The sequence below is a fragment of the Spirosoma liriopis genome (assembly GCF_023196085.1).
Lineage (GTDB): Bacteria > Bacteroidota > Bacteroidia > Cytophagales > Spirosomataceae > Spirosoma > Spirosoma oryzicola.
Window position 1 is genome coordinate 1 of sequence record NZ_JALPRF010000013.1, and the last position, 57,671, is coordinate 57,671.

A 57,671-nucleotide genomic window follows, 5' to 3' on the forward strand; every position below is an offset into this window, starting at 1 on the left:
TCTGTTTCATCTATTTTGACAACGCTATACTAGGATTACTATTGACCAAAAATTGCTGACTGAAAAACTGACAACTTATTTTCAGGATCAGACAACGGTCAACTTATTTTAGGACGATACAAGATGCGTGGATATTCAATTAAATGGTCGTTATGGTGGACAGGCCCAGCTCATGATGGACAAGTCCGATAGAATCCGAATAATGTCCATAATACTTGTCTAAGATTGTATGTCTATTATTTTTGTATAAGTGGCGTTATGATGGACTTGCTAGTATGAAAGACTCAACTATTTCAATATTAAGGGAACAGGCTCTAGTTATTGAAATTAATATTAAGTGTGCGCTAATAAGCTTAATGTCACTAGAGGAGTCAGCACACGAATTGGAAATAGCGGGTTTAAGTAACCCACTAAAGCGTTACCAATCTGCTATCAAGCGCCAAAACAAGATTATTGATCGCTTAGCCAACTCGCGTAAGCGAACACTCCAATTAATTAACCTTCTTCAAACAGACAATAGCCAATGAAGATAGGCTACGCTAGGGTTTCTACGCTCGACCAGAGTTTGGACATGCAGTTAAATGCATTACAAGCCATAGGTTGTGAGCGCATCTTTCAGGATAAAATGAATGGAGCCAGTACAGATCGCCCCCAGCTCCAGCTAATGGTCGATCAGCTCCGGGCTGGTGATGAGGTGGTAGTCTGGAAGCTCGACCGACTGGGCAGATCCTTGCCGAACTTAATCGAGCTGGTTAATTCTTTCTCGGATAAGGGTGTGGGTTTCTCTAGTCTGAGTGATAAAATCGATACCAGCACGCCTTCTGGTAAATTAGTCTTTCATATTTTTTGTAGCCTAGCCGAGTATGAACGCTCACTAATTAGGGAGCGTACGATGGCAGGTTTGGCCGCAGCTAAACTCAAAGGCAAGACTGGTGGTAAGCCAAAGGGATTGAGCGAGGAGGCCAAAAATACTGCGCGGGTGGCTGAATCCTTGCACAAAGAGGGCTACGCTATTAAGTTGATTGCAGAGAAATTGAAGCTATCTAGGCAAACAGTTTATAAATATTTAGAATACAGAAAAATAAACTTCAAATAAATAATGAAAGTAGAATATTTAATTGTTTCTCCGCAAGACGGCAACTTCTGCAATAGCGAATATACATTCAATAACCTGATTCAAACCAGTGATGAAATAACTATTACTGGATCAAAATTAGTTTTTGGCAATTCCGAAGATAGCTTAGAATTAAATTATATAATAGAAACGGAAATTATTAAAGATAAGAGTCAGCGATACTTTCATGTAACATTTGATTTGAGTAATGAAAAAAAGATTGAATTATTTACAACTTTTCTTAGATCGTTCAGAAAAGCCGTTGAAAAGTTGCACGATAAAGTAATGATTAGCGCTTTGCGAGATGAAATTTCTGTTCACTATATCACAGAAGCTTATCCTTTAATAAATAGTATCGAAAACTTAATGAGGTATGTTATATTAAAGTTTATGCTCATTAACGTAGGCATGGAATGGACTAAAGTTGCTATGCCATCTGGACTAAGAGATAAATTTGACAACAAAAGCACCAGGAATAATTCAGAAAATAAGCTGGAGAATTATTTATACAATGCTGATTTTTCTCAATTGTCAGAATTTCTCTTTTCGAGTTATCGTGAAATGGAGATAAGTCAATTAGACAACATTCTAAACTCAAAAGATTCAACAAGCTTAACTATAGACGAGATAAAGAAAAAGATTCTCCCTAAATCTAATTGGGACAGATATTTTTCTGAATTGATAAATTACAATAGTAAAAAGTTAGCAGAGCAATGGGAACAGCTTAATCTTTTAAGAATAAAGGTTGCCCATAACAAAGATTTTACGAAATCTGACCTAGATAAAGTCAAATCTCTTACTGAAGAAGTGAAAGAAAAACTTGATGAGGCTATTAATAGTCTGTCAAAAATAAAATTAGATGAGCATCAGAAGCAAGTTATAATAAATAACTCCCTTGTTGCTTCATCTCAAAGTAGTGACGATAGCAACTTGAAAGCTTTTGGCCTTGAATGGTATCTTAACACGTATAGAGATTACATTAGTCATGCTGGACCATTAGCCGATGGGTTCGATCCAGAGCTTAATTATCTAATTGGATTCAAAGTAAAAGCCGATGTATGCTTAGCTATTATTTGTTTAGGCGAACATCATTTAGATGGTTTAAGCAAAAAAATTTCTGCCAATTATACATTAGATAATATACTAAATACGTTGCGTTTAAAAGTTATAAGATTAGCTTTGAATGCTGATAGTTATTTTGAAAGCCATATTTTACTTGTTTTCCAATTTAAATCTAATCCCATTTACGACATATACAGTCCAATTTCTTCATTTGAGGAAGGTATGAAGAAATCCTTCCCAAATCTGAGATTATTTACAACTACAACTAACAACAGTGCGGGTATTCCTGATGACGCCTTTATTAAAAATTTAAGTTCCTTTAATGCAGGATATTACAAGGAAGAAGGCTACAATGAAGGCACTCCACTAAGTTGATCCTCATCTAAAAACAGGCCCAGATCCCGCAAGTACTTATCCGTCTGATCGAGACTACTATGTCTACACTGGCGTTGAATAAGTTTTACATCCTTTGTCGCTTTATACAAAGCAATTACCCCCGTATGTTTCCAGCCGTAGAGATCATAAGCTTTATCAGTGAGCTTCAAAAGAGTTAAGATCCGTCGGTGCTGATTATAGAAATATTTCTCATACGCAGGCTTTTCGCCCGGTATTCCTTCAATGGTAAACACGTAATGACTGGCTGGATAGTCTCGCAGCCTATGGTGCTGAATGAGCCGCTCCAGCGGGGGTGGAATCAGTACGTGCATGGTGCGGTTGTTCTTGGCGTTCTCCGAGTCGATCCGAATCGTTTTTTCTAGTATGTCCCCTACCCGCAGCAATCGCAGCTCGCTTTGTGGCCTAGCTAAGGTGTAATGCAGAAAGTTTAGAAATAGCCAGAGCTGATGATCCCCAATCAACTCGCAGGCTCCTTTGATGCGGCTAATCTGATCGGGCGAGAAAGCGGTGTGCTTACCGGGTCGTTCGGGTAAGGGCTTGATGCCCACAAACGGATTTATGCGGATCTGCTGGCGGTAGAGATAGAAATTAAACAGCGTTTCCAGTACGCCCAGGTGCTTGTTGTAGGACTTGTTTGACAGTCGCAGCTTAGTACTTACGTAATCCATGTAGCCAAACGCCTGTACCGCCGTAAAGCGGTCGAGCCGGATCATGCCCAGATTGTGATCTTTCAAGTAGGTCTGAAACAGCTTCACCGATGAGCGGTAGGTTTTATGCGAATTGGCTTTGAGACTCGTCTTTTTTACGTCCAAGAAATAGATCGTTGCCCTCAGCAGTCCTTGAATCGATTCGTACTTTTCAGGTTCTGGTTCGGCTGGCTCGTCTGAGAGCACATCCGTTACCATGCCCGCCTTGAGCAGCTTATTGACTTCTTTAATAATATCTTTTGCCTCTTTGAGCCTCGCTTCGAGCGTATCGCCTTTTACCTCGACGCGCTTTCTGACCAGCTTTTCTTTGGCTTCCGACCAGGCATAATAGACCACAAACCAGCGTTTGGTAAGGTCATCGCCCGTATCGGCTAAGCGGGCTTTTTTATAGGGGTAGGCGCTTTTTTCGCCCGGTGTTATTTGATTTTTGTTGCCGCGAAACTGCCACATTTTTGACACACGTATTAAGTCACAAAATAACCCCCTGATAAAATACTGATTATCAGGGGGTTATTTCAGTGGAGACGGAGACCTTATTTCAGTAGAAAGTAACTAGTTGAAATTCAATGACTTGAACGATATTTTTACGAAGGTGCCATCTAAAATAGTTAGCTCTATATAAAGCTCTTAATCGTAACCACTTATATATCAGTATATTAATGTGCCACCTATAACCTAATTTGCCTACTAAATTACCGCTATCATACAGTATCATCTATTTGATCTTGCCAAGTACGTCCCTGGGACTTAAGATCACTTTGGTACTCTAGTAGAATATCACTTAGAACAGGATCATCAACAAATATGTCTTTGTCAACCATATGATATACATACGGGTTGCTTAACAGTCCTGCTCGACATATAGAGGTTAGTCCCTCCTTACCCCACTTGTTATAATGCTCGTTTACTCTTATAGGATTCTCATTCTTAGGGTCAACCATGTTAAGTTTTGCCGCTACCTTGAATAGATGTTCTCTAAAGTAGTTCATAAGCAGACGTTCTTGCTTTGTGGTCCGAGCTATTAGTTCATTAATGTGTTTTTCTCTGTAAGAGTTGATTAACTCCTTGTCTGACAACTGCTTATTTAAGCCTTCATTCTGCTTTTCTAACTCAGACAATTTGGTAGTAAGACGTTCTTTATCTGAATCTTTATTCTCTTCTGATTTCCCCCAAGTTAAAAGCTCAACGAGAGTAACTCCAAGTGCTTCTGCAATACTTTCAGCTTGTTCTATAGTCAGCTTTTCACCCCTGTTTTCAAGCCTGTGATAGTTAGTTCTTTCAACCCCTATAATACGAGCTATTTCAGACTGAGTAATACCCTTCTCTGTTCGTATAGCCTTTATGTTATTTGATACATTCATGTCAGTGAATTGATAACAATAGGCAAATAACTACACTATTGATTCAAAATGAGTCATTCATTTTGCCACTTTAATAGTATCAAATTATTGACATTGTTATTTGATTATGTACTTTTGTCAATGATCAAATAACAACAATATGCTTAGTCACTCCAATCCCGCACCGGTGAAGCGTCTTATTGACCGCTTTGAAAATCAAACTTGTCTATGTTTTAAACCTAGGTCGTCATTCTATGAGACGACAGGTATAAACCGTATTCGCTTCGCTCAGCTCTCTAAGGGGCAGAAGAATCCAGAGTCAAATGAGATTAAAGCTTTGGTCCAGTACTTCAACCAATACTTCAGTGTCAAAGCTGAAGACCTGCTATAAAAGCAGAAAGCCCTACCGCATCGAGGCCGTAGGGCTTTACCATTTCATTTCTAATTGTAAATCAAAACATGATGTTTAACAAACAAGTGCAAAAAGCTACCAAGCTCGTTCAACAAGGGGCAAAGGTACAATTCTCTAAGTGTTCAGTGAATTTTTTCGTCCGTAGCCGTAGTAGTACTATTTACTATCGAGTAAAAGTTAACGGGCAGTTTGGTACGGATCGGACAACAGGCATCAAAGCAAAACTGGGTGAGTTCAATACTGAATCCCTTGTAATCAAGAACAATCCATCTGACAGTACTCGACTCAATCAGCTAAAAAACAGCATTTTACGCGTTTTTACAGAGCGTGATTTAACCGGACGTAGCCTTGAACCTGACGTTATTCGTGATATTGCTTTAGGCCTCCGGGGCCATGATTCGACAATACCTTCATTGATTGAAGGAATTGAGCTTTACTTACAACAAAAGGAACTGCTTTTAGGTAACGGCCTGTCTGTGGGGTCTGTGAAACGATACCAAGGTTATCGTAATCTGTTGGTTCGTTTTGTTACAGTCACTTACGGCCCTAAAGCGACATTCGATCAACTCAAACCTGCTCTTGAGCATGATCTTATAAGCTATTTAAAAGGAAATCGGGGGTTTAGCCATAATTACGCCCTAAAGGTCTTCCAATTTCTCAAAACCATCCTTGAATACGCGGTTTCCCATGAATGGGCCGAACGCAATGTGCTACGTACTGCTCGGCTACGGAAGTACTATAAGCCGGTAGAAACTCTAACAATGGACGATCTATCACAACTCAAGGGAATAGGCCTTATCGAGCCTAACGCGGCAATGGTACGGGACGTATTTCTCTTCTGCTGTTACACAGGCATGGCCTATGCCGATGTAGCGGAGTTGAAAGCCCACCATATTGTGACAGTTAATGAGGTCAAGTGCGTACTGAAAGACCGTCAGAAATCCGGTATTCAAGCCTTTACCCCGCTGTTTCCCGAAGCTCTATCAATACTAGACAAGTATGCTACCAATGAGCTGTGTGTGATGAAAGGCGTTCTTCTACCGGTACTCTCTAACCAGAAGATGAACAACTGGCTCAAGGTCATCGGCAATTTAGCAGGCATTAAAAAACCGTTGCACACTCATTTAGCCCGCAAGACTTTCACCATGTACGCCGAAGAGTTAGGCTTTAGCCTGAACGACATGGCGACCATGCTCGGCCACACCCATACGGCCATGACCGAGAAGCACTACTACCAGCGTCGCCGGGAGCCGGTCATCTCCAAGTTTAAGAGCATCTTCGTTAATCCTGATCCCCAACGTCAAGCCAGCTAAGCTATGTCCAACACCGACGACGGGGGCTTGATTCCAGCTAGCGAGCTACCCAACGACTGCGACCTACTCAAGGAGTACATCGCCCGACAGCATGAACTACTCGGCACGCTTTTTCTCCAATACACCCTCGTTCAGGACGACAACGCCGACCTACGCCGGAAGCTCAAGCACTTAGCCACCTTCCGATCTTCCAATTAAACAACAGCCCCCCCACGTCGGCCAAAACGCGGGGGGGCTAAACTCGTTAACATCAGCACTTAATTACCCCACAAAGATAATGATTACCAACGAATTATCCTCATTCTCGGTTCGGCCTGAACCCAAAACTATCCCCTTAACTCAAGCTACTTTGTTAAGCCGTATCCGTGAGAGTCGCATTACTGACCGAACGCCCGTCAAGAAGCTCAAGCCCGTTGTGATGGTCGGCCAGTCCACCTTCGCCCGACGGGGTGATTTTTCAGTGATTACCGGTCAACGCAAGGCCGGCAAAACCACCGTCTTACAATTTGTGGTTGCTACCGCTCTACTGGAAGAGATTCCCCTCGAGCTGGACACCTTGCAAATCCGCGCGGAGTATTGCCGGGGCAACGATGTGGTTTACGTCGATACCGAAGGCAGTAAGGAAGATACCCAAGACTTTATCAAAGGTGTCAAAAGCCTGATTGGGTCCAGTGAACAACCCGCTCATTTGCACACCTACCACTGGCGGGAGTTCACCGCTAAAGAGTGCCGGGAAGGCATGGACATTCTGTTTACCGAGCATCCTAACGCCCACCTGTGGATCATCGACGGCATTGCTGATTTGGTCAACAAGCCCAATGATGAAGAAGAAAGTAACCAGACCGTGCGCTGGATTATGAGCATGGCCGGCAAGCTCGACACCTGCGTCGTTCTGGTCATTCACGAAAACCCCACCAAGGCCGGTCAGGAAGCCAAGTTACGCGGCCACCTAGGTAGTGAACTTGAACGGAAGGCATCGGGAGCCATCGGTATTGAGAAAGACCGCCAGAAAGGCGAGCATTACATTAAAAGCCGGTTCCTGCGCAAGAGTGCCGACTTTGACCCCATCGCCTTCCGGTTTGATCCTCAAACCAACCGGCCCGTGCATCGCATCCTGACGGCCAGCGAACGCGCCCAGCTACAGGACAAGAACCGAATTCGCATTGGTGAACTGATGAACCTGCGAAGCCGCTGTTTTCTTAACACCGCGAGTAAGGCCGAACGGGAGCTAAAAGACAGTATCAAGCTCTACCAGAACGCCACCACCGGCAAGGACGCCGAACGTGCGCTGTGTAATCGCAACCTGGCAGCTTTGTTAAAGTACAACTTGATTCGGGAGGAACAGACCGCCGAGGGCTACGTCTACCACCTGATCGATACCGAGGGGGCAGCAATTGAGTTCAAAATTGGACAATCGAACGAATGAGCGCCCCCCAATATATATACCGAACGAACTATATATATATAAGCCGTTCGCGTTCGCGTTCGTTCGGTTTCGAGCTTGGACAAAACCGCGTTTTAGCCCCTAACAAACCCCTAAAAAAGGCCCGATTTGGTTTTATGGCTCATTCTAGCCCAAACTCAGAATATTATTTGGCGGCTAAAAATGGCCTTTTTAAAACCAGCCCCAAAACCGAACGCGAACGCACGAACGCTATATACCCCCCGTTCGCGTTCGTTCGCCCGTTCGTTCGGTTGTCGGTTTTGACGCCCCAAAGAATGTTTTGTTTGGCCCACCCTCAAACGCGCCGATTATGATCCCTCAATCTGTCATCAATCAGCTCTGTCAAATCCCTATTACAGACTACCTAGCAAGCAAGGGACACCGCCCCGTTCAACAGCAAGGCGGCCAGTGGGTGTACTACTCGCCCCTGCACGAGGAGAAGACCCCCTCTTTTTTCGTGCATCCGGTTAAAAACGTCTGGAATGACTTTGGCGGAGACAACGGAAGTTTGATTCGATTAGTGCGGTTACTGGAAAACTGCGACTTTCTAACAGCCATTCGAACCTTACAGGGCTTTGCAGAAAACCAAACTAGCTTTTCACTTAGCGACTTAATATATGGTAGGTCGCTAAGTAAGAAGCAATCGCTTACCGCCGTCAAACTTCACCAGAACCCGGCGCTGGTCGCTTACACCCAATCGCGCCGGATCAGCTACCCCATTGCCCGTCGTTACCTGCGGGATGTCTATTACCGTTCGGGTGAAAGAGTTTTGTTTGCGGTCGGCTTTGCCAACGATAAGCAGGGCTACGTGCTACGCAATGCGTGGAGCGATCAAGAGGGGCAAGTTCGGCAAACCAAGCGCAATCTAGGCCCATCGGCTTACACCACTGTGGCAGGCCAACGGCCCGATGTGGTCAACGTCTTTGAAGGCGTGTTCGACTTTCTATCCGCACTGGAGTACTACCAGCAAGAGGCCCCCAGTTGCCCCACGATTGTTTTAAACTCCACGACCAACCTCGAAGCGGCTTTACCCCTACTCAAGCAGTACGGACGCATCAATGCCTACTTCGACCATGATCGGGCGGGAGCTGGGGCGTTGGCCGTCCTGCAAGCGAGTGGAAGCGTTGTAACCGACCGATCCGAGATCTACACCGGCTATAATGACTTCAACGACTACTGGCAGAGTCGGCCTCCATAAGTGTTACCGGTAATTACCGGTAACACCATGAACCTTTAAAAAAGAGGGAAGATTGAGCAAAAATAACCCAAAAAAGCCAAAAAACGTTTCCACTCACTTTGAGGCTTAATTGGAACAAGATCAGCCACTTAAAAAGTGAAGTAGGGTGTTTTTTTCCAGTCAGCTCTCGATAGAGGCTACGCCCTTTCCATTTTCGGTAATTACCGCAGCGAATTTCCCGAATATATGAAAGCTAAAAATGGTTTGCGTTTCCTGTTGGCTCAGCAAGCTCAAGCGCAACGAAAACCAACCAAGACCTAAATTTTTTATTCATTCCATAACACGTTTTAATACCATGAGTAAGTCACTCAATTTCCTGATTCTGGCAACGGGCCAACCCACTCACTACCTGCTAGACGCCATTACCAAACAGGGTCACACCTACGAAGTCCACGAACCTAAGGACTTGTACCTCTATATCGACCAGTCCGAGACAGGTAAGGACATGATCTACAATGGAGCAAACCATTTAGAGAAACCTGTTTTGCTCAAGACCCAAAGCTATGATGCTGTCATCAGTGCAATCGGTGCGAACCTCGCTCACGGAGCAAGCATCCTTCGCCATTTGACCGAGAACTTAGGCATCTACTGCGCGCAGACGGCAACTGGACTCGAGACGGCTAGTAACAAGCTCAAGACCACGCAACGGCTCAGCACCAACGGCATCACCGTTCCCCCAACGGTCTACGCCGGAGAGCCTACCCACATTCCCTTCCTGATTGATAAGGTGGGGGGCTTGCCCGCCGTCGCCAAACTACTACAAGGTAGTCAGGGTGTGGGTGTATTTCTGCTCGAGACGCCCCAAGCTACCAACACGGCGTTGGAAAGCATGTATAAGCTCAAAGTGCCGTTGAAGATCCAAGGCTTTGTCAATGGCAAGAACAAAGACATTCGCGCGATTGTGGTTGGCGATAAGGTAGCCGTGGCGATGGAGCGGACAGCCAACCAGGGCAGTTTCCGGGCCAACCTAAGTCAGGGCGGTTCGGGCCGCAAGGTAGAGCTGTCCGACGCCGACAAAAAACTGTGTGTTGAAGCGGCTCGGGCGGTTGATCTGCGTTACGCGGGGGTGGATCTGATGAAAGACGATAAGGGCAAGAGCTACATCATTGAGGTCAATGGCAACCCCGGCACTAAGATTGTGAATATTACCGGCTACAACCATTACTATGATCTAGTCAACTTTGTGGCTGAACGGGTCGGACAAATCAAGGCCAAACGAGCTGAGCCAGAAAAAGGCCCCCGGAAAGAAGCGAGTGCTTCAAGCGGTATGGTTCAAGCGCATAACGTTCATACAAAGGAAAGCCGGTCAATGACTGCTCAGGAGTTTAGTTCCTTGCAGTTCGATGGCTGGACAACCGATCCGAAAGCAGTAGCCAGTAAAACAGCCCCGCCTAAAACGGATAAACTCGTCAAAGTGCATAACATCAACAGCGGCGAAACGGAGATGGTCAGCGAGTACGAATTTTCCCTAAATCAGAGTCGTTACATCCGGCTAAAGGACTAAAGCAATGGAGCCAAACGACTATGAATCCGATGACTTTGAGGATGACTATGAAGACATTGAATCCGGGGATTATGAAGATGCTAAGACAGTTGAGCCACCAGCACCGAATATGCGAAGAATCAAGCTGACAGACTTACCCAATGATCTACGGTTTATCAACGTCATTCACAAGGAAACAAAAGAAACCCGTAGGATGACCCCCAATCAGTTTGAAGATGCAAAAGAATATGGTTGGATGATTGATAAGACCATACATAACTAAAAGCGCCCGGAGGATAAAATACCTCCGGGCGCTTTTAGTTAATTTTAAGTTAATTCAAATTTACCTAGCCTTAACAGACATAAAAATATTAGAATTGCATTTAGCTTATTTGAAAATCTTTTATTGAATATGAATAGACTAATCTATTCATTCACTTTTATATATTGGTTTTTAGCTGTTTCTACATATTCAACTAAAGGACTGGATATATCCTTTATCATTACAACATTACGATTCATTTCTGCTCGACATGAATCGGCAAAGGATACTACATTATTCATATGTATAAAATAGTCACCATATTCTTTATCAGCATATATAGCGGACAATCTTGTTTGCCTAGCTGTAATACTCTTTGCATTGTCTAATGCAACTGCTATTGGTAGAATATAAAGTGAATCCGATTTATATAATAACTCGTTTATTTTGTGGCTGTTTTTATAATTGAAGTAGTTATTTTGAATAACTGCAATACGATTACTTATCCTCTTATCCTCTCCGTTATTCAGAGAACCTAATTCTATAAGCTCCTGAACCTCTAATACTAAATTATTAAGATTATCTATATATTTAGCTTTACGTTCAATTAACTTATGATATTCGTCTATATATGCATCTGCGCCTCTTTTATATGTAAAGCTTAAACTATTGAGCAACTTAAATATTTCAGCAACATCTATAGAATGAAGCTGACGAACAGATGATAAAAAGTAGTCTTCTTGATTGATCTTTTCCGATATGGAAACCAAGCTATGATCAGTATATTGTATAGGTTCCTGTATTTCAAAGGGGTTATCTTTTTGGTGTTTACGGATATTTTCATAATTCTGATTAAATCTTAATACAATCTTATAAGAATCACTCATCAGAAAATCTAAGTACACAAGTTTATTTTCCTCTGTCTGCCGCTCTTTCTCGCTATCCTTATATTTCTCGATATAATACTGAATGATAAAACCGGAGAATGTCACAATTGCTCCAATTAAGGCAGCTTTTATATTTATATCTATATTCTCCAAAAAAGGTATTCTTCTTTCTTTATCAATATCCGAAGTTCTACCTTCTTCTAAAGACTTAGCTTCAATATTCTTACTATCCACGTTTTTAATACTAATTGACCTGTTCGTTTTTCTTCTATTCATAAAATATAGAATTAGCTTACTGATTATCTAAAGTAATTCAAAAACCATCATCATATCTAATATCAATGTTTATTACCTTGACTTGATTTGACTTACAATATCAAAATACTGATCACGATAAGACAGAGGTTCATCGGTCCAATTAAAATGCAATCCAAACTGATCGTCCCACATTCTCAATCCAACACACGCGATTCCCCAAGCAACATGGTCTTTGTTAAGTTCTAATCTTTCTAAAGCATTTGTTAATCTATCTTCAGTGCAAGGATGCCTTGATGCTTGTGAACTTGCCTTAAAAAAAAACATAGAAAGAATACCAAAAATAACACCTAATTCAATAGCCAACTTATGCCCAACATTAGTAGGAGAGTCAGGAGTTGGCATCCCTGCTTTCATCATGTCTATTGCATTATCATCTGCCTCTTGCTCATATAATAAGAAAATTGAATCAGATGTCTCATTATCAATAAAATCTAAATGATGTTTCACATGAACAAACTCATGACATAGGATAAACTTCACAGCTTCAGTATAATATATATTAGTTTGCTCTACATAGTTTCTATCTTCAGCTTGATATACCTCAGGATTAGGTAAGTGTTCTTTATCCCAAGAGCGAAAATCAACAATCAGATATCGTGCGTAGTTAAACATTTCATTGGCTAAATCAATTTTTTCCTGACTTACAGCATAAACTTCGCGACCAGCCGCTTTATTTATCGTAGGATAGTCAACGCACTCTACATAATTTATAAATACTGCATATGTACAACTCCACAGATAAGAAAGAAAAGTTTCGTGTAGCTCTATCCTCCTTGTAGTAGTATTTATTCTAGGAGTTCTTAATTTACCATCACCTATATTTATTGGCTCTTCCCCAAATAGAAGATTTAATTTATTATTAAGCTTCCCATTTAAAACTTGCTCAGCTAAATCTCTATAAAAACTATTATTCGTATTGCGAAACATGAACAGTACCATATGTTGAACCACCCGTATAGGTTGTGTTCCTCTATGAATATCACTTCTATAGTGATTTATAGTTCCATGTGTTTGATTTAGCCAACTCATGTTAATCAAATATATTTTTCTTACTACCGTAAATTATTACCTATTACTTCAGATTTCATATATCTAAAAATAGTTTGAGTCTACATAGAGACTCTATTACTTCTAAATTTCACATATATTTTGTCAATAAAAAGTTCATCTTACATTCATATTTAATTGCTTACTTTATTTAACTAAAATATCATTGAAATTCATTTAATATCTAGTTTCATTCATCTTTTATTAAAGATTTATCGGCGATACTATCTACATATTGAATTATTTTGTTTGCAAAAACTTTTGAATTTTTCTCAATTATATCTTTCCCTATAGCAATTATATTTAACGTATTAGACTCATCTCTAACTATTCTTATAATTAACAGAATACTACGTTCCGACCTATCATCTTTTAACATACTTTTATTAAAAGCGATTGATAGAGTAAAGTACTCTGGAGCTTGTACACCGTACCTAAACTCAGTGATTTTAGAACGATATGGCTTTTGATTTAATTTTTGAGAGAAAACATGAAAGAAGTCATTAGCTAAAGCGACATTATCTCTTGTGTACTCACTAAAGTATCCTTTGTTGAAGTTACTATTTTCCATCTTCCTTACAAGTGCGTTTGGATCAGGATTTTGACTTACATTATCACTAACCGCTGCTACTTGAACTGCTTCAAATTTTTGCACTTCAAAAGTTTTTAAAAATAAATCTGTACTTCCATAGTCACTTGGCGAATAAAGTTTGGGGTGATGCCTTATAACAAGAAAAACAAAACACCCGAGGGTAATGAATGGGAAAACTATTATAAACCATATTATAGGCAATCTCTCAGATGGAGAAGGTAAATTTGATATACTTGTGCTTAGTACAAGAGTTGCAAGTCCATAAATGAGAGATATAAATAACCCGATAATACCTAGGGGATTTTTGGTAAGCCCTTTTGCTGATTGTAAGAATTCCATTTTACGTTTCTTATGGTTAGATAGAAGTAGCAGTCAAGGTTTCTGTTAGCCTAGATGCCTTAATTTTAACAGATGTGAATATTACGTTTGTAGATACCAAAGTCCTTAGAGGCTTTTTTAAAAACATTGAATAGCCTTTCACTACTCATATGTATGGCCTGTCACTATCATAGTGTAACTAGACACAGAAAAGCCTCTAATATCTATTTGATTATCAGAGGCTTTTCTGTTTTTGTGGAGACGGAGAGATTCGAACTCTCGTCCAGTCAAGGAACCCGTCGTGCTTTCTACATGCTTAGGTACCCTTAGGATTGTCGGGAATCGGCCCGGTGTGTACCGAACCAAGCCTCATCCGTATGTGCTTGTTTCTTACTCGGCCGTTAACACCATAAACCGAGCCAGCGCTGCGAGTCGATGCCTCCTGATCCAGCCAGCAGCACGTAGGCCGGGGAGACAATGGCTATTGCTTAATCCTCCGGATTAGGCAGCCATGGCGTAGTTATACTCGCCAGTTATTGTTTTGACGATTTGTTCGGGTCGGGAACTATCGACAACTCCCGGCATGCTTACACGCGACCTCAGCAAGCTGTCAATTCCGGTCGTCCCCAATTGACCCCCAATGCGGGCGTGTAGCTGTATAACGCAACGACGCCTGATTTGGTTCGATCAATGGCCTTTCTTACGCCCTATCCTTTAGCCGAAAATTAATAAACTAATTTGCTTTTAGGCTGTTATGCCGCTACTGGCTACCATTATTTTTTCAGCATGGACACGTACGAATGACTGCCACTCCGTTTGAAACGAACCTGTATCAGCACTTGACCCCGTTTTTTGCGGAGCATGGCTATACGCTGTTGCCCGAAAAGAAACAGTACCGCCGTAACGTAGCAATTGGGTTTTTGAACGTTATTCTGTCCCCCTCGTTTTATGGCGAAGAAACGGTGCTGGACGTGAACTTTGGGTGCCGCAACGACCAGATCGAGCAGATCGCCCAGCAATTTCTGAATACCTCGCCCGATGGTCGTCCCGACGCCAATACGCTGATCAGTTCGATTGGTAAGTTCAACGGCTTTCAGTATTTCCGTTACAAGATTAATTCCGACGAAGAGCTTGCTCATATCTGCGAGCAGATCGAGCAGTTTTTCGATACGCAGGGATTTTCCTTTCTGGAAAGCGCCTGTACCCTTCCCTCCCTTGACCGGCTACTGAACGAACACCCCAATCAGCCCTGCCAGTATGTGTACAATCAGGTACACCGTTGCTACAAGGGGTTGATTGCCGCCCGACTCAATCACAATCCGTACTTCGATGGTCTGATTGACAGCTACCGGCATTTGTTCACCCGGCAGACCCAAAATCCTTACGAGCAGCTGAATTTCGAGCGCCTGATTGCTTACTTGCAGCATTACTCCGCCAATTAGCGAATCGACGGCAAACTCTTGAACAAGTGTGCATCCTACCGCTTCACAAACTGAGCGATGGCCGTTGCCAGACCCGCCGTCAGGGGCAAGGTCGGATCGGTGTACGTCTTAAAATTTTCGGTGGTATCCGTTGGTGCGTTCTTAAGCACGTGGTTCATCTGATCGAACAGCAGCAAACGAGCGTCAGGCCGGGCCGCTTTTAGCGTCTCCGCTTCGCTCGCAGCCACCTGGATATCCTGTTTCCCGTTAATAATCAATACGGGTCCTTTGATCCGTTTTAGTTCGTTGGCCGGATCGTACTTCATCCACGAAATCATGGCAGGCTGCAACAAAGGATGTAAAACCATCAGCGCAACCAGAGCCGGTTTATGAACTGTTTGTCCCGACCGGAGCGAATCCAGATCCTGGTAGACCAGTTGTCGCTGTTCTTCCGGCAAACCCTTAAACTGTACTTTCAACACATCGGCAATATTCCGGCCCGCCCCCGCCAGGGAGATAAAGCCGCTGGCCTTTGTCTCAATAGTCGCTAACATCCCCACCAACGAGCCTTCGCTATGACCAGCAACCATGACTTTCGAAAACCGTTTGTCGGCCTGTAGCTGACGAATAAAGCCGACGGCATCACTGATGTAGTAGTCGAAGCGGTGGTCCTGCGGCTTCAGCACCTTCATAGTCGCAGCGATATTAGCCCCCGAACCCCGTTTATCGTAGCGAGCCACGGCGATTCCCTGACGGACCAAACTATCGGCCAGCATTCGGTACGTACCGGCCTTGAGCGTTCCAAAGGTTGCAATGGGCGCGGGGCTATTGCCATCCCGGTCCGTAGAACCCGACCCCGCAATGATCAGCACGACAGGTACGGGTTTGGTCAGGTTGGCCGGAAGTGTCAACGTTCCGTCGAGGGTTAGGTCAACCTCTGCTGGTACCGTGATCTTGTAATGAATCGGCTCTTCGGACTGCGCAAAGGTTGTTAGCCCGGTAAGTAGGGACAAAAAAGTAGTAATCAGCCGATAACGCATGAGGCTATTTTTTTAATGATGACTAGTTCATACACGCGCTTTTCCACATGGAAAGCACGCATACGGATACAAAACACGATGATACTCACAACTAGGCCGGTCACCACACCTTTCGCCGTTTGGTGACCGACCTTCGCTGGTACTAAGGAAGCGCGAACGCTACGTACTGATTTCCTTTTTTGGCCCCCAGCTTGGCACCACCACAGGCAATGACAACGTATTGCTTGCCATTTACCTGATAGGTTGCGGGCGTGGCAAATCCGGCAGCGGGCAAATCGGTTTCCCAAAGTAGCTTACCCGTTTTCTTGTCAAACGCCCGGAATTTTTCGTCTTTCGTCGCGGCAATAAATAACAAGCCACTGGCCGTTATGACCGGGCCACCGTAGTTCTCCGTACCCGTATTTCGAATGCCTTTTGCCTTCAATGCTTTATCTTCACCCAAGGGTATCTTCCACAGGTATTCGCCCGTATTCAGGTTTATCGCGTTGAGCGTACCCCAGGGTGGCGCAATGGCCGGATAGCCCCGACTGTCCTGAAACTTGTTGTATCCGGTTACTTTATACGGCAGGTAAGGCTCCTTTATTTTCGCCATGGTAGCGGCACTACCCACTTCCTGTTTTTCTTCTCCGAACAGAAACGCGATCAGCGCCTGTTTATCGTCGGCTGACAAAGCGGTAAAACCAGGCATCATTCCTTTCCCGTTGCTGACAATCTGCATCACATACGGCCGGTCGCGTCGCTGTCCAATATCCACCAGCGATGGATAGCCACTTCGCGCATTGCCTTTGCGTTCGGGACCGTGACAGCTAATGCAATTTTGGGTGTAAACGCGCTGTCCGGGGCTGAGATGCGCCAACTCATCCGCTTTCGGCGCGTCGATCATCTTGAAAATCCACGGAACATCATTGGCATTCACGTACAGAATACCGTCGGGGTCAGCAGCAGCGCCCCCCCACTCAGCTCCGCCATCGGTGCCGGGAAACATCAGACTGCCCTGTTTGCTGATCGGCTCGTAGAACCGCTTACCAACCGACCGAAGAACGGCTTTCAGCGAATCGCGATCACCCGAATGCGGGTTGATGTCGGCCTCGGTCATGCTCTGCCGCGCAAACGGCGCTGGCTTCTGCGGAACCGGTTGCGTGGGCCAGGTCATTTCACCGGGAATATCGGACTTCGGAACGGGTACCTCTTTGATTGGGAAGAGTGGTTTTCCCGTCACGCGGTCAAACACAAAAACGAAACCCGATTTGGTAACCTGCGCCACAGCGTCGATTTTTTTACCGTTCTGGGTTACGGTCACCAGATTGGGCGGAGCCGGAAAATCACGGTCCCAAAGGTCATGGTGCACTGCCTGAAAATGCCAGAGTCGCTTACCGGTTTTGGCGTCGAGGGCTAACAGGCAGTTGGCAAAGAGGTTCTGACCATGCCGGTTACCCCCGTAAAAATCGTAGGAAGGCGATCCGGTCGGTACATAGATAATTCCCCGGCGACGATCGACGGCCATGCCCGACCAGTTGTTGGCCGCGCCAATATCGGGGTTTCGGTACGCTTCCTTCGGCCAGGTGTTATAGCCGTATTCGTTGGGGTACGGAATCGTACGGAATGTCCAGGCCAGCTTGCCCGTACGCACATTGAACGCCCGAATGTAGCCCGGCGCTCCACCAACTTCTTCCGCCACCCGAACGGGCATCACGATCAAGTCGCCGAAAATGGTACCGGGTGTATTGGAGATGATAAATTTGTCTTTGGCCGCCTGCCCTAACCCATCGTGAAGGTCGGCATGACCGTTTTCGCCAAAGCTGGGGATTGGCTTACCCGTTCGGACATCCAGGGCGTACAGCAACGGCCCGACCGTATAAAGAATTCGTTTGTCTGGCTCACCGGGACCTTCGGACTGCCAGTACGTCACCCCGCGACACGTGCTGTACCACGCCTTGAGCGGATCGCCGGCGGTCCAGATCTCTTTGCCGGTTTTAGCGTCGAGCGCAAAGACTTTCACGGTAGGCGACACACCGTACAATACGCCGTCAACAATAATCGGATTCGTTTGAATCTGTCCACTGTCGGGCGTGGCGTAGGTCCAGGCTACTTTTAAATTGGTAACGTTATCAGGCGTGATCTGGCTTAAGGCTGAGTAATGATTTCGGTCGAGACCGCCCAGGTATTCGCTCCAGTTTGTGTTGTCGTTGGGTTTATCGTCGGTTAGGTTCTGCGTAAAATGAGACCAGCCGAACGTAAGCGCGGCCAGCGCTCCAAGGGGCAAAAGCAGTCGTTTCATTTGAGCTTAGGAGTAGTTAGACAAATCTACGCGAAAACTCAAACTTACCACATACGATCAAACCGTCGTTTTCCTTGCTTAGCCTTCGCTCAGCTTGTTCGATGCGGCTACGACAACCGAACGATTGTGCTGCGGTTGTCTAGGTAAGGTTTTTTCGACGCTTCGTTGCCTGACAACCCCACTCTTTTTCCTGCCCCGTCCCCACCAGATAAGAAAGCCCGTGATGGGTAAACTGGCGGTTATCAGCGCCACAATGAGCGCAATGATCTTGGTAGGCCAGCCAAGCATACTGCCCGTGTGAATCGGGAAAATAATCCGACGCGCTTTAAAGCCTCGGGTTTCGCCGTCGTACAACCGTTTTTTGATCAGATCGCCGGTTGCATTGTCAAAATACAGGAAGTCAACAATATTATCGATGGCTGCTTCTTCATTCCGTTTTGATACCGTTACGGCCAGACTATCGGTTTCCGGAAACGCGAACGTAATAGCTCCGGAATGGGGTAAAAGTCTATTCGTTTCTGCGTACATTTCCTCCAGAAGATCCGCACTTTTCAACGAGACTGACGACTGATTTGCGGGGGCTTCCCGCTTAGTCTGCGGTTTACCGTCAAAGGCGTAGAAAAGCAGGTTGTTGACCCATTTGTAACTCCAGATCAACCCCGTCGACGCGATCAGAAAAACAAACGGGAGTACGTAGAAACCGAAAATGGCGTGCAAATCCCAATTGAGCCGTTTGAACGAAGCACCCCATTTTACCGTAAAGCGCTGTTTCGCGTTTTTGCGATTCGGCCACCAGAGCACTAAGCCGCTAATCATAATGATCAGGAACGAAACGCACGAAATACCGGTGATGATCTTTCCCGTGTCACCCAAACAGAGGTACCGGTGCAGCCGCAGCACAACCGAAAAAAAGGCGTCCTGCTCCTGCCTTGCCTCCACGACTTTACCCGTATACGGATCAAGGGCGACAGCCAGTATATCTTTTGCTTTTTTACTCTGCTGAAGTTCAACTACAACCGTACGGTCGGGGTGCGGCTCGATGATAACGCGACTTAATTTTTTGCCGGGAAACTGGGTGGTTGCCGTTGTCACCAACTCGTCGAGGGGTACCCGTTGCGCATTATCGGGTGGCACGATGGTATGAAACCGGGCATCGATGATTGGCTCCAGCTCCTTTTCGAAAACGAGTAGCGACCCCGTAAGCGCCACGATAAAAACCACAAGGCCGGAGCCAAGCCCCAGCCATAAATGTAGTTTTGCTGCGATGTTTTTCCCTGTTGTTCTCACCGTCACCAGCTATAGAGTTGATCTGTTTTTAAGCCACTAGAATGTATAGGAAACAGTAGCCATAAAGTTACGGGGTGTACCCGGAAACAACCGCAAATAGTCGTATCCACCCACCCAGTAGGTCTTATTAGCCAGATTATTTAGATTCACCTGAAACTGAAACTTATCGATCTTGTAATAAACAGCCGCGTTCAGAAGCGTATAGCCCGGAATGGTCTGTGTATTGTTCAGCGACAGGTTACGTTCTGTCACAAAATTACCGCCCAAACCAATACCCAATCCGTTCAGCCCAGCCGACACGAACGTGTATTTGGTCCATAAGCTGCCTTGCTCTTTGGGCGCATTCGGTTTCTGCATATTTACCAGAACCTGATCGGCCGCTCGCGAGCCTGCATCCGTAATCTTGGCGTCATTGCGACTGTAGGTAGCGATCAGACTCCAGTTGGGAAGGATATTGCCCGTTACGTCAACCTCTACCCCTTTTGCCCGCTCCTGTCCGATCTGGATCATCAGGTTTGGGTTATCGGCGGCATTGGCCGAATAAAGCGTATTCGTTTGAGTTATGTCGTATACGGACAGGTTAGCGGTTAGTCGTCCGTCCAGCCATTCGCTTTTTAACCCAACTTCCTTCAACGTGCTTCGGATCGGGTCAAACGGACCGCCCGACAACGGATCGCTTTGCACCGTAGCATCCTGCGGGTTATAACCAGTCGTGTAGGTTCCGTACAGATTTACGTTTTTCGTTACGCTGTATACCGCCCCGATCCGTGGTAAAAAGGCGTGCTGCGTAACATTGCTTTCGGTGCTGGTGGTATAGCCTTTTTTGTCAATGTACGTGTCATAGCGAAGACCGAGCAGAATTTGCAACCGATCAATCTTTACCTGTTCCTGCAAATAAATACCATGCAAGGAGTAGAAAACGGGCGTAGTTGACGCATTGGTCGTGACATTGTAGATGTACTTGGTAGGATCTTCCAGTTGGTTATTCTGGAGCGTCAGGTCGTAATGCGATACGTTTGGTTTCGGAATGCTCCGCATAACGCCGTTGGCCGTATAGTTGTAAAACTGATACAGGTCCGGACGTTTTGCATTGTACGCTGCGGCTCCACCGGCCTTCAGCAAATACCCGTTGGCGGTTTGCTGCCCTGACCCTTTAGGCGTTGTCGACTGGATATAATCATAGCCAACAACAAATTTATGCTCCGCCCGACCCGTGCGGAAGTTATGGTTCAGGAACAGCGAGACATTATCCATGAACGATTTGGTCTGCCGCACAAAAACCTGCCGGGCTACCAGGTTGTCAATGGCTTTCCCCGCCGAATCGATGGCGTTGACGTTGCTGCTCCGGTGTTCCAGCAAATCTTCCGTGTAGCCCGTACGAAGATAAGCCATGTTGAACGACGTATTGGCACTAAATTGATGGTTCAGCGAGGTCGTGATCAGATAGGTTTCTTCGTTCAGGTAATCGTTGACGGCGTTGAGCGACGTAGCCGTTGAGCTGGAATACAAATCGTTTCCTTTTACCGATTGCCCCCGGTCAAGTCGGCTGTTCGACTTGTTGTAAACCAGGTCAAAGTTGATGCGGGTTTTGGTGGTCGGCAGGAATGACACCGAGGGCGCAATAATGATGTTTTTGTCGAACTGAAGATTTCGGAATGACTGCGCGTTCACGTAACCCAGATTCAGGCGGTACAAGAGCGTTTTGCTTTCGTTCATCGGGCCGGTGAAGTCGGCCAGCACACGCATGGTGTTGAAGCTGCCCGTCGTGAACAGAAGCGATTTCTGCGGAGTCGTCAGCGGTTTTTTCGTGACCCGGTTGATCGTCCCCCCCGGCGACGAATTGCCGTACAGGGCCGAAGCAGCGCCTTTGACTACTTCGACGCGCTCCAGGTAGTTGACGGGTGGCTGTTTCCAGAACCCCGAAAAGGTGCGGAGTCCGTTAAAGAGTTGGGTAGTGCTACCGCCGTTCATGCGAAAACCACGAATCGTCAGGTCGTCGTAGAACGTAAACTGGTTCACACCGCTCATATTTTTCACGGCATCGCCCATAGTGAAAGCGCCCTGATCGCGTAGCACTTCCTTGGTGACGTAACTCACGGCCTGCGGTACGTCTTTTAACGGAGTAGCCGTTTTGCTGGCAATAAATGAGATGTCGTTCTTGTACGTCGTTTCGCGACGGCCCACGATTTCAACGGTTTGCAACTCCTGCATAGCTTCCTGAACGGTTAGGTTTAGCGTTACGGTTTGCTGCTCTGCCAGCGATATTGTACGGCCAAGCGTTTGGTAGCCAACGCCGGTCGCGACGAGTTGGTACGATCCTGCGGATAAACCTGAAAACGTAAATTCACCGGATGCGGATGTAATTGTTCCTTTGCCTGTACCTTTTAAAATGATGTTAATTGCTTCAACAGGGTCACCGCTTTCATTAGAAACCCGGCCTTTTATCAGTCCTGTCTGCGCAAAACACAGACAACTGCTTAGGATAAGTAAACAAGTAAACGAGATTTTCATTAATTAGAATGATTGGTGGTATTCTGCAAGAGCCCAAAAGTAGTTTATTTAGATTAATTACAGATAGGGTGTCCAATTATTCTTGTTTATGTAGTATTTATACCTAAAAAAGGTATACATCGATTGCTGATTCAGGCTGATACTGTGGCTCTCCGCCGTTGTCTTAGCCAACTACTCTACTTAGACCAACGAGTATACTTACCTAGTCTAAAAACAAAACTAGCGACCCATAACGAGTCGCTAGTCAACAGGTAGCTTGCTTGTAATCGATTAGTTTTGCTCAGAGCGGGAGTTCCCAAACCGACGGTTGTTGCCGCTTCTGCCACCCGTGTTCGGAGCGCTCTTGGTATCGCTCCTCCCCCGCCGGAACGAGTTGTTGTTCGATGGACCGTTCGGGCGGCTCTTACCGCCACCACCTCCTCGATTGGCATTCCCGTTTCGGCCTTGTGCTTGCCGGGGCTGGGCGGGCGTAACAGCCGCCGTTGCTACGTCGAGCACGTACGGATGATCTTCCACAACCGGTACGCGCTTACCGATCAGCTTATGAATATCTTTCAAAAAGTCCGTTTCCTCTTCATCGCAGAACGACAGCGCAATGCCATCATTTCCCGCGCGGCCCGTCCGACCAATGCGATGGACGTACGTTTCGGGAATATTCGGAAGTTCGTAATTAATAACGTGCGATAGTTCGTCTACATCGATACCACGAGCCGCAATATCGGTAGCCACCAGCACGCGTGTCTGACGACTTTTGAAATTTGTCAGGGCGCGCTGACGAGCGTTTTGTGACTTGTTGCCGTGAATGGCTTCGGCCTGAATACCAGCCTTGAGCAAGTCTTTGGCTACTTTGTCGGCTCCGTGCTTGGTACGGGCAAACACAAGCGCTGAAGCAATCCGGTTATCGTTGAGCACATGAACCAGTAGCTTGCGCTTATTTTCCCGTCCCACGAAGTAAACGGCCTGCTGAATCGTATCCGCCGTTGACGAAACAGGCGTCACTTCAACTTTAGCCGGTTTGTTCAGAATGGTATCGGCTAATTTAGCCACATCGGGTGGCATCGTTGCCGAAAAAAACAGCGACTGCCGACGCTCCGGTAAACGAGCGATGACTTTTTTCACATCGTGGATAAAGCCCATATCCAGCATCCGGTCGGCTTCGTCGAGCACGAAAAACTGAACATCCCGCAGCGATATAATGCCTTGATTCATCAAATCAAGGAGTCGGCCGGGCGTTGCGACTAGTACATCGATGCCATTTCGAATCGTGTTGACCTGACTATGTTGTGAGACGCCCCCGAAGATAACCGTATGCCGCAGATTCAGGTAACGCCCGTAGGCAGCAAAGCTCTCGTCAATCTGAATGGCTAGCTCACGCGTGGGTGTCAGCACAAGCGTTTTGATCCGCCGGGGTCCCGTCGGGTTCTTACTTCGTTCTTCGTTAAGCAGTTGTAAGATAGGAATCGCAAAAGCGGCCGTTTTACCCGTACCGGTCTGAGCACATCCCAATAAATCCCGGCGACTCAGTAAAACAGGAATAGCTTGCTGCTGAATAGGCGTTGGATTCGAGTATCCTTCTTCGGCGAGCGCCTTCAGGATGGGGTCAATTAAATTTAAATCGGAAAATTGCATGTATTGGCTGGACGTCGAATGCCGGATGTTTGAAGGTAAGCTGTTTTGGCTGAACCGACAGCCCCGCTTCCAACGGCCAACGTCTGAATGAAAGTTGTATTTTTATAACTGTTGTAACGCAAATAAAGTGCCATTGGGCAAAAAGCCGGAAGCGGAAACTGCAACAGGACCGTTACAGCTTCCGCTTCGTGATGATCGTTCAATTGGTTAGCCCATTTACGTAACGATCTGTAAAACTGGCTTTATTCTTTAGTCGTAGATGCTTCCGGCGGTTTTCTCGACAATACCTTTCGGCAACAACCAGGCCATCAGTTTACCAAGCTGGTTGAGTACCCCCGTAACCACTTCGGCCTTACCGGCTAGTGTAGCGTCCACGGCCTGAAGCGCTACCTCTTCGGGCGTCATGTTAACCCGTTGTGCGGCTTTCCGGCCTTTGTCTCCGATTTGCGCACGGTCAACAAAACCGGTGTCGGTAGAACCAGGGCAAACGCAGGTTACCGAAACCGACGAGGATTTCAGTTCCTGCCGAAGTCCGCGGCTAAACTGAAGGACAAACGCTTTGGAAGCGGAGTACAAACTCAGTTTGGGGATTGCCTGATAAGCAGCTGAACTACCGATATTCAGAATATAGGCTTTGGACTGCTGACGAAGTTGCGGCAGAAACAGGTAGGTCAACTCCACGAGCGTCGTCATGTTCACTTGCATCATGTCGATATGCTCAGCCAGCGCGTGTTTCTCAAACGGTCCGCTTAATCCGTAGCCCGCATTGTTGACCAGAAACCGAACTGGGTAATTCTTCGTCTGGCACCAGTCGAATACTTGTTGAGCGGCTCCGGCTTGGGCCAGATCAGCGGCAAAAAAATCAGTCTTAATCCGGTGGGACGTTGCCAGCCGCTGCGCAATATCCTGCAAGAGCGATTTCGAACGGGCAACCAGTAGCAGATCATATTTACGACGAGCCAGTTCTTCGGCAATCGCCAGACCAATGCCTTTACTGGCTCCCGTAATGAGGGCGTAAGCCATAAATCCGTCTTTAACGATTAACGGTCCGGTGAGGGAGTCTTAGTCTTCAGTTTTAGCGCAAGTTGCCGCTAGGAGCAACTAAAAACTGGAGACTAACAATCGCTACACCAGACCGTTAAAGACTTAAATATTTACTTTGGAGATAAACCGGTGGTAAAATGGCGTTTTGCTGTGCTCATTTTTAGGCATGTATTTGCCCGTCACAACCGGTACGTACATAACACGACGACGACTCGCTTCACCAACGTGGGGTGACTGCTGCGCCCGGTGCCAGAGACGGCCATCATGAACGCTCAGATCACCAGCGTTTATGTCGAAGCCGATTTCCTGCTTGTCCGGTTCGTTGTCCACGAAGTACTTTTTGCGGAAGAGCATTTTAAGAATGCCCTGCTTGTGCGTACCTGGAATAACGCGTAACCCACCATTTTCGTAAGGTGTAGCGTTCAGGTGAATCCCTACGTTCAGCATCGGCATGATCCGCTGACCCAAGAAGATGTCGCGGGGGCTATCGGTATGCCAACCCATTTGCGAGAACTTACTGTTCGGCGTACGAACGTAGTGATTGAGGATAAGGCCGTCTTTTTCAATTTCGGCAATGCGGCCCTCGTAAGGCTGCAACAGATCCACGACGGCTTGCAGACGCGGGTCCTGCAAAAATTCGTGAAGCGCGGTGCTGTGCTGCGAGAGGAAGCACATCCGCTGAATCATCGAGTTACCGGCTTCATCCTGACCAAATTTCAACGGTACTCCGTTGACTTTGTCACGGCCTTCGGCCAGCCACTCCTTCTCGATGCGTTCAACTTCACTGATGAATAATTTGACCGTTTCAGGATGAATGAAATTACGAAAAACGATCACGCCATGCTTATTAAAAAACTGACGTTGTTCTGGGGTAATGGTTTCGCCCAGCGTAAAGGGCGGTAAATCGATTTTGCTCATATCGGTGGTTTACAAACTCGGAGTCTCCGTTTTAGGTTCCAACCGGTGGTCACGCGCTGTCAGACAGACACAACCTTAATGGTTTATTAAAGCCCAAATCTACTAAATTTACAATTTTCCGATTACTTTGCCGGCATTTAATTAATCTGACTTTAATTAACGGTTCGTTCATTACCCGTGCCTGCATTTACTACTAGAATACCCATACTGCTGTTAGTCAGCATGTTGTCTGTTCATTCAGGTATTCTATTTGCTCAAACTGACAGCCTTTCTTTACCGGTTCAAGCACTAAAGGCAAAAGACGCAGAAACCCGCCATACCCTAATTTTACCATTAGTGGCCCGGTCAATCGAAACAAATTGGTCCGTTGGTATAGCCGGATCATTTACGTTTCGCTTCAATCGGCTCGACACCGTCGCCCGAACCTCTAACACGCAGGCGCTGGTTTTATACTCACTGCGAAAACAATTTATCACGGCTGTTAACGGAACAACTTATTTTCCCGGTGAGCGGTACATCCTCAATCACCAATTGTCTTACAGTTACTTTCCCGATAAGTTCTGGGGATTAGGAAAAGTAGCACCCGATCAGAACGAAGAGGCTTACACTTTCCGCCAGTACTACGTTTACCTGCACCTGCAACGAAAGCTGAAAGAACGTTTCTTTGGTGGTATCCTTTACGAGTATCAGCGCCTGCTGGCCGTTGATCATCAGCCCGGTGGGTTGTTCGATCAGTTGGACGTGGTCGGTCGCGATCCGTATTACATTTCCGGGGCTGGTCTCAGCCTAACGTACGACACGCGCAACAATGCCTTCGCGCCGGATCAGGGCTCGCTGATGCAGGTCTTCTTCAACCACTTTTCACCCTGGTTTGGTTCACAATTTCGGTATACGGCTTACGCCGTCGATCTGCGCCGGTTTGTGCGGCTGTATCGCCAACAGGTACTGGCCGTGCAGGCGTACGCGCAATTCAACGCGGGCAATGTTCCGCTCCGCAGTCTGGCCAGCTTTGGCGGCTCGAACAGCATGCGGGGTTTTTACGACGGTCGCTTTCGGAGCAAAAATCAACTTGTTCTACAGGCGGAATACCGCGTACCGATTGTAGGCCGAATTGGCGCCGTAGGCTTCCTTGGTCTCGGCAACGTCGGCGATCACCTGCGCGATCTGAACTTGCAGGAGCTTAAGTATTCGTACGGAGGTGGTCTGCGCGTAGCCTTGAACCGTAAAGAGCGGCTCAACCTACGGGTTGACTACGGTTGGGGGTTTGGCGAAAGCACGTCTCACGGCCTTTATTTTCAACTGGGCGAAGCTTTCTGATCAACGGGATGCTCGACATTGTTCCAGCCGCTCAAGGCCATCCATTTGCCTACTCTGTAGAGCGGATACGTAAAGACAAAAGCGCCCAGTACGTCAATTGTATAATGCACATGCTGCACCAGCAATAAGGTACCCACAATCAGGGAACCAATCAACGCAAACAACCGGTCCCACTTTCGGCGCAGGCACAAAAACATCAGAAAAATACTGGACGTGTGCCCGGAATAAAACAGATCTTTGGTGATGTATGTCTTGCCGTAAAACGCATTGCTCAGCGGGTCGATAAGCGGGATCAGGCCCACCGGCGGGTCGAGCGGAACAAGCGTAATGCTTATCATTCTGGACAGGCTAATGATAAGATAGCCATACACATACATCATAAACACAGCCGGACTAAACCGTGCCCGGATCAGCAACAGCAACGCGGTTGCCCAGATGATCAGAAAGATCCACAGCGAGACATCATTGGGCGGAAGCTGGTTAAGCACCCAGTCGTGTAAAACGGGGCCCGTGTGCTTCTCGATTGTCTGAAAGAAGTAAGGGAATGCCAGCAGCAATACAGTGACGCAGCTCATTCCAATGAAAAACTTTCGGCGAAATATGGGTGATTTCCAGGCTGCCTGCCAGACTAGATCGCCGGTTGGATTAGGTGAAAGTATAGACATTCTTGCCGTAAAGGGGCGCGAAGCGACAAACGCGCCTTGTAGTATTCATTTCAGATTATAGGTTAACTGATTTATCGAGGGTTCAGTTACTAAAGCGGTATCTTATGTGTATTAGGCCATTTCGCCAGACAAATCCTGCTTGAATTGATCGGTAATCTTCGGCAGTCCTTAACTCAATTAACTCGAAATCGTCTAGACCATCAAAAGCCGCCAGATCCCTGAAATCAGTAACAGTATCAGGCCGATTGGCGTCAGGACTTTCCAGCACAAAAACATCATTTGATCGACGCGAACACGCGGAAATGTCCAACGTACCCACATTTGCAGCAGCACCGCTAGAAACACCTTTGACAGTAACCAGAAAACAGCGGTTACATTACCCCAGATCGTGCCGGGAGCGCCACTAGTCCAGTCGGCCAGCCGAACCGGTCCTATGTTGGGCAACGGAGTATTCCAGCTACCCAGAAACAGGACAGCGCCCAAAAACGACACCAGCAGCATCATGGCGTATTCGGACAGGTAAAGTAAGGCAAACCGCATTCCTGAATACTCGGTATGAAAACCACCTACGATTTCCGATTCACCTTCCGGCAAATCGAACGGCGCCCGATTCGATTCAGCCAGGGTACAGATAAAAAACACGACGTAAGCGACCAGTAGAAACGGGTTGCGAACGATGTTCCAGGTAAAGATTCCTCCCCAGTTTGTTACATCGACGCCCAGGGGCTTGAGGCCAAAGAGATAGTTTGTTTCAGACGAAAAAATGCCTTGCTGAAAACTGATCTCCTGTAAGTTAAGCGTCTGACAGATCATCACGGCGCTGAGGATCGTTAGCCCCAGCGGAATTTCGTACGATATAATCTGAGCTACTGAGCGCATAGCCCCGAACAGCGAATATTTGTTGTTGGACCCCCACCCGGCCATCAGGATGCCGATCACGTCGAAGGAAACAATCGCCATCAGGTAAAACACGCCAACAACGGCACCAGAACCCTGCAAATCGGGGGTGAGCGGCAGTACGGCAAAGCCCGCAAAGACCGAAGCAAAAATTACCGCCGGAGCAAGCAGGAACAACCGCCGATCTGCCGCTGCCGGAACAATGTCTTCTTTCTGAAGCAGTTTCAACAAATCGGCAAACAGCTGTAGCAATCCCCACTTACCCGTCTCCATCGGGCCAAGTCGGTCCTGCATAAAGGCCGAAATCTTACGTTCGGTGTAAACGCCGACCACCACAAAGCCGGAAGCAACAGCGAGAAAAATGGGGAGAGCCAGCATACATTATCCTATGACGTCATCACTGTGCATTTGTAGTCATTGACTGTACTGTTCGATGAATGACAATCAACGACTACAAATAACAAAGAATGACTAAAATTCGGCTGTTTTGGGCGCGCGGGGGAACGGTATTACATCACGAATGTTACCCATGCCGGTTACGAACAGAACCAGCCGCTCGAAACCGAGGCCAAAGCCAGCGTGGGGAGCCGAACCAAACCGGCGCGTATCCAGATACCACCACAACGCTTCGGGCTCGATGCCTACTTCCTGCATCCGGGCAACGAGCTTGTCGTAGTTATCTTCACGCTGCGAACCACCGATGATCTCGCCAATTCCGGGAAATAAAACGTCCATCGCCCGAACGGTTGGCCCCGGAGCCGCGTTCGACTCCTCGTCCTGTTTCATGTAAAACGCCTTGATCTCACGGGGATAGTTCGTCAGGATAACCGGCTTTTTGAAATGCTTCTCGACCAGGTACCGCTCGTGCTCCGACTGTAAATCGACACCCCAGCTAACCTCGTACTGAAATTGCCCTTTCTTGGCGGGTTTCGAGTTGACCAGAATATCAATAGCATCGGTGTACGTCAGCCGGACAAACTCGTTGCTGATAACGAACTGAAGTTTATCCAGCAGGCCCATGTCGCTCTGCTCTTCTTTCTTCTTGGTTTTCTCTTCTTCCTTGAGCCGGTTATCGAGAAACGCCAGATCGTCAGCGCAGTTTTGCAGGGCGTACCGGATTACCGTCTTGACAAAATCCTCGGCCAGGTTCATGTTATCTTCCAGCTCGAAGAAAGCCATCTCCGGCTCAATCATCCAGAACTCAGCCAGGTGGCGGGTCGTATTCGAGTTTTCCGCGCGAAATGTCGGTCCGAAGGTGTAGATTTTACCTAACGCCATAGCGCCCAGCTCGCCTTCCAGCTGCCCCGAAACGGTCAGGTTGGTTTCACGACCAAAAAAGTCCTGGCTGTAATCAACCTTGCCTTCTTCGTTGAGTGGTGGTTTGATGGCGTCAAGCGTCGTCACGCGAAACATTTCGCCCGCTCCTTCCGCATCGGATGCGGTGATGATCGGTGTGTTGAGGTAATAAAATCCGTTATCGTTGAAGTACTTGTGTACCGCAAAGGCCAGCGCGTGACGGATACGCAAAACAGCGCTGAATGTATTCGTCCGTGGCCGCAGGTGAGCGATCTCGCGCAAAAATTCCAGCGAGTGACGCTTAGGCTGCAACGGGTATTTATCGGGGTCAGCCGGACCGTAAATCTGGATAGAAGCTATTTTGACTTCTACAGCCTGCCCGGCTCCCTGCGACTCAACCAGCAATCCGGTGACAGCCAAGCAGGCTCCGGTCGTGATCAGTTTCAGAGTGTCCTCAGGAAGCTGACCGGTCTCAGCAACGGCCTGAATCGTATGGATGGTTGACCCATCGTTAAGGGCAATAAATACCGCGTTTTTACTTTCCCGCTTGGTGCGGACCCAACCCTTGATGGTCACTTCAGTACCAACGGGTAATGTTTTTAATACGTGCTGAATGGGTAAATAACTCATGCTGAAACGGCAACCGGATAGTGTTCGGTCTGCAAAAATACGGATTGTCCTTCGAAATCGCCCACTTTAATCGCAATGTGAAGGTTCGTTCAACAAAACGCATCTTTGTGCGTATACAGGTTCTGAAACACATTTATGATCAAATACCCCATTTTGTATAAGTCTTTGGCGCAACTCTTACACAAATGTTTACCGCAATTATTATTTATTAAATAAAACCGCTGAATATCAATTTGTTTATTGATCTTTGACGTATAATCACATCAGTTATTATTGGTTAGTCAATAGCTCGGTTAGCAAAAGCTGTTAGGAACGGTCATTGAAAAGTGATTCTGACAAGTTTTTGGGTCTCTTAATTTATTTAGGTACCCGGTTACGTCTGCTGATTTTATTTTTCACCCTGTTCCGATCATGTTTTACACGTCTAAATCGTCCTTTAATCTCGAAGTCATCAACTACGAGAGCCCACGAGGTGGCCCCACGCTGGAAGACAAAAATCTGCTGCTAACGTGCCTGCAACTGGTTGATAAAAACCGACGTTGGGAAACCATCGCGCCTATTCTTCACACCTGGGAAGTTAAGCACTTGATTGGCTGGCTGAGCGATATCCTCGGCAGTCGCGATGTTCCCAATAAGCTTAGCTTTTCGGAACCCTGTCTGGTCATTCAACTAACGGAATGCTCTCCGCAAAAGGACCGATTCTGCTTTCGTTTTTTACTGTCCTACGAAGCGACTCCGCCCTGGTGGGCTATGCCACTTGACGATCCTTACCCGCTCATCATTGAGTGTAATCGAACTTCCATTGCAGAAGCTATCGGTCATCTTTCCAGTCAGCTGGCACTTTTTCCAATTCGCAATTAGCGCTAAAGCATAATTCGGCTTCTGTTCACAAATACAGATTAGTCAGCCTTTTTTGTATCGATGCCTGTCGGTATCAGCCATAGGATTCAACTACGCCCGAACATCCCGAGCAGATTTTATTCTATTAGCGCTTGGTACTAAATTTTTCTTCGGCAGTAGACAGAGTTTATCACTCTTTACTAACTTTCCGTGCTTGCTGCCGTTATAGCTCTACGCATACACGTATTTCCTAATGCCACTTACACTCTACATCGTTCGGCATGCCAAGGCCGAAGACCGATCTATTTTAATGACCGATCACAGTCGGGAGTTGACCCCCGACGGTATCGTAGCAGCGGCCCGCATCGGTCGTTATTTGCACGACAAAGCCGTAAATCCCAACGTTATTATTAGCAGTACCGCTTCCCGAGCCAAGGATACCGCTAAAGTTATCGCCGAACAACTGGGTTTTGACCCAGCCAACATTCAACTGGACGACGAGTTGTTTGACGGGGGCCCTAAAGCATACCTTGCTGCTGTCAACGCGTTACCTGCCAGCGCCCAATCCGTGATGATCGTAGGCCATAACCCGGACGTATCGTATTTTTCCGAATTTTTGACGCATCAAAGTGTTGGCTCCATGAGCAAAGGTGCCGTTGTAGCTGTTACCTTTGACGGTATTTCCTGGGCAGAGGTTTCCGGGCGAACAGGCAGCATTGCCTATGAGATTTCCCCTAAACAACTACCGCAGGATTCGTAACTTACGGTGTATGCAAGCGAGACAGTATGCTCGTACACCTAAAAACGTCTGTTCTCTGTGAACCGCAATCGTCGCATCTTCATCATCGTCTTTATTACGTTTACGGCTATCGTCATTTTTTTTGCCATCGACATGGCCAGCCGGACCACCGCCCCCTGGAACAAACGCCGGGAAGTTGAACGCGCTTTGCCTATTCAACGGGATGGCACGGCAATCGACACGGCTGTGACAGACGACGATACCCTACTTAGCCGCTAGCCCTATGCTTCACTTAACCGCCGTTCATCATATTGCCATCATCGCTTCGGATTACACGGTGTCAAAGCGATTCTACACCGAAATTTTAGGACTGACGATAGTAAACGAAGTACACCGCGCAGAACGCCAGTCGTATAAGCTGGATCTAGCACTGAATGGTCAGTACATCATTGAGCTATTCTCGTTTCCGAATCCGCCCAAACGCCCATCCCGACCGGAAGCGGCTGGTCTACGACATCTGGCTTTCGCCGTTCAGGACCTCGACGCTGCCGTTGCTCACCTAAACCAGCAAGGCGTGGCAACAGAACCGATCCGTATTGACGAGCACACGGGTCGGCGTTTCACGTTTTTTGCCGACCCGGATGATCTACCGTTGGAGTTTTACGAAGAGCCAGTCGTAGTGCATTATGTGTACAGTCAGGAATCTTTCTGATTCCTGTTTCTTAAAGTACATTCGTCAATACGTCAACCAACGCATCAACGTCAGCCGGGGTGTTGTAAAGGTGCGGAGCGATACGTAGGGCACGGGCCCGCGCCGAAACAGCTACTTTCTGGGCCAATAGAGCTTGTTGAACCGCCATCGGGTCCGCATGTTTGGGTAACCAGAGGCCAACCAGGTGGTGACTGCGTCCCTGACTGCCGTTTACGGGTTCGACATGGCAGCCAAGCTTCTCCAGCGCAGGCCACGCAGCTTGGGTTAGTTCGTTGGTGTAGGCCTGAATGCGCTCCGGCTGCCAGTCAACCAACTGACTCAACGCAGCCTCCAACATCGGCATCTGGATAAAGTGAGATTGTTCGCCGACATTGTAGCGATACGCTTTTGGCCGATACGCTGGCTGATAATCCATCAGACGGTGAAACTGATTACTATCCAGTCGGTTCATCCACCCTTCTTCCAGCGGAACTCCGTCGTCGAAAGCAGGGCCAAAGTACGCCAGTCCCAGCGAATACGGTCCCATCAGCCATTTATAACCCGCGCAGACAAGAACGTCGGGTTGAACGGCTGTCAGATCGAACGGTAAGGCTCCGACAGCCTGCGTACCATCTATCGCAAACCACGCACCGACTTCCCGCGCTCGTTTACCCACCGCTTCCAGATCGAACCGAATACCATACATCCAGTGTACGGGCGGCACCATGACCAGTGCAGTATCCGGTCCGATTGCGTCGAGCAGTCGCTCATTCCAGGTCGGCCCTTTCGGAAATTCGTCGGGCATCGGCACCGTTTTGATCGTCAGATTCAGCTCTTTGCTAACACGATCCCAGGCGTATACATCACTCGGAAATTCGCTTTCGACCAGAACAATGGTTTGTCCGGCGCGAATACCGGGCTTCTGAGGCAGGTTACGCGCCACTATTGCCATGCCATACGATACCGATGGCACAATAGCGATACGGTCCGGATCAGGATTGTTGATCAATTCGGAGAACAAGGACCGAACACGAGTGGCTCCGCTAAAAAAATCATCGGGCCGAAGACCAAACGGATTTGTATCCCGGCTAATCGCATCGTGTCCGGCTTGCTCGGCCAGCTTACTCAACGGAGCCCGGGTCGCGCAGTTTAAGTAGTGAAGTCCTTCCGGCAAGCTAAACCGGTGTTTCTGTGTATTAAGTGGAGTATAGTCAACGTTCGGCATACTAATTGAAACAAATAACTCAATTTAAAACTTCGTTGGTCTATTTTGGCATAGGTTTTGTTTATTATTTTTACAATATTTAAACACCGTAACTTTCATGACGACTTTATTGGGAATCGGTTCCCGGATTAGCCACGCTGAGTTTGGCGATGGCGTCATCATTAATTTAAAAGCAAGCGGTTATACCATTACCTTTTTGAACCAGGGTGTGAAGGTACTCAAATTTGATACGCCCTTAACCGTCATTGAAGCCATTGAGCCCGATGATGATCTCATTAGCTTATTCGACGTGGAGCAGGCGCTAAACCGAGTTCTGAAGCGTTGGGCGACGGAGGCAGGGTCCGATCACACCGAGGTTGTTCCGCTAGGCGACAAGTGGAAAGGCGGCAAACTAATTTTAAAGCCGGGACGGACGGATCTGGTCCAGAAAGAAATGCCTATTGATGCGTTCTTTCATAAGATCGTCATGGTACGCGACCGGCTTCGTGTACTCGAACAACGGGTCAACGCCAGCAGGCTTGACGATGAAGAAAAGATTAACATTCAACAGTATATCACGAAGATATACGGTAGTCTGACTTCGTTCAACCTGCTCTTTAAGAATCAGGAGCAACAATTCGTCGGCGAGAAATCGCTCACCGAAGCATGATATTACAGTAAATTTTGGGTTAGTAGAATTGAGGTTCCCCGCTGTTGTTTCGACGGCGGGGACTTTTTTTGTCCGGGAAATATAATGCTGATACTGAACGTGCTATTCGTTTGGTCGGTCATCCTTTTCGGCGACCCGCTCTCGGGTGAAACTCGCGGAGTGTCTGTTGCAGATAATCACGGTCGAGGTGGGTGTAGATTTCGGTAGTCGTAATTGACTCGTGGCCTAACATTTGCTGAACCGCCCGCAGGTCAGCACCGCCTTCGATCAGGTGTGTGGCAAACGAGTGCCGGAACGTATGGGGACTGATGTTTTTTTTGACGCCTACTTCTGCTGCTAATTTTTTTATCGTCGTAAAAACCGAAATCCGGGACAGTTGCTTGCCGCGCAGATTAAGAAAAATAGTATCCTCGTCGCCTTTCTGAACAGCCAGTGTCGAGCGTACGTGGTCCACGTAGATACGTGTGTAATGCATCGCATCTTGGCCAATGGGCACCAGTCTCACCTTATCTCCTTTGCCCAGCACCCGAATAAATCCAGCGTCAAAGTAGCAGTTAGTCAACCGTAAGTTGAGCAGTTCGGATACGCGCAGGCCCGAACTGTAGAGCACTTCGAGCATCGCCCGGTCGCGGGTTCCGCCGGGCGTCGACAAATCGATGACGGACAGCATCGCTTCGATTTCGGGGAAACTAAGCGTATCCGGCAGCTTCCGACCCAGCTTCGGCGCTTCCAGCAATTGCGTCGGATCGTGCTGAATCAGGTTTTCGAGCAATAAATACTTGAAAAACGATTTTAGTCCCGACAACATCCGCGCCTGGCTATGCGCCGACAAACCCAGTTCACCCAGGTATTTCAGAAAATTCATTAACTGCTTCTCCGTCACCTGCATGGGCGATAGGCTTGGGTCGGTCAGCAGGATGTATTCGTACAGTTTTTCGGCATCGTGCAGGTAAGCCTCCACGGAGTTTTCCGACAGCGACCGTTCGAGTTTAAGGTAGTTCTTGAATGCGTTTATATAACTTTGCCACATACAGGGAGCCAGAACGCTCACGTTCAGGTAAGCTTACATACTTCGTTTACTCTACTGTCGGACATTGCTATCCGGGTTATTTTATGAAACAGATCCTCATCATCAACGGTCCAAATCTGAACCTGCTGGGAAAACGAGAACCGGGCATTTACGGAAACCGCTCGTTTCTGGATTACCTGAGAACGCTGGAAGACCTGTTTCCTGATGTGCAACTTCGTTATTTCCAATCGAACCACGAGGGTGATCTGATCGATAAAATTCACGAATTAGGTTTCGACATCGACGGAATCGTTATCAACGCCGGGGCGTACACGCACACCTCCATCGCCATCGCCGACGCGCTTTCTGCCGTTACGGCTCCGGCCGTCGAAGTGCATATCTCCAACGTTCACGCCCGCGAATCGTTCCGGCACCACAGCTATTTGTCGGCCAAATGTAAAGGTATTATCGTTGGGCTGGGCCTCCAGGGCTACGAAATGGCGGTCCGCTATCTGATCAGCGAACCGGTTGCCGCCAACAACAAGTAACGTTTTATCTACCTACTAAATCGAACGGCTGGCTGACAGCTGCTCACGGCCATGATTACGTTTTATCCCGGACCATCGAAAGTGTACCCGCAGGTAGCCGACTACGCGGTCGATGCCGTGCGCGAAGGCATTGTTAGTCTCAATCACCGCAGCCCCGGTTTCATGACGATCGTGCAGGATGCGGTTCAACTGCTGCACGAAAAACTCGCCATCCCCGCCGATTACCACATTGCGTTTGTATCATCTGCTACGGAATGCTGGGAAATTGTAGCGCAATCGTTAACGGAACAGGCCAGTCTGCATCCTTATGGCGGTGCTTTCGGCAAAAAATGGGCGGAGTACGCGTACCGCATCAAGCCACCCGTCGCGCTTAATCAGGCTGATGTGTTGTGTCTGGTACAAAATGAAACGTCAAACGGTACGCAGATCAGCATGGAAACGCTCGCCCAGTTTCGGCGTGATTTTTCCGGCACGGAAGGATCAGCCCTGATTGCGGTCGATGCCGTTTCGTCGATGGCGGGTATCTCATTCGACTGGACGCTGGCCGATGTGTGGTTTGCGTCGGTTCAGAAATGCTTCGGTCTACCCGCCGGACTGGCGGTGCTGATCTATTCACCGGCAGCGCTCCGGCGGGCACAGGAAATCGGCGAAAACGATCATTACAACAGCCTGCTGTTTATCCACGAAAATTTTTCCAAGTTCCAGACGCCTTACACGCCCAACGGCCTCGGTATTTACCTGCTCATGCGGGTTTTGCAGCAAGTGCCGCCCATCGCACAGGTCGATGCTATCACCAAAAAACGAGCTGCGGCCTGGTACGCTTTTTTTGAGCAGGAAATGACCGCATCACCGTTCCGATTGCTGGTTACCAATCCGGCGGAGCGTTCCGATACGGTGATCGCCGTTGAAGGCTCCGAAGCAGATATCAAAGCGGTCAAGCAAGCGGCTCAACAGGCGGGCATCATGCTCGGCAACGGCTACGGCGATTGGAAAACGACAACGTTTCGGATCGCCAACTTTCCGGCCATTACCGATGGCGAGATTGAAACCTTACAACAATTCCTTTTGTCGTTTCGGGCCTAAGCAAGTAGAATGACAGCATACGATTATGTTCAACCTGAAAGAAATCGCTTCGGTTACCCTTATTTTATTCTCGGTTATCGATGTCATTGGCTCCCTGCCCGTGATTATTGATCTGCGCAAAAAAGTCGGCAAGATTGAGTCGGAGCAGGCAACCGTGGTGTCGGGCGTGCTCATGATCTCATTTCTTTTCGTCGGCGAACGCATCCTCAAACTCTTCGGTGTCGATGTGGCTTCGTTCGCCGTAGCGGGCGCGCTGATTATTTTCCTGATTGGTCTGGAAATGATTCTGGGCCGAACGATTTTCAAACCAGACGAAGCCAGCACAGGCGGAGCAACGCACATCGTCCCGATCGCTTTCCCGCTGATTGCCGGAGCCGGTACGTTGACGACCATCATCTCGCTTCGCGCTGAGTATCAGACCATCAACATCATCATCGGTATCTTGTTGAATCTGATATTGATTTACGTCGTTCTAAAATCATCGGGCTGGCTTGAAACGCGTTTAGGATCGGGCGGGTTGGCCGTTATTCGTAAAATATTCGGTATTATCCTGCTAGCCATCGCCATCAAGCTGTTTAAAACCAACCTGATCGCCGATTTCTAGACCACTGCTTAGCTCGTCAGTTAGCGATCGTATCGTTTCAAACGCGCTGTCAACGCATAATCCCACAATAAACTAATTTATTAATCATCGTTTGATGACATCATTGTAATCCGTTCATCAACGTAATCACTGTTTAGAATGCACTCACCTGACTCACTTACCCAGGTTGCGGAATTTCACCGCACGTTTCATGCGCCCGTACTCGATACCCCACAGATCCCGTCCGAAGGCCGTTGTCAACTGCGCGTGGCGTTGCTGGCCGAAGAACTGGACGAATTTCGGGATGCTATTGCCGCTAACGACATTGTGGCGGTAGCCGATGCGCTTTGCGATCTGCAATACGTACTGTCGGGGGCGGTTCTCGAATTTGGCCTGGGTGATAAATTCAAAGCCCTGTTCGATGAAGTACAACGATCCAACATGAGCAAAGCCTGCCTGACCGTCGAAGAAGCGGAAGCAACGGTAGCCCAGTATCAGGACAAGGGCGTTCCCTGCCACTTCATCGAGTCTGACGGAAAGTTTCTGGTGTACCGGGATGCCGACCACAAAACCCTTAAAAGCATCAACTACTCGCCCGCCGATTTAGAAACGGTGCTTAACAGCCAATCGTAATGCTTACCCCTGCTTCATCAACGCTCGAAACAACTGTTCGTCGGCGTATCGACTATAAAACCAAACCCCTCGGTGCTTTGGGACGTCTGGAAGAATTAGCGCTTCAGATTGCCCTGATCCAACAGACCGAAACGCCCGTATTGACAAATCCGCACCTGCTTGTTTTTGCGGGTGACCACGGCCTGGCGGCAGAAGGCGTTAGTGCCTACCCTGCCGATATCACCTACGGCATGGTTAAAAATTTTATTGCGGGCGGAGCAGCCATTAACGTCTTCTGTCGCCAGAACGGGCTGCAATTGCTCGTCTGTGATGTAGGCGTCAACGGCTCGTTCGAAGAGAATACCGAAAGCTTCGTCAAATACAAGATCCGGCCCGGCACGCGCAACATGCGCTACGAACCCGCCATGACCACCGACGAGTGCGAAGCCGCCATTGACGCGGGGAAAACGCTGGTCAACGGGGTTCAGTACCGGGGTTGCAATGTGATTGGCTTCGGCGAAATGGGCATTGGCAATACCTCACCAGCCGCTTTGCTGATGCATCGCTTAACGGGGCTCCCGCTGGACCAGTGCGTCGGACGCGGCACGGGCCTGACCGACGAAGGACTAGCCCGCAAACTGGCTATCTTACAGGAGGTCGCCACCCGACACGCCGATCAGACGGAACCAATGGCTGTTTTAACGGCGATGGGCGGTCTGGAAATAGCGGCTATGGTCGGCGGGATGCTACAGGCGGCCGAGAACGGCATGGTTATTCTGGTCGATGGGTTCATTGCCACAGCCGCTTTACTGGTCGCCAATGCACTGAATCCGTCGGTACGTCAGCACTGCATTTTCTGCCACCAGTCCGACGAGACGGGGCATAAACAAATGCTTTACTTCCTGGAAGCCAAACCCTTACTTTCGCTCGACCTGCGGCTGGGCGAAGGAACCGGCTGCGCGCTCGCTTACCCGATCGTTCAGGCCGCTGTTGCGATGCTCAACGACATGGCAACAATGGACATCCTGACCTAAATCCAGACCGAGAAAGCCTGCGAATCAGAAACGATAAATTCCCAAACAGCGTGCGACTCTTCTTTACCGCCCTTATGTTCTACACCCGGCTGCCGGTGCCAAAGTCCATCGATCACTCGGCGGAGGCACTCAATCGGGCAACGATGTTTCTCCCGCTTATCGGCTGGCTGGTGGGCGGTATTGGGGTTGGCGTATACTGGCTCGGCACGGTGCTATTTCCACCGGCCTACCTACCTGTGCTGTTCAGCATGATCGCAACGGTATGGGTAACAGGTGCTTTTCACGAAGATGGATTTGCGGATGTCTGCGACGGTTTCGGCGGTGGCTGGACAAAAGAAAAAATTCTGTCGATCATGAAAGACAGCCGCCTGGGAACGTACGGAACCATTGGCTTAGGCTTGTTGCTGGCGGTTAAATTCTTTGCGCTCCAATCGATGCTGAGCGTTGAACCGTTTGGCTGGACGGTTGTCCTTAAATATATATCAGCTCACAGCCTGAGCCGCCTAACAGCCACAACCGTGATTCGTGCGCTACCCTACGCCCGCGAAGACCTCGACGCGAAAGCGAAGCCCATTGCGCAGGGTATTACAACGGGTCAACTGGCCTTGGCTACGTTGTTTGGGCTCTTACCCTTGATGGCGCTCGTCCTCTACACGACCCTCTGGATTTATCTGCTGTTTCTGATTCCGCTGGTGCTCATACGCTGGCGGCTCGTGTGGTTTTTCAACAAGTGGCTTGGCGGCTACACGGGCGACTGTCTGGGCGCTACGCAGCAGCTTACGGAAGTGGTTGTTTATCTGTCGTTTGTATCGTTATTGTGGATTTCGGTTTAATCACTAGCCGACTCACCCAAAAAACCCTTTATCCCTTGTCATCATGGATGTTTATCTGATTCGTCATACCGAAGTAGCCGTCGGGCGAAGTGTTGCCTATGGGCAGTCGGACGTTGAACTGGCCGATACGTACGAAGAACAGCGCGACCGCTTAATCAAGCACTTACCCGACGATCCGATGGCTATCTTTTCGTCGCCGTTGCGTCGTTGTCAGCAGCTCGCTACCGATCTGGCCGCTACGTTTGCGCACGGCAGCCAGATCGAAACCGCTCCCGGTCAGACCGCCGTGGTAGACGCACACCCGCCCCTGGTACAATTGGACGACCGACTAAAGGAGTTCTTTTTCGGCGATTGGGAAATGATTCCCTGGGCTGACATTGGCCGGGCCGCGCTCGATCCGTGGATGGCTGATTTCGTAAACATCAAAACCCCGAATGGCGAAAACTTCAACGATGTCTTCGAACGCGTGGGTGATTTCTGGCGCACTATGGTCCTGCCATTAGCGCAAACCCAACCCACACAGCCCGTATTTGTTGTCTCCCACGGCGGGGTGATTCGGGCTTTGCTTTGTCTGTTTCTGGATTTATCCCTTCAAAATGCTTACCGCATCAACCTGGATTACGGCGCGGTTACCAAACTGACCATCACCGAGTCATCGTACACGATTCAGTACATCAATCGCTAAGCGCTTATGATGTCGTCGTGTCCGTGATGTCGTCAGGTGCGTGATGTCGGCGGGGCCGCCCGCACGGTTCTCAAAACCGACCCTTGGCGTCAGCAATCCGTGTCGGTTTTGAGAAACCGACACCACGCGGGCGGCCCCGCCGATACCACGGAAAAATCGACATCACAAAAAGCTTCAGTAACAACTGAACAAGAGTTCCAAGCGGATCAGGGTACCCCGCCGTAACGACAAACAGCGTATCTTCGTCCTTAAACCGGAATTTCGGTAAGTAATTTCGCTGGGTAACCAGTCCATTCCCATTCGTACTCCATAATGATCCATCAGCGTTTTTTCCTTTGGGCAGCTGTTTTAGGGCTTTTCGTTCACCAGGCAACTGCTCAGACACCCGCTCCGTACGGTGCGGTTCCGTCGGCCCGTCAGTTGGCCTGGCACCGGATGAAATACTACGCCTTCGTCCATTTCAACATGAACACGTTCTCCAATGAAGAATGGGGACACGGCACCGAAAAACCAGCCATGTTCAACCCTACCCAGCTCGACTGTCGGCAGTGGGCGCGTGTGGCGAAGGAAGCGGGTATGGAAGGCATCATCATCACGGCCAAACACCACGATGGCTTTTGCCTGTGGCCTTCGAAATACACTGAACATTCGGTTAAGAACAGCCCCTGGCGCGATGGTAAGGGCGACGTATTGAAAGATTTGTCGGCAGCCTGTAAGGAGTATGGCCTTAAATTCGGCGTTTACCTTTCCCCCTGGGACCGCAACCACCCCGCCTATGGAACACCCGAATACAACGAGATCTTTAAAAAGACGCTTCAGGAAGTACTGACCCAATACGGCGACGTGTTTGAGGTGTGGTTTGATGGGGCCAACGGCGAAGGTCCTAACGGCAAAAAGCAGGTTTACGACTGGCCGGGTTTTGTGGCTACCGTTCGACAGTTCCAGCCCAACGCCGTTATTTTTAGCGACGCGGGCCCCGACATTCGCTGGGTGGGCAACGAGGATGGCTACGCGGGCGAAACCAACTGGGCCACACTCAACCGCTCCAAAGTATACCCCGGTTATCCCAACTACTGGGAGCTGACACCGGGTCACGAAGATGGAACCGACTGGGTACCCACCGAAGTCAATTGCTCGATCCGTCCGGGCTGGTACTACCACGCTAATGAAGATGACAAGGTAAAGTCGCTGGAACATCTGGTCGATATTTATTACAGCTCCATTGGCCGCAACGGCAACTGGCTGCTCAACCTGCCCGTAGACCGGCGGGGACTGGTTCACGAAAATGACACCAAACGGCTGATGGAGCTGAAGGCCTACACCGATAAAGCATCGAATAACCTGGCGGGTGGTAAGAAAATAACCGCCAGCAGCTTGTTCGGCAAAGCATCGACGTTTGCGGCCAGCAACGTGCTGGACAAAAGCCGGGATACCTACTGGGCCGCAGCGAACGGCACCACCCAGGCTACCCTCGACATCGATCTGGGCAAGCCGACCACGCTCAACCGACTGCTTATCGAAGAATACATTGCGCTGGGGCAGCGCGTGAAGAAATTCTCGGTGGCGGCCTGGCAGAATGGCAAGTATCAAACCATTGCGCAGGGAACGACTATCGGCAACCGGCGCATTCTACGATTCCCAGCCGTGACGACGAGTAAACTACAGATAAGCATTGACGAAGCGAAAGCGAATCCGCTGATCAGCAACGTCGAAGTATACAACGCTCCCGAACTGATTGTAACCCCCGTTATCAGCCGGAGCAAAGACGGGATGGTCACCATTGCCTGCCCCCGAACGACTGACCCGGTCATTACGTACACCACCGACGGATCGGAGCCTACCGCCCAGAGTCCGCGCTTTAGCCAGCCCTTTGCGATGCCTACGGGTGGCACCGTAAAAGCCCGCGCTTTCGTGGACAACATGAAACGAGCCAGCAGCCCCGTTACGACTGAGTTTGACATTAGTTCGGCGAAATGGAACGTTGTTTCAGCGGGTGGTTCAGCTTCTGGCAAAACAACGGATCGGCTAATCGATGGTAACCCCGCAAGTTTCTGGCAACAGCGGAAAACCGGTGAAACACCAGCTTCGGTGGTACTGGATCTAGGTGAGTCCTTGCCGTTGCGTGGGTTTACGTACGTACCCCGTCAGGATGGTAAAAAAGACGGCATTGTGTACCGCTACGCCGTTTCGGTCAGTCAGGACGGTCAGACGTGGTCGGCTCCGGTCAGCCAGGGCGCATTCAGCAACATTAATAACAATCCGGTCAAACAGACGATACGGTTTGATCAGCCGCAAACGGGCCGTTACCTGAAATTCGACGCGCTCGAAACGACGGGGGCCAACGATACCACAGTTTCTATTGCCGAACTGGGTGTTCTGACCCGGTAAAGTGCTCTTTTCTTCCATTATCTGTTCCAATGAATCGAATCTATTTGTCGGTATTGTTGAGCCTGCTCACACCGTTGCTGGTGTGGGCGCAGACTCAGCAGCAACGTTACCCACTCATTCCCTACCCAACATCGCTTACCCCCGCGCAGGGTGAGTTTACGATCACCGCTCAAACCGCGCTGATCGTTCAGGATAGCCGGTTCCGTAACGAAGCGGACCAGCTCGGCCAACTCCTGCAACCGAGTCTAGGAAAATCGCTCAGCCCGCGCGGCAACGGCACCAAAATCATCCTTCAGCACGACCCGGCGATCACCCAGGCCGAAGGCTATAGCCTGACCATTACCCCGCAGCAGGTAACCCTGAAAGCGGCTCAACCGGTTGGTATGTTTCGGGCCGTTCAGACCATCCGTCAATTATTGCCGATTAGCATCGAACAGAAGATGGCGAAGCCGGTTCCGTCACTGACGCTTCCGGCGGTGCAAATTCAGGACCAGCCTGCTTACGCCTGGCGGGGTATGCACCTTGATGTTTCGCGGCATTTTTTCTCAATGGATTACCTGCATAAATTCGTTGATCGGCTGGCTCTTTACAAGTTCAATAAGTTTCACCTCCACTTGACCGACGATCAGGGCTGGCGCATCGAGATTAAAAAATACCCTAAACTGACGAGCGAAGGGGCCTGGCGCACGTTCAACAACCAGGATTCGGTGGTCCTGAAACGGGCCCCTACCAATCCTGATTTCGATTTACCCAAGCAGTTTATCCGGCAGCAGAACGGCAAAACGCAGTACGGTGGTTTTTATACGCAGGACCAGATGCGTGAACTGATCAGGTACGCAGCCGCCCGGCATATCGAGATCATCCCAGAAATTGACATGCCCGGCCACCTGACAGCCGCTATTAAAGCGTACCCATCTCTGAGCTGTACCGGACAGGAAGGCTGGGGTAAAACGTTTTCGGTTCCCATTTGCCCCTGCAACGAACCCACGTATGCATTTACGGAAGCCGTACTAAGCGAAATTATTGCCTTGTTCCCGAGCCAGTACGTGCACATCGGTGCCGACGAGGTAGAAAAAACGACTTGGGCGCAATCACCCGCCTGTCAGGAGTTGATGAAGCGGGAAGGCATCAAAAACGTCGAAGAACTACAAAGCTACTTTGTCCACCGGATCGAAAAATTTGTCCAGTCGAAGGGCAAGAAACTCATGGTGTGGGACGACGCACTCGAAGGCGGCCTCAAGCCGTCTACGGCGGTTATGTACTGGCGTAGCTGGGTGAAAGATGCCCCCCAGAAAGCCGCTCAGAATGGCAATACGGTTGTTATGACGCCTGTTAGTACGCTTTATTTCGACAATCCGCCGGGGATTCAATCCGTCGAGAACGTGTATAATCTGGCCATCGTGCCACAGGGTGTACCCGCTAATCAGGTGAACCAGTTTATCGGTGGACAAGCCAACATCTGGACCGAATACATCCCAACCGAAAACCGCGTCGATTACATGAGCATGCCCCGCATGACGGCGCTCTCGGAAGTGGTTTGGACTAATCACCCGGACTACGCATCGTACCAGCAACGGTTACTGTCGCACTTTCTACGGATGGAACAGATGGGTATCAAATACCGCCTGCCCGATCTGACCGGCTTTACCGAAGAAAACGTCTTCGTTGACAAGGCTACGCTGCGCATCAAAAAGCCGTTAGCAAGTTACGCGTTGCGCTACACGACGGATGGCAGTCAGCCCCAACGCAACTCCCCCGAGCTGCCGGCCAGCCTGGATATTACCCAGCCACAGACGGTCAAGGTAGCTGCGTTTACGCCATCAGGCGTGCAGGGAGACGTTTACTCACTGCGGTATCAGCAACAGTCGTACGCTACGCCGGTTACAGCCGCGAATCCACAAGCGGGTTTGCAGGCCAGTTACTACAAAAAAGCGTTCCGCAATACGAAAGGCATGAACGGACAAACCACCGACAGCACGTTCATCATTCATAACCTTGTCGTGCCTAAATCGGTCAACGCACCGAGTTTTGGTATTCAGTTTCGCGGGTATTTGACGGTACCCCAAACAGGTGTTTACAGCTTTTTCTACACCTGCGACGACGGCGGTGTTCTGCGCATTGCCGACCGGCTGGTGGTTGACAACGACGGGAATCACGCGCCTATCGAAAAAAGCGGTCAGGTCGCCTTACAACAGGGTGCTCATCCTTTCGCAGCGGACTTTATCGAAGGCGGTGGCGGCTTTACGCTCAAGCTCAAATACAGCCTGAACGGTAGCGAGCCGATGGACATTCCCGATAGCTGGTTTTCGCATTGATAACGTTCTTCGCTGTAAACGCAGCAGTTTAAGTAAGTAGCAGGCTGGCTCAACGGATTGGGCTAGCCTGTTTTGTTTCCCGACCGAATTAAATTGCTTTCTAAAACGTCATGACTGCCCCCGGTGTGACAAATGATGGACAAACAAAGACGCTTTTTGGTCGTGGTGTCGGTTTCTCAAAACCGACTCTTGGCGTCAGCAATTTGTGTCGGTTTTGAGAAACCGACACCACGGACACGCCGATACCACGCGGGTGGCCCTCGCTACGTTACAGCGATAAACTTTATAGACCGAGCAGGTCGTTGTCTTATCTGCTTTGCAATTTTTTTTAGATTGCGTCACTCGTTCTAGCTACCCTTGTGAAAAACACGCCCGTCACCATTAAGGACATTGCCCGATCGCTCAACATTTCGGTCTCGACCGTTTCCCGCGCCTTACGGGGAATGCCTGAGATTCATCCGAATACCCGGAGTGCGGTGATGCGTCTGGCCGAGGAACTGGACTATCAGCCGAATCAATTGGCGAAAAATCTGGCGAAAAGCCGCACCCGGACCATCGGCGTTATCGTGCCGAACCTGAGTTATTATTTTTTTTCGGCCATGCTCAACAGCATCGAAGAATCGGCGTTGCAGGCGGGTTACAGCGTGTTGGTTTGCCAAACGAACGAATCGTATTTACGGGAGATTACCAACATTCAGAACCTGATGCGTAGTCAGGTCGAAGGCTTTATCATCTCCCTGTCGCGCGATACCGACAACTACGAACATGTCGAACGGCTGGCCCGTAAACATATTCCGCTGGTGCTTTTCGACCGCCACGCCGAAAGCATCGACGCGTCTAAAGTAATCGTTGATAACCAGGCTGCGGCCTTTAAAGCGACGGAGCATTTGATCGAAAACGGCTGTCGGCGTATCGGGTTTCTGGCGGGGCCTCCTCAGCTGCTGCTCAGCAATCAGCGGGTGGCTGGCTACCGGGAAGCGCTGGCCAAACACGGACTAAGCGTCGGCGATCAGTACGTTGTGCACTGCGATTACACGCACGAAAACACGATCATGCAAACATTGACGCTGATGAGCCTACCCCAGCCCCCCGATGGTGTCGTTATGATCAGTGACCGGGTCGCGTTTCCAGCCATGTACGCCATGAATCAGAAAGGACTGCGCATTCCGCAGGATGTGGCCGTTGTTAGCTTCAACAACGAGCCGGTTTCGGCTTTCTTTTCGCCCGCGCTCAGCAGCATCAGCCAGCCCATTCAGGAGATGGGTTCCGAAACGGTGCGTCTGCTGATTAATCAGTTAGATGCCTCGGACGATATGCCGGTGGTCAAAGAAACAAAAATTATGGAAACGCAATTGATTGTACGCGCATCGTCAATGCGCGGCTAACGCTTCACGTCTAAGGGATAAAATAGCCTAGATTGTGCTTGATTTCCTTTAAGACAAACGTACTGTTGAGCACACCGATATTTTCAATCTGCGACAGTTTGTACTTTACAAAATCGTGGTATTCGTTCAGGCTACCAACGTGGATTTTGAGCAAAAAGTCCACCTGGCCGGCCATGTGGTAGCACTCCTGTACCTCCTCCAGCTTCTGCACTTCCTCTTCAAATTTGTCAATGAACGCTTTGTCGTGGTAACGCATCGACACCTGACAGAACGTTGTTATGGGCTGACCCAACAGCCCTTTGTCCAGCACAGCGACGTACTGTTTGATAAAACCAAGCCCTTCCAGACGCTTGATCCGCTCGTAAACCGGCGACAAAGTAAGGCCCAGTTGCGCAGCCAATTCCTTTGTTGTCAGCTTCGCGTCCTTCTGTAATAGCCGTAGTAACTTCTTATCGGTTTCGTCGATTAATTCCATGCCGAAAATTTTTCTATTGAGTGTAATTGTCCCCTATCTACACCCGTAAATATAACTGGTTTTATTACCATATACCATAATAATAACGGATTTTACAAAGATCTATCTATTTATTAACGGCAAATATAACTTTGCAGAAGAAATAGTTGCCTCATCAACGGACACTTCATCAACAACTATTTCGCTTGTTACATACGTTTCCTTAGCATTCATTGACGATGAAACGAGAAACTATTTTAGTAATTGGCGCAAACGGACAGATCGGCACGGCGTTACTGCCCCGGTTACAGGATTCGTTTGGTTTGAACAACGTTATTGCGGCTGATTTACGAAGACCGCAGTCTGAACACGGCCCCTTTGAATTACTCGACGCAACGAAGCCCGATGCGCTGACCGAAGTGGTTCGGCGGCACCGGGTAACGCAGATTTATCACCTAGCCGCTGTACTGTCGGCCAAAGGGGAAAGTGACCCGCTCTGGGCCTGGAATTTAAACATGCAGACCGCCCTCAACGTGCTCGAAGTAGCGCGGCTGCATAAGGTAAAAAAGGTATTTATTCCGAGTTCGATAGCGGCTTTCGGCGACCACGCCCCTAAGTACGAAACCCCACAAAACGCGTTTCTGGACCCCTCGACGGTGTACGGTATCAGCAAAGTAGCCACTGAAAACTGGTCGCTTTATTACCACAACCGCTACGGTCTGGATGTTCGCTCGTTGCGCTATCCCGGCGTGATCAGCTACCAGTCTATGCCCGGCGGTGGTACTACCGATTACGCGGTATCTATTTTCCACGAAGCCGTTCAGGGACATTCGTTTGAGTGCTTTCTGGCCGACGATACGCGGTTGCCCATGATTTACATGGACGATGCGCTACGGGCAACGCTGGAACTGATGGAAGCCCCCCAGTCGCAAATCAGCGTTCGGACCTCGTACAATCTGGCGGGTATGAGCTTTACGCCCGCCGAGCTGACAGCTGCCATCCAGACGTACTTCCCGGATTTTGTTACGCGCTACAAGCCTGATTTCCGGCAAGCCATTGCCGACTCATGGCCGAAAACCATCGACGATTCGGTGGCCCGGCAGGATTGGGGCTGGAAACCCGCCTTCGATCTGGCCCGCATGACGCACGACATGATTACCAACCTGACAGCCGTTTACCAACCGCTCGTCTCAATCCATTAAACAACATGTACGGAACGATCAAAGAACAACTTCAGCAGGAGCTGAATACCATCAAAGAAGCCGGTCTGTATAAATCAGAACGCATTATCGTCTCCCCTCAGTCGTCGGTGATCGCCATCCACGACGGTCGGGAAGTACTGAACTTCTGCGCCAACAACTACCTGGGCTTGTCTTCGCAACCCGACGTGGTGGCGGCTGCCCACGACACCCTCGACACGCACGGATTTGGTATGTCGTCGGTGCGATTTATCTGTGGAACACAGGATATTCATAAAGAGCTGGAACGCCGGACCGCTGAGTTCGTTGGAGCCGAAGATTGTATTCTGTACGCAGCGGCTTTTGATGCGAACGGGGGCGTATTCGAACCGTTGCTGAACGAAGAAGACGCCATTATCTCCGACGAGCTAAACCACGCGTCGATCATCGACGGTATCCGGTTGTGCAAAGCCAAGCGGTTCCGTTACAAGCACAACGACATGGCTGATCTGGAAGCGCAGCTAAAAGCGGCTTCGTCGGCCCGCCGGACGCTCATCGTAACCGACGGCGTCTTCTCGATGGACGGCACCATTGCTCAGCTGGACAAAATCTGTGATCTGGCCGATCAATACGGTGCGATGGTGATGGTTGACGAATGCCACGCCAGCGGCTTTATGGGCAAAACTGGTCGCGGAACGCCCGAATACCGGAACGTGCTGGGCCGCATCGACATCATTACCGGAACCTACGGCAAAGCCCTGGGTGGTGCGTCGGGTGGGTTCACAGCCGCGCGTAAGGAAATTGTCGAACTACTCCGTCAGCGGTCACGTCCTTATCTGTTTTCCAACACATTAGCTCCGGCTATCGTCGGCGCATCGCTTAAAGTACTCGACATTCTAGAAGGTTCGACGGCCCTGCGCGATAAGCTGGAAGCCAACACGCGCTACTTCCGTGAAGCGATGACAGCCGCCGGATTTGACATTCTGCCCGGCGAACACCCTATTGTGCCGATCATGCTGTATGACGCACCACTCGCGCAGGAATTTGCGGCTCGGCTGTTGCAGGAAGGCATTTACGTCATTGGTTTCTTCTACCCGGTAGTCCCGAACGGCAAAGCGCGGATTCGCGTGCAGATTTCGGCGGGTCACGAACCGGAGCATCTCGAACGGGCGGTAGCTGCGTTTACGAAAGTAGGCCAGGAACTGGGCGTTCTTGCCGAAGCATAACCAACAATAATACCTACTACCTCCTCTATTTTAACGAACGAGCCACCCCGACTGTCGGGGTGGCTCACCTTTTTAGCGCAATGCCGTGCCTGAAAACAAGTAGTAGTCACCCTAAAAAAGCTTTAACCGGATAGCCTCAACTTAGTCAATCATGTTTAGAATAGGTTATTCATCATTTCTCGTTTTGCTGGCTTCGGTTGGCTTCGTCTGTGCTCAATCCCGCAAGCCGCTCTACACCTTTCCCCTCGGCGTCGAATCGTACACCTACCGGGCGTATTTTCCTAAAAGTGTCACCGCTACGCTGGATACCATCAAAGCCCTGGGCTTTACCGAGCTGGAAGGGGGCGCTCCCAAAGGCGTAACCACCGAAGAATTCAAGAAAATGCTCGACGAACGGGGTATCAAGGTTCCGGCAACGGGCGCTGGCTATGAGCAGATCGTGAAAGATCCGGAAAGCGTTATCAAAAATGCCAAACTATTGGGTGCTTCGTACGTCATGGTCGCCTGGATACCGCACGAAAAAAACAACTTCACCATCGACAACGCCAAGAAAGCCGTTGAGGATTTCAACCGTGTGGGCAAAATTCTGAAAGACAACGGTCTGACGTTCTGCTACCACAACCACGGTTACGAGTTCGGTCCTTATCAGAACGGTACTCTGTTCGACTACCTCGTTCAGAACACCAAGCCAGAATACGTATCGTTTGAGATGGATATTCTCTGGGCTACACACGGCGGAGCCGATCCGGTCAAGCTGCTGAACAAGTACGGTAGCCGCTGGAAACTAATGCACCTGAAAGACCTCAAAAAAGGTATCAAAGGCGATCTGAGTGGTGGTACCCCTCCCGAAAACGACGTAGTGCTAGGACAAGGCCAAATCGATATGCCAGCGGTATTGAAGGCCGCTAAGAAAGTTGGCATCAAGCATTATTTCATCGAAGACGAAAGCAACCACGAGGATACGCAGGTTCGGCAAAGCATTGCCTATCTGAAAGGTTTAACCGAATAGCATCCCGGATGTAGTATAGTTCTCAACTTCCCGAAAGCACCTAACTTTCGGGAAGTTGCCTTTTTAGCCTGTAACCATGACCATTCGTTGTGTCCGTTATCTAACCGTTTTTATAAGTCTGTTTACGTGTCCGCTTTTTGGCCAACCCATTACCGGCAAAGGCGACCGCATTAGTGGCCTTAACTTCGCGACCCGTAGTCCGGTGCTGGGCAAGCATGGCATGGTGGCAACGAGTCATCCGCTTGCTACGCAGATCGGCCTAGACGTGCTGAAACAAGGCGGTACCGCTATCGACGCAGCCATTGCCGCCAACGCTGCGTTGGGCGTTATCGAACCGAACAACGGCGGCATTGGGGGCGATTTATTTGCCATTGTCTGGTCAGCGAAGGACCGGAAACTGTACGGCCTGAATGCAAGCGGACGTTCACCAAAAGGATTGTCTTACGAGACGTTGAAAGGGTTACTGGGCAAGCAGACGCAGATACCACTCTACGGTCCCTTGTCGGTTTCGGTTCCCGGCGCGGTCGATGGCTGGTTTGAATTACACAAGCGTTTCGGGAAATTACCCGTTGCCGCCTTACTCGCCCCAAGCATTCGCTACGCCCGCGAAGGCGTTCCGGTTCCCCAGGTAATTGCGTATTCCTGGCAGGTTGCCGCTCGTCGGTTAGCCGACAATCAGGCCGTCGTTTCTGAATTTGAGAATTTCCGTAAAACGTTTCTGATCAACGGAAAAGCGCCGGTCGAAGGACAGTTATTTCGGAATCCAGACTTAGCCAATACCTACGAAAAAATTGCCGCTAATGGTCGGGATGGCTTTTACAAAGGGACAGTGGCCGAAGCGATTGACCATTACGCCCGCCGAACGGGATTATACTTGCGCAAAGACGATCTGGCTAATCACAAAAGCACCTGGATTGATCCGGTTTCGGTAAACTACCGGGGCTACGATGTCTACGAGCTACCGCCCAACGGTCAGGGGATTGCCGTGTTGCAGATGCTCACCATCCTGGAAGGCTTTGACCTAAAAAGCATGGGGCACAACAGCGCGGATTATCTACATGTGTTGGTTGAAGCCAAGAAGTTAGCCTTCGAAGACCGGGCGCGGTACTATGCCGATCCCGACTTTTCAAAGATTCCCGTAGCCGCTTTACTGAACAAAGACTACGCAGCTCGTCGACGCAAATTGATCGACCCCAAGAAAGCTGCCGAGCGCATCGATGCCAACGATCCGACCTTGCGCGCGGGCGATACGGTGTATTTGACCGCAGCCGACGATCAGGGAAATATCGTCTCGCTGATTCAAAGCAACATGCTTGAGTTCGGGAGCGGCATGGTACCCGACGGGTTGGGCTTTGTCTTTCACAACCGGGGCACGAGCTTCAACATGCAGCCCGATCATGCCAACCACTACGCGCCTGGTAAGCGCCCGTTCAACACGATCATTCCGGGTTTCGTTACCAAAAATAAAGAACCGTTTTTAAGCTTTGGCGTCATGGGCGGTGCCATGCAACCCCAGGGACATGCACAGGTGCTTTGCAACATCATTGATTTTGGCATGAACGTGCAGGAAGCCGGGGATGCCGCCCGGTTCAGTCATTCGGGTAGTAGCGAACCAATTGGAACGGTTATGAAAGACGGGGGCCGGCTAGCGCTCGAAAGCGGTATAGACAAGACCGTTCGGGATGAGTTGGAACGCCGGGGACACCGTCTGATCGACACCGATTTTTTTGGTGGCTATCAGGCTATTCAGTGGGATAGTCTGAACCGGATCTATTGGGGTGCCAGCGAAATGCGCAAAGATGGGCAGGCCGCTGGCTATTAGCCGTTTATACGCAGTAGTTGTATCATCGTTTTGGTTCTTCTTTACGGTAAAAGCCACGCTTCTCTTGTCTAACAGTCTTTTGCTGATAGCTCAGATACTTTAGAGTCTTCGCAATTCCATGCACGAACAACACCCGATGGTATCGTTCGTTCGATTGATCCAGTAGAATTTAGTAGGAGAAAATGAAGCTTTTTTTAGCCAAAAGTGTTGCCATAGATACAAGCGTGTTCGCCTGACCCATTAGATTACCGATTGCATGTCTGTTCCTCCTAGTTTCTCACCCGACGATGACCATGCGTTATGGCAGCAGTTTCGGGAAGGTAATACCGTTGCGTTGGGTCAGTTGGCAAAAAAGTATTACCAGACGCTTTTTAACTACGCCACGAAGTTTACCAAAGACACAACGTTAATCGAAGATTCGATTCAGGATATTTTCCTGAAGCTATGGGAACATCGCGCTCACCTGAACGACACGCTGTTTGTTAAATTCTACCTGCTAAAAACACTTCGGCATCACTTCATCAAACTCCACCAAAAGCACCTGCCCGTAAACGAAACGTTACAGGGTTGGCTCGACGTAAGTGACGACACGGGAGTTGAAAACCGAATGATCAGTGAAGAAAACTGGCAGCTAACCACGCAACAATTAAAGAACCGCGTAGCCGACCTGTCGAAACGCCAGCAAGAAGCCCTATACCTGCGTTACTACGAAAACCTGACGTACGAACAGATCGCCCAAACGATGGGCATCAATTCGCAGTCCGTTGCCAACCTGCTCCAGAACTCGCTCAAACGGCTCCGCGACCATTGGACCTACCTCCTGCTCCTGTATTATAGCCTGTTTATGTGAACGCTGTAAAAGCGGAAAAATAATTTTACAAAAAAGTAAGTATAAAGCCACCGAAAAGGGATAATCCATTATGTAGAGGCACCTAACTGCCTTTTTCAATGAAAGATTATCAATTCTTCGAGTTTGACGATTTTTTAGAAGACGTTGCTTTCCGGCGTTGGGTTTTTAACCCGCTCCCGCAGGATGACATCTATTGGGAACAGTGGCAAACGGATCATCCAGCCCAAAAAGCGACTATTCAACAGGCTCGTCAGCAGCTACTGACGATCAAGGGGAATCTACTGCTGCTTTCTGACGAGCATATTGATCAGAAAGTAGCGCAGTTGGTTCAGCGGGCGCAAGCTATGCCGGGGAACGAAGAACCTACCGCACCGATTGTCCGGCGGATCAGTGCAACCTGGTATTACATGGCGGCTTCGGTAGCCTTGCTGCTTGGTTTGTTGTGGCTCTACCAGACTCAGTTAAACCCAGAATCGTCAACCCCAAACTCCTATGCACACTTACTCGAAAGCGCTACTCAGCCGCTTGTGGAGGTAGAGAACAGTGGCTCGCAGCCCAAAAAGGTGACTCTCTCCGACGGAAGTACCATCGTCCTGTACAAAAACAGCCGTCTCAGCTACCCCAAGCAGTTCAATACCCAAACGCGTGAGGTGTACCTGACAGGCGAAGCTTTTTTCCAGATCCATAAAAATCCGGGAAAACCGTTTCTGGTCTACGCCAACGAGCTAGTCACCAAAGTATTAGGCACCAGCTTTTTTGTCAAAGCGTACGAGAAAGACCAGAACGTTTCGGTAACCGTCCGGACGGGCAAGGTTTCGGTTTTTGCCCAGGCGGATAAAGACGCGGGCATTCAGAAAACAAGCCGGGAGTTAGGCGGTATGATTCTGATGCCGAATCAGCAGGCAACGTGGATGCGGGTCGATAAGCGACTGGTTCGATCCTTGATAGCCCAACCGCTTCGGGTTGACAACCAAATCCTTACTACCGCTTTCGTCTTTAAACAAACACCCATTGCGGATGTATTTGCAGCACTGGAACGGGCCTACGGAGTCGATATCGTCTTTGACGAAGCCCTGATGGCCAACTGCACCCTAACCGCCCGGCTGGATGATGAATCGCTCTACAAAAAACTGGAATGGATCTGTGCCGGAACCGAATCCAGCTACGAGGTAGTAGACGGTCAGATTATTATCACGAGTCAGGGATGCCAGTGAGTTCATGGTTTGTAAGCGCCTATTCGCCAACCAGCGCTACAATCACTAACTAGATTCAAAAACCAACCAATAAAACCCAGAACCACCTATGACATAAATCGCCACAGCTTGATTACCACCCAATGACAAAGGCCGCCGGTGTTGCAGCACCGACGACCCGTAGTGCATCCGTACAATGTCGCCAAACATTGGCCTCGCCGAGGCTAACGGAACTTTGTTGCCAATTCCAGAGAATTAACATTAAGCGTGAAAAAATATGAAAAATAAACGACAGTTGCGTGAGCAGGTCTCTAAAATCATGCAAATTGGTCTCTTTCAGTTCATTATAGCCGTCGTATTTGCGGGTATGTCCCTGGCGCACGATAGTAAAGGACAAGAACTACTTGATCGACGAATTAACATTACGTGCACCAACCAGAGTGTTGAAAGCGTGCTGGAACAGATAGAAAAAACTGCTCAGGTACGTTTTCTGTACAGCTCCGAGCTGATTCGGGCCGACCGACGGGTAAGCTTTTCGATGCGGAACCAAACGCTGGCTACGATCCTCGACAATCTGCTGAAACCCCTTCAGATCAATTACGAAGTATCGAGTCAGCAAATTATTTTGAAGCGTGCGGTAGCCGCAACAACACCCGAGCAACGCCCAAACGTCGAACGGGCCGCCCTCTCCGTATCCGGGAAAGTAACCAGTGATGCGGGCGAAGCGCTGCCCGGTGTAAGCGTTGTTATCAAAGGAACTACGACCGGAACCGTTACCGATGTTAACGGCAACTTCACGCTGACTGTCCCCGACAACAACGCGGTGCTAGTTTTCAGCTTCGTCGGGTTCGTCGGGCAAGAGGTTCCGGTTAATAACCGAACCACGCTCAACGTAACGTTGGCAACAGATGTCAAATCGCTTTCTGAAGTGGTCGTAGTCGGTTACGGTACCCAGCGTCGGCAGGAGCTAACCACCGCCGTTACGTCGGTAAACAGCCAGTCCATCGAGCGGCAGCCCGTTGCGGGTTTCGATCAGGCGCTTCAGGGTCAGGCTCCCGGTATTCAGGTGACCTCCCCTACCGGTGCGCCGGGCGCGGGTATCAACGTCAGGATTCGGGGCAATAACTCCGTCAGTCTGACCAACTCGCCCCTGTACGTGATCGACGGCGTACCCGTTCTTCCAACCTACGACCGCGAGCTCGGTGTCGGCAACCAGCGCCCAAATCCGCTGAACACGATCAACCCAAGCGATATTGAGTCGATTGACGTGCTGAAAGACGGAGCCGCTGCGGCCATTTACGGACTGCGCGCGTCGAACGGGGTTGTCGTCATCACGACCAAGCGGGGTAAAACCGGCAAGGCGCAGGTCAATTTCAGCGCCTATTACGGTATCCAGCAGCTTCGCAAAAAATTGCCCATGCTGAACTCGCGTCAGTTTGCCGAGTATTATAACGATGCCCAAACCGCAGCCGGTCAGTCGCCTTCGTTTGCCAACCTGGATTCGCTGCCGTACAACACCGACTGGCAGGATGCCGTCTATCGGCAGGCGGCTATCCGCAACTACCAGATCAGCCTGAGTGGTGGTACCGACAAAACGAAATATTACGTATCGGGTGGCTACTTCAAACAGGACGGTATTGCCCAGAACTCCGGCTTCGACCGGTACAGCTTCAAACTGAACCTGGATCAGCAGATGAGTACGCGTTTCCGATTGGGAACGAGCCTAAACCTGAGCCGGACGAACACCAACGGTAGCGTTCGTAGTGAATTAGGCGCTGGAAACTCCGGTACGGTCTTGGGCGCGCTGGCGCAGATACCGACCATTCCGATTCGCAACGCCGACGGCACCTACAGCATCAACCCGTTCCAGCAGTTCGACAACCCGGTGGGTAACCTGCTCGAAACGCGGAACAACGCGGTGATCTACCAGGTCATCGGCAACGCGTACGGCGAGTTCGACGTTTTGAAAAATCTGACATTCAGAAGCTCGCTGGGACTGGATTTCCGGTCGCAGATCGAAAACGAATTTATTTCCCGCAACTATCCGGGTACGCAGAATGCCAGCCCAGCCACGCGCGGTAGTGCCCGTACGGGAACCAACCAGCAGCTTATATGGCTGTGGGAAAATACGCTGACCTACGACCCAAACATCGGCGACAAGCACAACCTGACCTTACTGGCGGGACAGTCGGTACAGGCGTCGGATCGGTTTACGTCGGGCGCTTCGGTGACCGGTTTCCCGTCCAATGCCGTGCCGTATCTGTCGGCAGGAACGCAGTTTACGCGCCCATCAAGTTACCAGGACCAGTGGGGTTTGTTCAGCTTGTTTGCGCGGGCGATTTACAACTACGACGAACGGTATCTGGCTACGCTGAGCTTACGGGCCGATGGGTCGAGCCGGTTTGCGCCGAACAATCGCTTTGGCTATTTCCCGGCCTTATCGCTGGGCTGGCGC

The 57,671-nt window shown here is 49.2% G+C and carries 50 protein-coding genes and 1 other RNA gene (1 of these 51 running past the window's edge); 32 read left to right on the plus strand and 19 right to left on the minus strand.

Translation table 11 applies throughout. From position 1 onward, the window contains the following. Positions 1-523: 523 nt before the first annotated feature. Entirely contained in the window at positions 524-1,096 is a 573-nt protein-coding gene (locus M0L20_RS28830; protein ID WP_248480711.1) for a recombinase family protein, read from the plus strand. 3 nt (positions 1,097-1,099) lie between these two features. After that, positions 1,100-2,551: a HEPN domain-containing protein gene (locus M0L20_RS28835; protein WP_248480712.1), complete on the plus strand. Its 1,452-nt coding sequence runs from the start codon at positions 1,100-1,102 to the stop codon at positions 2,549-2,551. Here M0L20_RS28835 and M0L20_RS28840 read toward each other — a convergent pair. Further along, on the minus strand, positions 2,524-3,729 hold the full coding sequence (locus M0L20_RS28840; protein ID WP_248480713.1) for a tyrosine-type recombinase/integrase: 1,206 nt from the start codon (positions 3,727-3,729) through the stop codon (positions 2,524-2,526). The genes M0L20_RS28835 and M0L20_RS28840 overlap by 28 nt on opposite strands. Positions 3,730-3,980: 251 nt before the next feature. Continuing rightward, entirely contained in the window at positions 3,981-4,640 is a 660-nt protein-coding gene (locus M0L20_RS28845) for a helix-turn-helix domain-containing protein (RefSeq protein ID WP_248480714.1), read from the minus strand. A 438-nt stretch (positions 4,641-5,078) separates the two neighbouring features. On the opposite strand from M0L20_RS28845, the gene M0L20_RS28850 reads away from it, so the two are divergent. From M0L20_RS28850 to M0L20_RS28875, 6 genes are all read left to right on the plus strand, one after another. Next, positions 5,079-6,344 (plus strand): site-specific integrase, encoded by a 1,266-nt coding sequence (locus M0L20_RS28850; RefSeq protein ID WP_248480715.1) that lies wholly within the window; start codon positions 5,079-5,081, stop codon positions 6,342-6,344. A gap of 3 nt (positions 6,345-6,347) precedes the next feature. Further along, positions 6,348-6,542 (plus strand): hypothetical protein, encoded by a 195-nt coding sequence (locus tag M0L20_RS28855; protein WP_248480716.1) that lies wholly within the window; start codon positions 6,348-6,350, stop codon positions 6,540-6,542. Between the two features lie 79 nt (positions 6,543-6,621). Continuing rightward, positions 6,622-7,770 (plus strand): AAA family ATPase, encoded by a 1,149-nt coding sequence (locus tag M0L20_RS28860; protein WP_248480717.1) that lies wholly within the window; start codon positions 6,622-6,624, stop codon positions 7,768-7,770. A gap of 328 nt (positions 7,771-8,098) precedes the next feature. After that, positions 8,099-8,986 (plus strand): DUF8464 domain-containing protein, encoded by an 888-nt coding sequence (locus tag M0L20_RS28865; RefSeq protein WP_248480718.1) that lies wholly within the window; start codon positions 8,099-8,101, stop codon positions 8,984-8,986. A gap of 334 nt (positions 8,987-9,320) precedes the next feature. Further along, the gene (locus tag M0L20_RS28870; protein ID WP_248480719.1) at positions 9,321-10,529 is read left to right on the plus strand and encodes an ATP-grasp domain-containing protein; all 1,209 of its coding nucleotides are present in this window, start codon (positions 9,321-9,323) and stop codon (positions 10,527-10,529) included. A 4-nt stretch (positions 10,530-10,533) separates the two neighbouring features. Continuing rightward, positions 10,534-10,791, plus strand: a complete 258-nt coding sequence (locus M0L20_RS28875; RefSeq protein ID WP_248480721.1) for a hypothetical protein — start codon at positions 10,534-10,536, stop codon at positions 10,789-10,791. Between the two features lie 143 nt (positions 10,792-10,934). Here M0L20_RS28875 and M0L20_RS28880 read toward each other — a convergent pair whose 3' ends face one another. The 4 genes from M0L20_RS28880 to ssrA form a co-directional block, all read right to left on the minus strand. Then, positions 10,935-11,933 carry a protein kinase family protein gene (locus tag M0L20_RS28880; RefSeq protein ID WP_248480722.1) on the minus strand — a complete coding sequence of 333 codons (999 nt, stop codon included), beginning with the start codon at positions 11,931-11,933 and terminating at the stop codon, positions 10,935-10,937. 72 nt (positions 11,934-12,005) lie between these two features. Beyond that, complete coding sequence (locus M0L20_RS28885) at positions 12,006-12,902, minus strand: phage exclusion protein Lit family protein (protein WP_248480723.1); 897 nt, start codon at positions 12,900-12,902, stop codon at positions 12,006-12,008. 310 nt (positions 12,903-13,212) lie between these two features. Next, complete coding sequence (locus tag M0L20_RS28890; protein ID WP_248480725.1) at positions 13,213-13,953, minus strand: hypothetical protein; 741 nt, start codon at positions 13,951-13,953, stop codon at positions 13,213-13,215. Between the two features lie 232 nt (positions 13,954-14,185). Further along, positions 14,186-14,560, minus strand: a transfer-messenger RNA (tmRNA) gene (ssrA, locus tag M0L20_RS28895). 172 nt (positions 14,561-14,732) lie between these two features. Here ssrA and M0L20_RS28900 point away from each other — a divergent pair. Further along, positions 14,733-15,374 (plus strand): hypothetical protein, encoded by a 642-nt coding sequence (locus M0L20_RS28900; RefSeq protein ID WP_248480726.1) that lies wholly within the window; start codon positions 14,733-14,735, stop codon positions 15,372-15,374. Between the two features lie 35 nt (positions 15,375-15,409). On the opposite strand, the gene M0L20_RS28905 is transcribed toward M0L20_RS28900, so the two are convergent. The 7 genes from M0L20_RS28905 to M0L20_RS28935 all read right to left on the minus strand — a co-directional run bounded on the left by M0L20_RS28905 (position 15,410) and on the right by M0L20_RS28935 (position 26,060). After that, positions 15,410-16,393, minus strand: coding sequence for an alpha/beta hydrolase (locus M0L20_RS28905; protein ID WP_248480727.1), 984 nt, complete (start codon positions 16,391-16,393; stop codon positions 15,410-15,412). Between the two features lie 142 nt (positions 16,394-16,535). Continuing rightward, positions 16,536-18,671 carry an outer membrane protein assembly factor BamB family protein gene (locus M0L20_RS28910; protein WP_248480729.1) on the minus strand — a complete coding sequence of 712 codons (2,136 nt, stop codon included), beginning with the start codon at positions 18,669-18,671 and terminating at the stop codon, positions 16,536-16,538. 78 nt (positions 18,672-18,749) lie between these two features. After that, a complete protein-coding gene (locus M0L20_RS28915; protein WP_248480742.1) occupies positions 18,750-19,958 on the minus strand; it encodes a PepSY-associated TM helix domain-containing protein in 1,209 nt (402 codons plus the stop codon). Between the two features lie 36 nt (positions 19,959-19,994). Continuing rightward, positions 19,995-22,469: a TonB-dependent receptor gene (locus tag M0L20_RS28920; RefSeq protein WP_248480743.1), complete on the minus strand. Its 2,475-nt coding sequence runs from the start codon at positions 22,467-22,469 to the stop codon at positions 19,995-19,997. Positions 22,470-22,739: 270 nt separating this feature from the next. After that, positions 22,740-24,098 (minus strand): DEAD/DEAH box helicase, encoded by a 1,359-nt coding sequence (locus M0L20_RS28925; protein ID WP_232562107.1) that lies wholly within the window; start codon positions 24,096-24,098, stop codon positions 22,740-22,742. Positions 24,099-24,347: 249 nt separating this feature from the next. Next, on the minus strand, positions 24,348-25,121 hold the full coding sequence (locus M0L20_RS28930) for an SDR family NAD(P)-dependent oxidoreductase (RefSeq protein ID WP_248480744.1): 774 nt from the start codon (positions 25,119-25,121) through the stop codon (positions 24,348-24,350). A gap of 123 nt (positions 25,122-25,244) precedes the next feature. Next, on the minus strand, positions 25,245-26,060 hold the full coding sequence (locus M0L20_RS28935; RefSeq protein ID WP_232562105.1) for a phytanoyl-CoA dioxygenase family protein: 816 nt from the start codon (positions 26,058-26,060) through the stop codon (positions 25,245-25,247). Between the two features lie 336 nt (positions 26,061-26,396). On the opposite strand from M0L20_RS28935, the gene M0L20_RS28940 reads away from it, so the two are divergent. Further along, positions 26,397-27,377, plus strand: coding sequence for a BamA/TamA family outer membrane protein (locus tag M0L20_RS28940; RefSeq protein ID WP_248480745.1), 981 nt, complete (start codon positions 26,397-26,399; stop codon positions 27,375-27,377). Here M0L20_RS28940 and M0L20_RS28945 read toward each other — a convergent pair. From M0L20_RS28945 to asnS, 3 genes are all read right to left on the minus strand, one after another. Continuing rightward, complete coding sequence (locus M0L20_RS28945; RefSeq protein ID WP_248480747.1) at positions 27,356-28,042, minus strand: sphingomyelin synthase family protein; 687 nt, start codon at positions 28,040-28,042, stop codon at positions 27,356-27,358. The genes M0L20_RS28940 and M0L20_RS28945 overlap by 22 nt on opposite strands. 192 nt (positions 28,043-28,234) lie before the next feature. Continuing rightward, positions 28,235-29,317, minus strand: coding sequence for a complex I subunit 1/NuoH family protein (locus M0L20_RS28950; protein WP_248480750.1), 1,083 nt, complete (start codon positions 29,315-29,317; stop codon positions 28,235-28,237). Between the two features lie 93 nt (positions 29,318-29,410). Then, a complete protein-coding gene (gene asnS, locus M0L20_RS28955) occupies positions 29,411-30,865 on the minus strand; it encodes an asparagine--tRNA ligase (protein WP_232562101.1) in 1,455 nt (484 codons plus the stop codon). Between the two features lie 411 nt (positions 30,866-31,276). Here asnS and M0L20_RS28960 point away from each other — a divergent pair, with 411 nt between their 5' ends. The 4 genes from M0L20_RS28960 (at position 31,277) to M0L20_RS28975 (ending at position 33,156) form a co-directional block, all read left to right on the plus strand. Beyond that, on the plus strand, positions 31,277-31,726 hold the full coding sequence (locus tag M0L20_RS28960) for a WapI family immunity protein (protein WP_232562100.1): 450 nt from the start codon (positions 31,277-31,279) through the stop codon (positions 31,724-31,726). A 232-nt stretch (positions 31,727-31,958) separates the two neighbouring features. Next, on the plus strand, positions 31,959-32,465 hold the full coding sequence (locus M0L20_RS28965) for a SixA phosphatase family protein (protein ID WP_232562099.1): 507 nt from the start codon (positions 31,959-31,961) through the stop codon (positions 32,463-32,465). A 57-nt stretch (positions 32,466-32,522) separates the two neighbouring features. Further along, positions 32,523-32,723: a hypothetical protein gene (locus M0L20_RS28970; RefSeq protein ID WP_248480752.1), complete on the plus strand. Its 201-nt coding sequence runs from the start codon at positions 32,523-32,525 to the stop codon at positions 32,721-32,723. Between the two features lie 4 nt (positions 32,724-32,727). Further along, positions 32,728-33,156, plus strand: a complete 429-nt coding sequence (locus tag M0L20_RS28975; protein WP_248480754.1) for a VOC family protein — start codon at positions 32,728-32,730, stop codon at positions 33,154-33,156. 10 nt (positions 33,157-33,166) lie between these two features. Here the strand turns inward: M0L20_RS28975 and M0L20_RS28980 are convergent, their stop codons facing one another. Then, positions 33,167-34,360, minus strand: coding sequence for an aminotransferase class V-fold PLP-dependent enzyme (locus M0L20_RS28980; protein ID WP_248480756.1), 1,194 nt, complete (start codon positions 34,358-34,360; stop codon positions 33,167-33,169). A gap of 97 nt (positions 34,361-34,457) precedes the next feature. On the opposite strand from M0L20_RS28980, the gene M0L20_RS28985 reads away from it, so the two are divergent. Further along, complete coding sequence (locus M0L20_RS28985; RefSeq protein ID WP_248480758.1) at positions 34,458-35,009, plus strand: DUF8685 domain-containing protein; 552 nt, start codon at positions 34,458-34,460, stop codon at positions 35,007-35,009. A gap of 118 nt (positions 35,010-35,127) precedes the next feature. Here the strand turns inward: M0L20_RS28985 and xerD are convergent, their stop codons facing one another. Beyond that, a complete protein-coding gene (gene xerD, locus M0L20_RS28990) occupies positions 35,128-36,039 on the minus strand; it encodes a site-specific tyrosine recombinase XerD (protein ID WP_232562094.1) in 912 nt (303 codons plus the stop codon). Positions 36,040-36,122: 83 nt separating this feature from the next. Between xerD and aroQ the strand changes: the two genes are divergently transcribed. The 10 genes from aroQ (at position 36,123) to M0L20_RS29040 (ending at position 47,484) form a co-directional block, all read left to right on the plus strand. Next, positions 36,123-36,566, plus strand: a complete 444-nt coding sequence (gene aroQ, locus M0L20_RS28995) for a type II 3-dehydroquinate dehydratase (protein WP_248480760.1) — start codon at positions 36,123-36,125, stop codon at positions 36,564-36,566. A 51-nt stretch (positions 36,567-36,617) separates the two neighbouring features. Continuing rightward, the gene (locus M0L20_RS29000; protein WP_248480762.1) at positions 36,618-37,649 is read left to right on the plus strand and encodes an aminotransferase class V-fold PLP-dependent enzyme; all 1,032 of its coding nucleotides are present in this window, start codon (positions 36,618-36,620) and stop codon (positions 37,647-37,649) included. Positions 37,650-37,674: 25 nt separating this feature from the next. Next, positions 37,675-38,253, plus strand: a complete 579-nt coding sequence (locus tag M0L20_RS29005) for a MarC family protein (RefSeq protein ID WP_232562091.1) — start codon at positions 37,675-37,677, stop codon at positions 38,251-38,253. Between the two features lie 138 nt (positions 38,254-38,391). Continuing rightward, positions 38,392-38,865 carry a nucleoside triphosphate pyrophosphohydrolase family protein gene (locus M0L20_RS29010; RefSeq protein WP_232562090.1) on the plus strand — a complete coding sequence of 158 codons (474 nt, stop codon included), beginning with the start codon at positions 38,392-38,394 and terminating at the stop codon, positions 38,863-38,865. After that, positions 38,865-39,878, plus strand: coding sequence for a nicotinate-nucleotide--dimethylbenzimidazole phosphoribosyltransferase (gene cobT, locus M0L20_RS29015; RefSeq protein ID WP_248480764.1), 1,014 nt, complete (start codon positions 38,865-38,867; stop codon positions 39,876-39,878). Before M0L20_RS29010 ends, cobT begins: the two co-directional genes overlap by 1 nt. A gap of 50 nt (positions 39,879-39,928) precedes the next feature. Then, positions 39,929-40,711 (plus strand): adenosylcobinamide-GDP ribazoletransferase, encoded by a 783-nt coding sequence (locus M0L20_RS29020; protein WP_354004304.1) that lies wholly within the window; start codon positions 39,929-39,931, stop codon positions 40,709-40,711. A 43-nt stretch (positions 40,712-40,754) separates the two neighbouring features. Further along, complete coding sequence (locus M0L20_RS29025) at positions 40,755-41,396, plus strand: histidine phosphatase family protein (protein WP_232562088.1); 642 nt, start codon at positions 40,755-40,757, stop codon at positions 41,394-41,396. 312 nt (positions 41,397-41,708) lie between these two features. Continuing rightward, positions 41,709-43,784, plus strand: coding sequence for an alpha-L-fucosidase (locus tag M0L20_RS29030; protein WP_248480765.1), 2,076 nt, complete (start codon positions 41,709-41,711; stop codon positions 43,782-43,784). Between the two features lie 29 nt (positions 43,785-43,813). After that, on the plus strand, positions 43,814-46,099 hold the full coding sequence (locus M0L20_RS29035; protein ID WP_248480766.1) for a family 20 glycosylhydrolase: 2,286 nt from the start codon (positions 43,814-43,816) through the stop codon (positions 46,097-46,099). A 359-nt stretch (positions 46,100-46,458) separates the two neighbouring features. Further along, complete coding sequence (locus M0L20_RS29040) at positions 46,459-47,484, plus strand: LacI family DNA-binding transcriptional regulator (RefSeq protein ID WP_232562084.1); 1,026 nt, start codon at positions 46,459-46,461, stop codon at positions 47,482-47,484. Positions 47,485-47,494: 10 nt separating this feature from the next. Here the strand turns inward: M0L20_RS29040 and M0L20_RS29045 are convergent, their stop codons facing one another. After that, positions 47,495-47,959: an Lrp/AsnC family transcriptional regulator gene (locus M0L20_RS29045; protein ID WP_232562083.1), complete on the minus strand. Its 465-nt coding sequence runs from the start codon at positions 47,957-47,959 to the stop codon at positions 47,495-47,497. 218 nt (positions 47,960-48,177) lie between these two features. Between M0L20_RS29045 and M0L20_RS29050 the strand changes: the two genes are divergently transcribed. From M0L20_RS29050 to M0L20_RS29080, 7 genes are all read left to right on the plus strand, one after another. Continuing rightward, positions 48,178-49,140, plus strand: coding sequence for an NAD-dependent epimerase/dehydratase family protein (locus tag M0L20_RS29050; protein ID WP_232562082.1), 963 nt, complete (start codon positions 48,178-48,180; stop codon positions 49,138-49,140). Between the two features lie 5 nt (positions 49,141-49,145). After that, entirely contained in the window at positions 49,146-50,342 is a 1,197-nt protein-coding gene (gene kbl, locus M0L20_RS29055; RefSeq protein WP_232562081.1) for a glycine C-acetyltransferase, read from the plus strand. 151 nt (positions 50,343-50,493) lie between these two features. Then, positions 50,494-51,351 carry a sugar phosphate isomerase/epimerase family protein gene (locus M0L20_RS29060; protein ID WP_248480767.1) on the plus strand — a complete coding sequence of 286 codons (858 nt, stop codon included), beginning with the start codon at positions 50,494-50,496 and terminating at the stop codon, positions 51,349-51,351. Positions 51,352-51,427: 76 nt separating this feature from the next. Then, positions 51,428-53,173, plus strand: coding sequence for a gamma-glutamyltransferase (gene ggt / locus M0L20_RS29065; RefSeq protein ID WP_248480768.1), 1,746 nt, complete (start codon positions 51,428-51,430; stop codon positions 53,171-53,173). 256 nt (positions 53,174-53,429) lie between these two features. Further along, positions 53,430-54,023 carry an RNA polymerase sigma factor gene (locus tag M0L20_RS29070; protein WP_248480769.1) on the plus strand — a complete coding sequence of 198 codons (594 nt, stop codon included), beginning with the start codon at positions 53,430-53,432 and terminating at the stop codon, positions 54,021-54,023. Positions 54,024-54,121: 98 nt separating this feature from the next. Then, positions 54,122-55,237, plus strand: coding sequence for a FecR family protein (locus M0L20_RS29075; RefSeq protein WP_248480770.1), 1,116 nt, complete (start codon positions 54,122-54,124; stop codon positions 55,235-55,237). Between the two features lie 256 nt (positions 55,238-55,493). Further along, positions 55,494-57,671 carry the 5' portion of a TonB-dependent receptor gene (locus M0L20_RS29080; protein WP_232562076.1) on the plus strand. Its footprint extends 1,242 nt past the window's final position, so 2,178 of the gene's 3,420 nt are visible here — the first part of the coding sequence; it begins with the start codon at positions 55,494-55,496; the stop codon falls past the right edge of the window.

Coding starts and splice junctions, on each gene's coding strand:
- M0L20_RS28880 (WP_248480722.1), bottom strand. CDS start 11,933: ATGAATAGAAGAAAAACGAACAGGTCAATTAGTATTAAAAACGTGGAT.
- M0L20_RS28865 (WP_248480718.1), top strand. CDS start 8,099: ATGATCCCTCAATCTGTCATCAATCAGCTCTGTCAAATCCCTATTACA.
- cobT (WP_248480764.1), top strand. CDS start 38,865: ATGCTTACCCCTGCTTCATCAACGCTCGAAACAACTGTTCGTCGGCGT.
- M0L20_RS28860 (WP_248480717.1), top strand. CDS start 6,622: ATGATTACCAACGAATTATCCTCATTCTCGGTTCGGCCTGAACCCAAA.
- xerD (WP_232562094.1), bottom strand. CDS start 36,039: ATGTGGCAAAGTTATATAAACGCATTCAAGAACTACCTTAAACTCGAA.
- M0L20_RS28935 (WP_232562105.1), bottom strand. CDS start 26,060: ATGAGCAAAATCGATTTACCGCCCTTTACGCTGGGCGAAACCATTACC.
- M0L20_RS28965 (WP_232562099.1), top strand. CDS start 31,959: ATGCCACTTACACTCTACATCGTTCGGCATGCCAAGGCCGAAGACCGA.
- M0L20_RS28905 (WP_248480727.1), bottom strand. CDS start 16,393: ATGCGTTATCGGCTGATTACTACTTTTTTGTCCCTACTTACCGGGCTA.
- M0L20_RS28980 (WP_248480756.1), bottom strand. CDS start 34,360: ATGCCGAACGTTGACTATACTCCACTTAATACACAGAAACACCGGTTT.
- M0L20_RS28885 (WP_248480723.1), bottom strand. CDS start 12,902: ATGTTTCGCAATACGAATAATAGTTTTTATAGAGATTTAGCTGAGCAA.
- M0L20_RS28950 (WP_248480750.1), bottom strand. CDS start 29,317: ATGCTGGCTCTCCCCATTTTTCTCGCTGTTGCTTCCGGCTTTGTGGTG.
- M0L20_RS29010 (WP_232562090.1), top strand. CDS start 38,392: ATGCACTCACCTGACTCACTTACCCAGGTTGCGGAATTTCACCGCACG.
- M0L20_RS29075 (WP_248480770.1), top strand. CDS start 54,122: ATGAAAGATTATCAATTCTTCGAGTTTGACGATTTTTTAGAAGACGTT.
- M0L20_RS28910 (WP_248480729.1), bottom strand. CDS start 18,671: ATGAAACGACTGCTTTTGCCCCTTGGAGCGCTGGCCGCGCTTACGTTC.
- ggt (WP_248480768.1), top strand. CDS start 51,428: ATGACCATTCGTTGTGTCCGTTATCTAACCGTTTTTATAAGTCTGTTT.
- M0L20_RS29060 (WP_248480767.1), top strand. CDS start 50,494: ATGTTTAGAATAGGTTATTCATCATTTCTCGTTTTGCTGGCTTCGGTT.
- aroQ (WP_248480760.1), top strand. CDS start 36,123: ATGAAACAGATCCTCATCATCAACGGTCCAAATCTGAACCTGCTGGGA.
- M0L20_RS28930 (WP_248480744.1), bottom strand. CDS start 25,121: ATGGCTTACGCCCTCATTACGGGAGCCAGTAAAGGCATTGGTCTGGCG.
- M0L20_RS29045 (WP_232562083.1), bottom strand. CDS start 47,959: ATGGAATTAATCGACGAAACCGATAAGAAGTTACTACGGCTATTACAG.
- M0L20_RS28850 (WP_248480715.1), top strand. CDS start 5,079: ATGATGTTTAACAAACAAGTGCAAAAAGCTACCAAGCTCGTTCAACAA.
- M0L20_RS28875 (WP_248480721.1), top strand. CDS start 10,534: ATGGAGCCAAACGACTATGAATCCGATGACTTTGAGGATGACTATGAA.
- M0L20_RS28835 (WP_248480712.1), top strand. CDS start 1,100: ATGAAAGTAGAATATTTAATTGTTTCTCCGCAAGACGGCAACTTCTGC.
- M0L20_RS28960 (WP_232562100.1), top strand. CDS start 31,277: ATGTTTTACACGTCTAAATCGTCCTTTAATCTCGAAGTCATCAACTAC.
- M0L20_RS28870 (WP_248480719.1), top strand. CDS start 9,321: ATGAGTAAGTCACTCAATTTCCTGATTCTGGCAACGGGCCAACCCACT.
- M0L20_RS28985 (WP_248480758.1), top strand. CDS start 34,458: ATGACGACTTTATTGGGAATCGGTTCCCGGATTAGCCACGCTGAGTTT.
- M0L20_RS29030 (WP_248480765.1), top strand. CDS start 41,709: ATGATCCATCAGCGTTTTTTCCTTTGGGCAGCTGTTTTAGGGCTTTTC.
- M0L20_RS29005 (WP_232562091.1), top strand. CDS start 37,675: ATGTTCAACCTGAAAGAAATCGCTTCGGTTACCCTTATTTTATTCTCG.
- M0L20_RS28830 (WP_248480711.1), top strand. CDS start 524: ATGAAGATAGGCTACGCTAGGGTTTCTACGCTCGACCAGAGTTTGGAC.
- M0L20_RS28900 (WP_248480726.1), top strand. CDS start 14,733: ATGACTGCCACTCCGTTTGAAACGAACCTGTATCAGCACTTGACCCCG.
- M0L20_RS28920 (WP_248480743.1), bottom strand. CDS start 22,469: ATGAAAATCTCGTTTACTTGTTTACTTATCCTAAGCAGTTGTCTGTGT.
- M0L20_RS28925 (WP_232562107.1), bottom strand. CDS start 24,098: ATGCAATTTTCCGATTTAAATTTAATTGACCCCATCCTGAAGGCGCTC.
- M0L20_RS28845 (WP_248480714.1), bottom strand. CDS start 4,640: ATGAATGTATCAAATAACATAAAGGCTATACGAACAGAGAAGGGTATT.
- M0L20_RS28890 (WP_248480725.1), bottom strand. CDS start 13,953: ATGGAATTCTTACAATCAGCAAAAGGGCTTACCAAAAATCCCCTAGGT.
- M0L20_RS29050 (WP_232562082.1), top strand. CDS start 48,178: ATGAAACGAGAAACTATTTTAGTAATTGGCGCAAACGGACAGATCGGC.
- M0L20_RS28975 (WP_248480754.1), top strand. CDS start 32,728: ATGCTTCACTTAACCGCCGTTCATCATATTGCCATCATCGCTTCGGAT.
- M0L20_RS29000 (WP_248480762.1), top strand. CDS start 36,618: ATGATTACGTTTTATCCCGGACCATCGAAAGTGTACCCGCAGGTAGCC.
- M0L20_RS28945 (WP_248480747.1), bottom strand. CDS start 28,042: ATGTCTATACTTTCACCTAATCCAACCGGCGATCTAGTCTGGCAGGCA.
- M0L20_RS29035 (WP_248480766.1), top strand. CDS start 43,814: ATGAATCGAATCTATTTGTCGGTATTGTTGAGCCTGCTCACACCGTTG.
- asnS (WP_232562101.1), bottom strand. CDS start 30,865: ATGAGTTATTTACCCATTCAGCACGTATTAAAAACATTACCCGTTGGT.
- kbl (WP_232562081.1), top strand. CDS start 49,146: ATGTACGGAACGATCAAAGAACAACTTCAGCAGGAGCTGAATACCATC.
- M0L20_RS28855 (WP_248480716.1), top strand. CDS start 6,348: ATGTCCAACACCGACGACGGGGGCTTGATTCCAGCTAGCGAGCTACCC.
- M0L20_RS29025 (WP_232562088.1), top strand. CDS start 40,755: ATGGATGTTTATCTGATTCGTCATACCGAAGTAGCCGTCGGGCGAAGT.
- M0L20_RS29070 (WP_248480769.1), top strand. CDS start 53,430: ATGTCTGTTCCTCCTAGTTTCTCACCCGACGATGACCATGCGTTATGG.
- M0L20_RS28840 (WP_248480713.1), bottom strand. CDS start 3,729: ATGTGGCAGTTTCGCGGCAACAAAAATCAAATAACACCGGGCGAAAAA.